The organism is Niveibacterium umoris (assembly GCF_014197015.1).
Lineage (GTDB): Bacteria > Pseudomonadota > Gammaproteobacteria > Burkholderiales > Rhodocyclaceae > Niveibacterium > Niveibacterium umoris.
On record NZ_JACIET010000001.1, the window covers coordinates 2,466,989 to 2,523,499 of the forward strand.

The window sequence follows — 56,511 nt, forward strand, 5'->3', positions numbered from 1 at the left end:
AGGTGCCGAACTCGCGCCAGGTCGACAGCGACAACAAGCGTTTGCGCCAGCTGCGCAGCGCGACCGGGATCACACGCCGCACACCGGGGTGCAGTCGCGCGAGCGGCGCGAACGGTGCCTCCACCACCCAGTCGACCGCAAGATCCGGCACGCGCGCGTGCAGATCGGTCACCGCCGGCAGGTACTGGATGACGTCGCCCATTGACGACGTCTTGACGATCAGGATTTCGCGCATGCCCGCGATTATTCAGGCACGCGGCGCCGGCGGCAAATCGCAAGCCACGGGGCGCCGCCTATAATGGCGCGCATGAGCGAACGCCAAGCCCTCTCGGCCGTCCTGATCACCCGCGATTGCGCGCCCACGCTGGGCGCAACACTCGCTTCGCTGGCCTTCTGCGACGAGATTGTCGTGGTCGATTCCGGCAGTTCCGACAACACCTGCGACCTCGCCCGGCGCGCTGGCGCAAGGGTGATCCATCAGGACTGGCTCGGCTTCGGGCCGCAGAAGCAGTTTGCGGTCGAACAGTCGAGCCACGACTGGGTGTTGTGCGTGGATGGCGACGAGATCATCACGCCCGCCCTGCAGCAGGAAATCACGCAGGAACTCGCCGCCCCCTCGCACCGCGCTTTCGAGTTCCCGCGCTGCAACCGCTTCCTTGGGCGCTACCTGCGCCACGGCGAGGGTTATCCGGATCTGTCGCTGCGCCTGTTCGACCGGCGCCATGCGCGCTGGTCCGACGACCAGGTGCATGAAAAGGTGATCACGTTGGGCGATGTCGGGCGGCTCAAGAACGACATGCTGCATCACTCGGAAGAGAGCCTTGAGTCTTACCTCGCCAAACAGAATCGCTACACCACGCTGGCGGCCGAGGCGCTGGTGACCGAAGGTTTCGAGCCGAGCGCCGCCAAGCTGTGGGTCAGCCCGATCTTCCGCTTTCTCAAGTTCTACATCGTTCGCCGCGGTTTTCTGGATGGCGGCGCCGGACTGGTGCACATCGGGATCGGGTGCTTCAACAGTTTCATCAAGTACGCCAAGGTGATCGAGATTCGCTCGACCGGGCGGGACTCGCGGCGCCCATGATGGCGAAAGGACATCCGCAATCATGAGGTTGGCCATCGGCGACCTGCAGGGTCAGATCGCACCGCTTGAGCGTCTGCTCGACGCCGCTGCCTTCGATGCGGCAAGCGACCAGTTGTGGCTGACCGGCGATCTGGTCAACCGCGGCCAGGACAACGCCGCGGTACTGCGCCGGGTGCGCGATTTGGGCGACAGTGCGGTCACCGTGCTGGGAAATCATGATTTCTATCTGCTCGCAGTCGCGAGCGGTGCCATGCGCCGCGGCGCCGATGACACGCTGGACGACATCCTCAATGCGCCCGACCGCGAAGCCCTGCTCGACTGGCTACGCTTCCGGCCCTTGATGCATGTTGCCGACGGATTCGCGATGGTGCACGCGGGCTTGCTGCCCGGATGGAGCATTTCACAGGCACGTCTGCTCGCCCACGAAGTGGAAGGCGCGCTGCAGGGGCCGCACTGGAAGATCTTTCTGCAGAACCTATGGGGCAGCCAGCCCTTGGCGTGGGACGAAAAGCTGGAAGGCTGGGATCGCCTGCGCGTGATCGTGAACGCCATGTGCCGCATGCGCATGTGCAGTATCGACGGCGAGATGGCGCTCAAGCACAAGGGGCCGATCGATGCGGCCCCGGCCGGTGTGCTGCCGTGGTTCGCCGTGCCAAAACGCCGCAGCAAGACGCACACCGTGGTCTGTGGCCACTGGTCGGCGCTGGGCTATTACGCCGACGACGGCATCCTGGCGCTCGACACCGGTTGCGTGTGGGGCGGCTGCCTTACCGGCGTGTGGCTCGAAAGCGGAGCACGTGTTGAAGTGAAGTGCGATCAGACCGCCGCGCCGTCCGGCTGGGACTAGCCGTCCAGATTCGCCCGGCACGCCCGCAGCGACGCGGTTGATGACAGCACGGCACGCAACGCCTGCGGTGCGAAGCACAAAACAAAAGGGCCCCGCGGGGCCCTTTTTGCTGCAACAACAACCGGCAGATTACTTGACGCGGTTCTTGTATTCGTCGGTACGGGTGTCGATTTCGATCTTGTCACCGATTTCAACGAAGGCCGGCACCGGCAGCTCGAAACCGGTCGAGATCTTGGCCGGCTTCATGACCTTGCCCGAGGTGTCGCCCTTGACGGCCGGCTCGGTGTAGATCACTTCACGTACCACGCTGTTCGGCAGTTCAACCGAGATCGCCTTGCCTTCGTAGAACACCACTTCCAGCGGCATGCCGTCGACCAGGTACTTGAGCGCTTCGGTCATGTTCTCGGCTTCGACTTCGTACTGGTTGTACTCGGCGTCCATGAACACATACATCGGGTCAGCGAAGTACGAGTAGGTCACTTCCTTGCGATCCAGCGTCACGACATCGAACTTGTCGTCAGCGCGGTACACGGTTTCCGAACCCGAGCCGGTCAGCAGGTTCTTGAATTTCATCTTCACGACGGACGCGTTGCGGCCGGACTTGCTGTATTCGGCTTTCTGGACGACGAGCGGCTCGGAGCCGACCATCACGACATTGCCGGCACGGAGTTCTTGGGCGGTTTTCATCGGGGCACCTGATATAACGGAAAAAGGCGCCAACCGGCGCCATCAACATGGATAACTTACTATTTTAACTTGGTTTTTGTGAACTGCGCCAGCACGCTGGCAAGATCAGGCGCGGCGGCCTGCTGCGCGCACCAGGCGTCTGCGTGCGCGTTCAAGCTCGGCAGCGCCGCCCCAAAATCTGCCCACGCCTGCGTCATGTCCGCCCCCGCATTCCAGGCGTGTTGGATCCGCCGCACCGCCGCCGCATCGGGCTGCGCCAGCCCTTCGACGTAGCGGTCGAGAAAGGCATCCAGCTTGACCAGGTGCGCCGCGTCATCCTGCGGGTAGATGTGCCAGATGAACGGCCGGCCGGCCCATTGGGCGCGCACGAACGAATCTTCGCCGCGCACGAAGTTCAGATCGCAGGACCACAGCAGGCGGTCATAAGCGGGCTGATCCACGAAGGCCAGCGGTGCGAGCGTCAGATTGCCGCGACGCACCGCCCCGCCGGTTTCGAGGGGCTGCCCGAGCCACTGCGCCACCGATTGCCAGATACGCCCTTCCGGCACACCGCACCAGACCGCGCGGCCGCCTTCCGCCCATGTCGCCAGCAAGGACGCAACGGCGGGGTTCTCGTAAGCGAACAGCGAGACGCGCAATGCCTCGGGCGCCGGCGCGTCGGTACCGAGCAACGCCCAGTTTTCCGCCTGCGCCGCCGCATCAGCGCGGAAGCGCTCGCGCGCCTCGATCAAGCCGGCTTCGCGCAGCAGTCCGCCGGTCTTAGCGGTGAACCCGGGGTAAAAGAAGAATTCGGTCAACGCCAAGCGCGGATGCGGAGACGGCAAAAGGTGGCAACCCTCAACCCAGTCCTCCGCAGACAGGTATTCGAGCGTAATCCACACCGGCGGGCGGGCACGGGCCGCCATTGCGGCCAGGTAGGCCTCAGGCAGCCGGCAAGTGAAGCCCGCGACGACCACATCGGCCAACGCTTCGGGGACCGAGCCAGGGCGCCAGTGGCATACGACAACCCCGGGCTGCGGCGTACCGCCATCGTCAGCGCACATGCCGAGCAAACGGCGGCAACTCGCCAGATCATCGACCCACAGCCGCACCTCGGCGCGATGCTCGCTGGCCAATTGCCGCGCCAGACGCCAGCAGACGCCGATGTCACCGTAGTTGTCGATGACCGTGCAGAAGATGTCCCAACGCCACTCAGTCATGGTGCGGATTGTCGCATCCGCGGCGCCGGCCCGCAGGAACGGGATCGACGCCGCGGATGACCGTGCTTCAAGCGTGGTTCGCCGCCACCGCCGGCGCCGTCCAGGGCTTGATGCCCCGCAGTCTGGCCATGCGGTAGACGTCGACCAGCACGCCGTGGCGCAGAGCAAAGCCGCGCGAGCAGCCCTCGGTATCAAAACCGTGGCGGCGGTACAGCGCAATTGCCGCCACGTTATCAACGAACACCTCGAGCTCGATCCGCGCGACGCCCAGCCAGTTGTCGCTCAGATCCATCGCCGCCGCCATCAACTGCTTGCCGACGCCGCGGCGCTGCCAGTCGTCGCGCACCGCAATGACCAGCCGCGCGCAGTGTGCACGGCGTGCCGGCGCCTGCGGCATGACGATCACGGCACCGACTGGTTCACCGTCGACGCAGCCGAGCAGCCAGTGATCGCCGCCGGGCTCCGCGAGCTGACGTCGGTAACGTTCGACGCCGTTGTAGGGGGTATTGAAGGTCCCTGCAGCCGCAGCCGGCGTCGTCATGATCGCGTGCACCGCACGCCAGTCCTCGGGCTCTGCCGCCCGGACCTGGATGACTTTCTCTTTTTTCATTTCATCACTCCTTGTTCGGACAACTCATAAATCGCTTCCGGCTCCACCCGGGTCGCCGGCATCCAGCGGGCGGCGCCCAACGCCAGCAGCGAACCGAGCACGGCGACGCCGAAAAGCGTGCCATGCAGACCCACCGCATCGCCCATGCGCCCCGCCACTGCCGAGCCAATCGGTGCGGCCGAGACGCTCAGAAAGCGCATGGTCGCCGTCATGCGGCCGAGCATCGCGTCGGGCGTGACCTGCTGGCGCAGGCTGATGTAGGTGATCGAATACATCGTTGCGCCAAAGTCGATCACCAGCATCGCCAGCCCGGCGCCGAGCGCGGTGAACAGCCAGCCCGGCTGCATCGCGGCATAGGCGCCATACCCCAGACCGCAGAGCAGATAGCCCAGGATCAGCGTTGGTCGTGCGCCGCGCGTGCGCTCAAGCCGATGCGCGCCTGCGGCGCCAAGCAGCGCGCCCAGCGCCCCGAGCGTGTTGATCAACGCCAGATCCTTCGCGCTCAGGTGCAGCTCGCGCGTCGCGAACAGCACGTACAGCGCACGAAAGCTGTCGAAGAGCATGATCCACACCGCCGCCGCAACGGCCAACGAGCGCAGCAGCGGGTTGCGCCACACCATGCGCAGGCCCTCCGCGACTTCCGGCCACATCGGGCGAGGCTCGGTCACCACCGGCGGGTCGTCACGCCGTATCGACAGCACCAGCACGCCCGAGAGCAGGAAGCCGCAAGCATCCAACGTGATCGCCAGCGGCGCGCCCACCGCATCCACCACGATCGCGGCCAATGCCGGGCCGACAATACCGGCGATCGAACCGGCGCCGGACAGCTTGCTGTTGGCTTCAACCAGGCGATCCCGCCCGACCAGCTGGGTAATGAACACCTGCATCGCGGTGCCACCGATCGCAAACGTGCAGCCAATGATGAAGCCCGCCACATACAGCACAGGCAACGACAACACGCCCAGCAAATAGGCCACCGGAACCAGCGCCAAGGCGGCCGCCCCGAGGAAATCGAACGTGGCCGACAAGCGCTTCTTGCGCGACCTATCGACCCACACCCCGGCCGGCAAGCTGAACAACGCAAACGGGAGCAACTCGCAGGCGGCGAGGATGCCCATCTGTGTCGCGCTGGCGTTGAGCAACTGCACTGCCGTCAGCGGCAATGCCATTTGTGAAACCGTGGCCCCGAGCGTCGCGAGCGTGCTGGCGAGAAACAGCCGCATGTAATCGCGATGCCGCCAGAGGCTGCCCTCGGGGGCGAGGGCGCGCATCCAGTACGCAAACATTCTTATTCTCCTGGCGACCGGATCACGGCACGCCGTCGAGATTCGCGCAACGCGGATAGCGTCACGCGCACATCACACAGTGCGGGAGGGAATTGAGACTTTTGGCCAGTGCCTGCTGTCGTTCCCGCCCACTTGGAGTGGCGGGAACGAAGCCCGCCGCTAGCTAGTCAGGGACAGATGGGTGCACGGTGCGTAGCCAATACCGGCCACGTTCACAGCACAACCCATAAAGCCGGATCGGAGGGCGAGCATGCGCACGCCGCCGGCGTTGGGGCCGGTTTTTTTGGCGATGTCGTTGAACTTGCGCATAGGTCGCTCCTTGGGGAACGGGATTGAACAAAAAGTGCTTTGCATTCTGTCGGTGACGATATGCATGCGTCAACCCGGCGTGTATCGGAGTGTTGCATTCCGCACGCAGGCCCTTACGCCACACATTTGTTGCGAATCGGCGCATCGCCCGCGCACCGGGGAGTCGAAGGCTAGAATGCTTGTTTGCTTTCGCAGCTGATCACGTCATGGATATCAAGAGCTACATGCAGACCGTGGGCCGCCAGGCTCGCAGCGCTTCGCGCGCAATGGCGGCGGCGTCCACCGCCGCGAAAAACGGCGCTCTGAACGAGATCGCACGCCTCATCCGCGACCGCGCTGAATCCCTGCTCGCCGCGAATGCACGCGACCTTGAACAGGCCCGTGCCGACGGCTTGGAGCCGGCCATGATCGACCGCCTGACGCTCACACCAAAAACCGTCGAATCGATGGCTACGGGCCTGGAGCAGATCGCCGCCCTGCCCGACCCGGTCGGCGAAATCACCGACATGAAACGCCGCCCGACCGGCATCCAGGTCGGCAAGATGCGCGTACCGCTGGGTGTCGTCGGCATCATTTACGAAGCACGCCCGAACGTGACCGCCGACGCTGCCGGCCTGTGCCTCAAAAGCGGCAATGCGGCAATCCTGCGCGGCGGCAAGGAAGCGCTGCATTGCAATCAAGCGATCGCGGCATGCGTGCGCGACGGCCTTGCCCATGCTGGCCTGCCGGAAAATGCGGTGCAAGTGATCGACACCACGGACAGAGCGGCGGTGGGCGAACTGATCACGATGCCGGAGTTTGTAGACGTCATCGTGCCGCGTGGCGGCAAAGGGTTGATCGAACGCATTTCGCGCGATGCGCGCGTGCCCGTGATCAAACACTTGGACGGCAATTGCCATGTCTACGTGGATACTGACGCCGACATGGACAAGGCGCTTCGGATCGCGGACAACGCGAAAACCCACCGCTACGGCACCTGCAACACCGCCGAGTCGTTACTGGTCGCGCAGTCTGTCGCGGCCGAGTTTCTGCCGCGCATTGGCCGCATTTACGCCGAGAAAGGCGTCGAGATGCGCTGCTGCCCGGAATCCCGTGCAATTTTGGAATCGGCAGGGCTATCCGGCATCAAGGACGCAACCGAAGAGGATTTCCGCACCGAATTCCTCGCGCCGATCATTGCGATCTGCACCGTGCCCGGTGTGGACGAAGCGATCACGCATATCAACGCCTACTCGTCCCAGCACACCGAGGCCATCGTCACCGAGAACTACACACGCGCCATGCGCTTCATTCGTGAGGTGGATTCGAGTTCGGTGATGATCAATGCGTCGACACGATTTGCGGATGGCTTTGAATACGGCCTCGGCGCGGAGATTGGCATTTCGACCGACAAGATCCACGCGCGCGGCCCGGTCGGGCTCGAAGGGCTCACAAGCCAGAAGTGGGTGGTATTCGGCAACGGCGAAGTGCGCAGCTGAAGCCGTGCCCGCGCGGGATGGCCTGAACGCTTCAAACCCTCCCGCGCGGAGGGTTTGTTTTTGGTACGCCATGCCGTACGCTTCGGTACGGCAAACATCGCCGGCCGGCTGCGGCCGCGTCATTAAATCAACAAGAGGAGACAACTTATGCTGAAGCGAATTCTGGCCACGCTGGCGCTTTCAATGGCCTTGGCCACACCGACACTGGCCGCCGTCGATGTTTCCGGCGTCAAATTCGAGGACAAGGTCAGCGCCAGCGGCACGGAACTGGTCCTGAACGGCGCCGGGCTGCGCAAGAAAGTCTTTTTCAAGGTCTACGCCATCGGGCTTTACCTGCCCGCCAAGGCGGACAACGCCAGCGCGGTTCTCGGCGCCAAGGGCGTCAAGCGCATCCATATCGTAACGCTGCGTGACCTTTCCGCCGAACAACTCTCCGAAGCGCTGGAAAAAGGCGTCGAAGACAACACCTCGGCCGCCGATATGGCCAAGATCAAGCCGCGCCTCGAAGAGTTTCGCGCCAACCTTCTCGCAATGGGCAAGGTGCCCGAGAAGAGCGACATCAAGATCGAGTGGACCGGCAGCGCCACACGCGTTCTGATGAATGATGCCGCCAAGGGCAAAGACATCCAGGGCGACGACTTCTACACCGCGCTGCTCCGGATCTGGTTTGGCGACAAACCGGTCCAGGCCGACCTCAAAGACGCATTGATCGGGAAGAAGTAAGTTCGCGATCTGGGTGTTTTTCACATTTATCTACCCAAGAATGCAGACATGCTGCTATATTCCGCGCAAATAACAGTTTCATCGCTCTTGGGGTAGAGAGCATAGGCCGGCGGTGCGCAAGCACCACCGGCTTTTTCTTGTGCCAAACGACGCGCGGCCGCACATTGCCCGAACCGCAACCCTCGATGGACGCCACCCGCTCTTTCGCTGCGATCCTGGAGATGCCGACCTGCAAGCTCGGTGTAGCGACATCCTGCGCGCGGATCTCCGGTCTCGTATTCCTGCCGCCCGACACCGCCCTGAGCGCCCCTGCGGATGCTGCCGCATCGCAGTTCAAGGCCGCATTCGACGCCTACCTTTCTTGCGACAGCGACCTCACCGGCATCGCGATCAGCATTGCAGGCACTGCATTCCAACAGCGAGTCTGGGCGGCCATATCGGCGATCCCGCGCGGACAAATCCGCCGCTATGGCGAACTCGCAACACAATTGAGCAGCGCAGCGCGTGCCGTCGGGCAGGCATGTGGCGCCAATCCCCTTCCGCTCATCATTCCATGTCATCGCGTGTTGGGACGAAATGGGATCGGCGGATTCGCCAATCATTCGGACGGCTGGCTGATCGAAACAAAACGCTGGCTGCTTTGGCGCGAAGGCGTTCTCGCGTGAGTAATCCATCGGAAGGTGCCGACGTCGAAATCGACGCATTCTGTGAAACGCTGTGGCTGCAAGACGGGCTCGCGCAAAACACGCTCAGCGCCTACAGAAGCGATTTGAAGGCATGCGCGAACTGGCTCGCGGCAAAAGGCCAGCAGCTCCCGGACGCCACGGGCGCGGACTTGCAAGCCTATTTCCAGAGCGTTGCAGCTAACATCAAGCCGTCAAGCCAGCGACGCATGCTTGCAACGCTGCGGCGGTTTTTCCGGCACCTGCTCGCGGAAGGCAGGATCCGGATTGACCCGACGCTCGACCTGGCTTCACCCGCAAAAGCACAGCGCATTCCCAAGACACTTTCGGAACGGCAAGTCGAAGACTTGCTCGGCGCGCCAGACATCGACACACCGCTCGGTCTGCGTGACCGCGCCATGCTCGAGACACTGTATGCCACCGGATTGCGCGTGTCCGAACTGGTGGCCATTCGAATGACGGAACTTGACTTGCGCGCCGGTCTGGTGCGCCTGTTCGGAAAGGGCTCGAAGGAGCGTATCGTGCCGGTGGGGGAAATTGCGCTGGAATGGATCCAGCGCTACACGCTCAATTCTCGCCCTGTGCTGCTTGGCGCTCGCACAGCGTCGGAATTGTTCGTCACGCAGCGCGCCGAGGCAATGACCCGCCAGCGTTTCTGGAACATCGTGAAACACCACGCCGTCACTGCGAGCATTGCGCAGGATCGCATTTCGCCGCATGTACTGCGCCACGCCTTTGCCACCCATCTGCTCAATCACGGGGCCGATTTACGCGTGGTTCAAATGCTGCTCGGCCACGCCGACATTTCGACCACTCAGGTCTATACACATGTGGCGAGAGAGCGCCTCAAGCGTCTGCATGCCGATCACCACCCCAGAGGCTGATGCCTTCCGCGTTTCGACGAAGGAAACGCAATCCAATTCCCCCAATTGAGATTGCTTTATCTGCGGAATTGCAGTATCAATTGCATATTCCGATCCGAAATCGGCCGGAGTATCAATAACGAAAAGCTCAGAGGGGAACAATGGAACTTACCAAGCAAAGCCTCACAGAACTCAAGAGACTGCTCAAGCGCGTCGAAGCCGAAATCGAGCGTCGCGCCAATAGTGCCAAGAAAGATGTGCTGAAGAAGGTCAATAAACTGGTCAGCGAAGCCGGACTTTCCCTGGGCGACCTGATCGGTGACGACAAGAAACCTGCCCGCAAGGCTGCAAAGCCGCGCACCGGGGCGGCCAAACCCGGCCGCAAGGCTGCGGTGCGCAAAACGGTCGGCACGCCGAAGTACCGCAATCCTGCCAACACTGCACAAACGTGGACCGGCCATGGGCGCAAGCCGGGCTGGGTTGCCGAATGGCTGGCAAGCGGCAAGGCGCTCGCCGAACTGGAAATTCGCTGAAACAGAAAACGGGCCCTCAAGGCCCGTTCAGCTTTTCAGTGCTGGAAATCCGGGCGCGGCGGCGCAGGCTCGTCGCGCCCGCGTTCGATGAAGACGCCCACCCTGCGTACGCCGCGCAGCACACCCATTTTCGCAATCGAAACCCGCACCCAGGGCGCAGCGAATTCCGAGAAGAGCATATCGACAATGAACTCGCCAAGCGTTTCGAGCAGATTGAAATGGCGATGCGCGAGCACCGCCCGGATTCGCTCGACCACTACGTCATAATTGATCGTATCGTTGATGTCGTCGTGCGCAGCCGCCGCGTCCGGCACGCCAAACGTCAGGTTGATCTCGAGCATCTGGGTGGCTCGCTTTTCGCGCTCGTAGATGCCCACAGACGCCTCGACCTGAAGCCCTTCGACAAAAATAAAGTCCATTCACGCTCCAACTTGCGAATCAGCCATTAATCGATGCAAACAGCCCTCGTCGCCCTCGTGGCCTACTTTCTCGGCTCCGTTCCGTTTGCCGTCCTTGTCAGCCGAGCCATGGGACTTGAAGACCCTCGCCAATACGGATCCGGCAACCCGGGCGCCACAAATGTCCTGCGCAGCGGAAACAAGAAAGCCGCAATCCTGACCCTTGTCGGGGACGCACTCAAAGGCGCCGTTGCGGTGATAGCAGCACGCATGCTTGCCGAAGCCTTCGGCTTGAGCGAGTTCGATGCGGCAGCCGCCGGCCTGTTTGCATTCCTTGGCCACGTATTCTCCGCTTTCTTGCGCTTTCAGGGCGGGAAAGGCGTCGCGACGGCAGCCGGGGTGCTCATGGCGATGAGCCCGGTAGTGGGCGGACTGACCTTGCTGTGCTGGCTGACCGTGGCGATTTCAACTCGATATTCGTCCGCCGCAGCACTCGCCGCAGCCCTCACCGCACCCGCACTGACGTATTGGCGAACCCCCGAACTGGCGTGGACTGTTTCTGTGGCCGCGATGTCGCTAATACTGATCTGGCGTCACAAGGAAAACATCTCGCGACTGATCACCGGGCAGGAAAGCCGCATTGGCAACAAGAAACGCTAGGCAATATCGGCCGGCGGCCGGAGTTCGTTGAGGGGCCATCTCGGGCGAACCGCAAATCGCCCCTCGCGACTTCCCTTTGCCCCCTGCTCGAATCTCAACGCGGCGGCAAGCGCAATCATCGCACCGTTGTCCGAACAGAATTCGAGCTCCGGATAGTGCACGCGGAATTTCCGCCGCGCAGCGCTTTCATTCAATCGCTGACGCAGCCGCCGATTGGCGCCGACACCACCCGCCACGACCAGTGTATTGACGCCTGCACTCTTCATCGCCGCGATGGATTTTGCGACCAGCACCTCGGTAACAGCCTCCTGAAACTCGGCAGCCAGGTCAGCACGGCGCTCCGCCTGCCATTCAGGAGCCCGAGTTGCCGTGAGTACCGCCGTCTTGAGACCGCTGAAACTGAAATTCAAATCGCCTGAATGCAACATCGGCCGCGGCAGCTTGAAACGCCCCGCCGTACCCTCTGCGGCCAGCGCCGCAAGCGCGGGTCCGCCCGGGTAATCAAGACCGAGCAGCTTTGCGGTTTTGTCGAAGGCTTCACCCGCTGCATCATCGACGGTTTCGCCAAGCAATTCGTAAGCGCCGACGCCGGTGACCCGCATCAGTTGGGTGTGCCCGCCTGAAACCAGCAGCGCGATGAACGGGAATCTAGGCGGGTCCCTGGACAACAACGGCGACAGCAGGTGTCCTTCAAGATGGTGGACGGGTAGCGCCGGGATTCCGAGACCAAACGCGAAAGCCTCTGCAAAAGCGGCGCCGACAAGCAGCGCGCCCGCCAGTCCTGGCCCGGCGGTGTAACCAACGCCATGCAGATCGGCCGCTTCGTGGCCGGATGCCGCGAGTGCCTCGCGCACCAGAGGCACGATTCGGCGCACATGATCGCGGGACGCAAGCTCAGGCACGACGCCACCGTACTCGGCGTGCAGTGCTATCTGGGAGTGAACGCGATGCGCCAGAAGGCCGCGCCCGGTGTCGTAGACGCCAACGCCGGTCTCATCGCACGAGGATTCGATGCCGAGTATCAACATGGGCCGCGAGTGTAGCGCGAAGGCCCAGGCGATGGCACTTGACAGTGGACTTGGAAATCCGGACGAGTTTGGTTAAACTAGCGAGCTTCGCTCAACGGGCGCGCTCGACCTTGCTTCGAACTCGCCCAGACTACTGATCAATTCGAGGTTTTGAGAATGCCGGGTATCCGCCTCAAGGAAAACGAACCGTTTGAAGTTGCGATCCGTCGCTTCAAGCGCACCATCGAGAAGGCCGGTGTCATCACCGAGCTGCGTTCGCGCGAGTTCTACGAAAAGCCGACCGCCGAGCGCAAGCGCAAGAAAGCTGCTGCAGTGAAGCGCCTGCACAAGCGCCTGCGCAGCCAGCAGCTGCCGCCGAAGCTGTACTAAGCCGAACCGGCTGGCAGCTACGCTGCCAATAGTCCGCACGAATTCGCGCAGCGGAACGCGCCTTCCAAGGTCGCGTTCCGCTGCGCTTTTGCGCCTTCAAGTCAGCCATGGAGTCCCGAATGCCGCTCAAGCTACAGATCAATGAGGACATGAAGAACGCAATGCGCGCGAAAGACGCCGCCCGCCTGGGTGCGTTGCGGCTTTTGCTCGCGGCGATCAAGCAAAAGGAAGTCGACGAGCGCGTCGAACTTGATGACGCTGCCGTGCTCGCTGTTGTGGAGAAGCAGATCAAGCAGCGGCGGGATTCAGTCACCCAGTACGAGGCCGCCAAACGTGAAGATCTCGCCTCGGCCGAGCGCTTCGAGATTGAAGTGCTCTCTGCGTACATGCCGGCCCAATTGTCCGAGTCCGAAATCGATGCCGAAATCGACACTGCCATTGCCGAGACGGGCGCCAGCGGCCCGGCCGGCATGGGCAAGCTGATGGGCACGCTGAAGAGCCGGCTTGCCGGACGTGCGGACATGACCATCGTATCGGCACGCGTCAAGGCCAAGCTTGCCGGCTGACCGTAGCGGGCGGCGGACGCCCGTGCGTCTCCTATACTGATGAAGGTCGGCGATTGGCGCCGACCCGCATCAGCAGAACAATGATCCCCCAGTCCTTCATCCAGGACCTGATAGCTCGCACTGACATCGTCGACCTGATCCAGCGTTACGTACCGCTGAAAAAGGCCGGCGCGAACTACGCTGCCTGCTGCCCGTTCCACAACGAGAAGTCGCCGAGCTTCACCGTCAGCCCGACAAAGCAGTTCTACCACTGCTTCGGCTGCGGCGCGCACGGCACCGCCATCGGCTTTCTGATGGAGTATTCCGGACTCGGCTTTGTCGATGCGGTCAAGGATCTGGCACAGCAACTCGGCCTTGAAGTGCCGGACGACGGCCCGGCCTTTTCCGGCGGGGAACGCGAACAACATCGCTCGCTGGTCGAGGTCATGTCGACCGCCGCACGTTTCTACCGGGAACAACTCAAGGCATCGCCGCGCGCGGTCGACTATCTGAAACGTCGCGGCCTCACCGGCGAAGTGGCGGCGAAGTTCGGGATTGGCTATGCACCGGACGGATGGCAGGCGCTCGACAAGGCCTTCCCGAAATATGACGAACCCGCACTGGCGGAAGCCGGCCTGGTGATCGACAACGAGGCCGGGCGGCGCTACGACCGCTTCCGCGACCGCATCATGTTTCCGATCCAGGATGCGCGTGGAAACGTCATTGCCTTTGGCGGACGGATTCTCGATGCGGGCGAGCCAAAGTATCTGAACTCACCGGAAACACCACTGTTCGAAAAAGGTCGCGAGCTTTACGGGCTGCCGCAGGCGCGGATCGGGATCCGCGAGACCGGAACGGTCATCGTCGTCGAAGGCTATATGGACGTCGTCGCGCTCGCGCAGTTCGGCGTCTGCAACGCAGTCGCCACACTGGGCACGGCGACCACGCCCACGCACATCCAGAAACTGCTGCGTCAGGCCGATCGACTCGTGTTCTGCTTCGACGGCGACAAGGCCGGACGCAAGGCCGCACGCCGCGGCCTCGAGGCGTCATTGCCGCACTTGGCGGATGACAAGGCGGTCAGCTTCCTGTTCCTGCCGCCCGAGCACGATCCGGATTCCTTCGTGCGCGCACACGGCGCCGATGCCTTCCAGTCAGCAGCCCGCGACGCCACTCCGCTCGGGCGCTTCCTGATCGACACCCTGGCCGAAGGCTGTGACCTGGCGACCGCCGAAGGTCGCGCCCACCTCGTCCATAACGCAAAGGAGTTCATCCCGAAGATCGGGGCGCCCATCCTGAAGATGCAGTTGGTGCGCGATCTCGCCCAATCCGCGCAACTCGGTCCGGACGAGACGGCAGCAGCCTTGGGGCTGGAGGTGCCACGCCCCCGCCAGGCGCGCTACGAGGGCAACACGGGCAACTATGGCAAGGGCGGGTTCGGCAAAAAAGCCCTTCCACCACCAGAACCCCGTGTCGGCGTCGTGCCGCTGGAGCGCCAGCTACTTCGGGTGCTGCTGGCGCAACCGCGCCTTGGCGACAAGGTGCCGCTCGCGCTGCTCGACCATCTGCCGGATTCGGATGAACGCGCCGCTGTAATGGCCATCATCGACGCCGGCGAGGACGGCACCCTTCTCGAAGCCCCCCTTGGCGCCTGGATCGAACACTTCCGCGACTCGACGCATGAAACCGCGGTAACGCGTGCGATGCAGTCGATCGAAGAGGGTTATGTCAATGAGAGCAGCCTTGAACACACGCTCCGCGATCTGCTCAACCGACTCGAGCTCCAGACCGTCGAACAAGAGCTGAAGTTGCTGCAGAACCAGATCGCTACCGGCCGCGCCAACGCTGACGCGGCCACACGCCTGGGTTCGCTTCTTGCGAAAAAACAGAAACTTAGGTCTGGTCAGCCGGCCTGAGATTACGCTATAATTATCGGTTTTCGCGACCTTTTCCCGAGGATTTCATGGCCGCCACGGATAAATCAAAAGACCCCCGCAAGGATACGTCCAAGCCAAAGTCAGCCAAGGCAAAAACCAAGGAGAAGGAACTCGCGCTGGCTCAGGCGGCGACACTCCAGCCCGCCGACGCCGAAGCCCGCCGCACTCGTCTGAAGTCGCTGATCGCGCTCGGCAAGGAGCGCGGCTACCTGACCTACGCGGAAATCAACGACCACCTGCCCGACGACATGGTGGACGCCGAGCAGATCGAATCGATCATCTCGACCTTCGGCGACATGGGCATCCAGGTCTACGACGAGGCCCCCGCCGCCGAAGAGCTGCTGATCTCGGACAACGTGCCGCAGGTCGTCGACGATGAAGCCGCACAGGAAGAAGCCGAGCAGGCTCTGTCCGCCGCCGATTCCGAATTCGGCCGCACGACCGACCCGGTTCGCATGTACATGCGCGAGATGGGCACGGTCGAGCTGCTCACCCGCGAAGGCGAAATCGAGATCGCCAAACGCATCGAAGACGGCCTCAAGCACATGGTGCTGGCCATCTCCGCCTGCCCGACCACCGTCGCAGACATCCTTGAAGTGGCAGACAAGGTCGCCAAGGACGAGATGCGCATCGACGAGCTCGTCGACGGCCTGATCGACCCCAATGCGCCGGAAGAAGTACCGGCCGAAGAGGTCGAAATCGACGAAGACGAAGAGGAAGACGCCGACGACGAAGACGGCGACGGGTCCGCCAAGATCAGCGCTTCGCTACTCCAGTTGAAGACCGACGCACTGCAACGCTTCGATGTGATTCGCGGCCTTTACGGCAAGATGATCGCGGCGCTGGGCAAGAAGGGTTCGGACGACAAGAACTACCTGAAAATCCACGGACAGATCAGCGCCGAGCTGATGAACATCCGCTTCACCGCCAAGTCGATCGAAAAGCTGTGCGACTCCGTGCGCCACATGGTCGAAAACGTCCGCAAGCACGAACGCAAGATCCTCGACCTGTGCGTCGAGCGCGCCGGCATGTCGCGTCAGCATTTCATCAAGGTCTTCCCGGGCAATGAAACGAACCGTGACTGGCTGAAGAGCGAGATCAGCAGCAATGCCAGTTACGCCGCCGCGCTGATGCGCATGCAGCCGGCGATCCTGGAAGAGCAGCAGAAGCTGATCGACCTGCAGGAACGCATCGGCATTCCGCTCAAGGAGCTCAAGGACATCAACAAGCAGATGTCCACCGGCGAAGCGAAGATGCGCCGCGCCAAGCGCGAGATGACCGAGGCCAACCTGCGCCTGGTGATCTCGATCGCGAAGAAGTACACCAACCGCGGCCTGCAGTTCCTCGACCTCATCCAGGAAGGCAACATCGGCCTGATGAAGGCGGTGGACAAGTTCGAATACCGCCGCGGCTACAAGTTCTCGACCTACGCGACCTGGTGGATCCGTCAGGCCATCACGCGTTCGATCGCCGACCAGGCGCGCACGATCCGCATCCCGGTCCACATGATCGAAACGATCAACAAGATGAACCGCATCTCGCGCCAGATCCTGCAGGAAACCGGCCTCGAGCCCGATCCGGCAACGCTGGCGGTGAAGATGGAGATGCCCGAGGACAAGATCCGCAAGATCATGAAGATCTCCAAGGAGCCCATCTCCATGGAGACGCCGATCGGCGACGACGACGACTCGCACCTCGGCGACTTCATCGAAGACACCGCCACCGTGGCACCGGCCGATGCGGCCGAGTACTCCGGCCTGCGCGACGCGACCAAGGAAGTGCTCGACAGCCTCACGCCGCGCGAAGCCAAGGTGCTGCGCATGCGTTTCGGTATCGAAATGAACACCGACCACACGCTGGAAGAAGTCGGCAAACAATTCGACGTCACCCGCGAGCGCATCCGCCAGATCGAAGCCAAGGCGTTGCGCAAGCTGCGCCACCCGTCGCGTTCGGACAAGCTGCGTAGCTTCCTCGACGGCGAAGGCTAAGCCTGTTTGATGCGAGCCGCCACGCGGCTCGCATGGGCCTCTAGCTCATGCCTGGTTAGAGCAGCGGACTCATAATCCGTTGGTGCCGAGTTCGACTCTCGGGGGGCCCACCAGACACAAAAGGGGCACGGTCTTGACCGTGCCCCTTTTTGTTTGAATGCTCGCTGACTTCAGGCTTTTGCTGCGCAGTAGTTGGCGATACGCACGAAATCGGCGAGCGATAGCGTTTCACCGCGTTTGCCCGGATCGACTCCAAGGGCGTCGAAGCCCCCATCGTCGAGGATGCCCTTCAAGGTATTGCGCAAGGTCTTGCGGCGCTGCCCGAATGCCGCCGTGACGACCTTGGCAAGCAGCGCGTCGTCATCGCAGTCCAGCTCGCCCGCTGCCTTCGGCACCAAACGTACGATGGCCGAAGTGACTTTGGGTGCCGGGTGGAAGGCGCCGGGCGGCACGTCGAACAGCTTCGCCATGTGGAAGCGGTACTGCAGCATCACGCCGAGCCGCCCGTAGGCCTCTTCGTCAGGGTCCGCAACCATACGATCCACAACCTCCCGCTGCAGCATGAAGGTCATTTCCTTCACCCCGGTTGCAAACTCGGCCAGATGGAACAGCAAGGGCGTTGAGATGTTGTAGGGCAGGTTACCCACCACCTTCAACTTCCCTTCCGAACCGGCCGCCAGCGCGCCAAAGTCAAACTTCAGCGCGTCGCCCTCGTGGATCGTGATCTGCTCGGGTGTGTAGGTTTCCTTGAGTCGCGCAATCAGGTCGCGGTCGATCTCCACCACATGCAGATGCCCTGCCGCGGCGATCAGCGGCGCCGTCAGCGCGCCCAGCCCGGGTCCGATCTCGACAATCGGCTCACCCGGTTTCACCGCGATCGCCGAGACGATCTTGCGGATGATGTTCTGGTCAACGAGAAAGTTCTGGCCGAAGCGCTTGCGCGCAAGGTGACCGTCGAGTGGCCGGATCATCGCTTGTCCCACGCAAGAAGCTTTTCGCGAATCCGTGGGATCGCCCCGAAACCGGCACGCTCGCCTTCCAGGATCGCTTCATGGCGCTGCTGGAAATTGCCCGCGGGCAAACCCTTGATGTTCGGGTTCACCACCACGTCGGCATCACGCAATTCGTAGTCCGCGATCTTGTTACCCATGATTGCAATGGTATCGAGCAGCACGTCGACACTGCCGCCGCCCTTCTTGCCGGAGGGGCGCTGCGAGATGTCGACGGCGATCACGATGTCGGCCCCCATGGTGCGGGCGGTGCGCGCCGGCACCGGGCTGACCAGCCCGCCATCCACGTATTCCCGACCGCGGATCACGACCGGCGAGAACACGCCGGGGACCGAAGCCGACGCGCGTACCGCCTGCCCCACGTTGCCGACCGAAAACGCCGTCGGTTCGCCGCTCTGCAGGTCGGTCGCCACCGCCGCGAAACGCCGCTTGAGTCCCTCGATCGGCTTGTTCGCGACCTGTTTGTTGATGAAGGCTTCCAGCGCCTCGCCCTTGAGCAAACCGCGGTCGAACAGTGCCCAGTCCTTGAACGAGCTCTCCTCGAGCTGGAAAGCCATCTTCTGTAGATCAAAGGCGCCGAAGCCCGCGGCGTAGAGCGCACCCACCACGCTGCCGGCGCTGGTGCCGACGACGATATCCGGCGAAATGCCGTTGGTTTCGAGCGCCTTGATCACGCCGATGTGCGCAAAGCCGCGCGCAGCCCCACCGCCCAGCGCCAAGCCGATCTTCGCCTTGGGTCGCGGGGTCGGCGCTGCCGGGACTTGCGCTTGCACCGGTTTCACGGGTTCCGGGTCGGGTTTCGGCTGGGTCGTCTGGCATGCGGCCAGAAAGAGGCTTGCACCCCCGACGACCAGGAATTCGCGACGCTTCATGCCCCCATCCTTCGCTGTGCCGCCACCATGTCGACCGCACACCCAATCGCGGCGTACAGGCTGCCCGGATCGGCGCGGCCGCTGCCGGCAAGGTCCAGCGCGGTGCCGTGGTCGACCGAGGTGCGGATGATCGGAAGGCCCAGCGTGATATTCACGCCACCGCCGAAACTTGCGTACTTCAACACCGGTAGCCCCTGGTCGTGATACATCGCCAGCACCGCGTCGCCGCGTTCAAGCTGGTGTGGCGTGAATAGTGTGTCGGCCGGCAGCGGCCCGATCAGCGCCATGCCCTCGGCGCGCAGCGCGTCGAGCACCGGGGTGATGACGTCGATCTCTTCACGCCCCATGTGGCCGGATTCACCGGCATGCGGATTGAGCCCCGCGACAAGGATGCGTGGCGCTGCCAACCCGAAGCGCGTGTGCAAATCGCAGTGCAGGATACGAATCGTCGTGGCGAGGGACTCCGCCGTCAGGGCCGTCGGCACATCCTTCAGCGCCAGATGCGTGGTCGCCAGCGCGACCCGCAGGCCGCCGCCTGCCAGCATCATCACCACCTGCGGTGTGCCGGTGCGCTCGGCGAGGTACTCGGTATGTCCGGTGAAGGGCACACCGGCGTCATTGATCACGCCCTTGTGCAAGGGCGCGGTGACGATGGCGTCGAAGCGCCCTTGCATACAACCGTCGATCGCTGAATCCAGGATTGCCAGCACATGCGTGGCGTTCGCCACATCCAGTTTGCCGGCTGTCGAGGCACGCGCAAGCGGCACATGCAGCACGTCGAGCACGCCCGATGCGCGCGGCGCACCGGGAACCCAGTCGCGGACGCCTATCGCATGGCCGCAGGCCTCGGCGCGCGCCAGAATCAGTTCACGGTCGCCAATCGCCACCGGATGCGCGGCCACGCTGTGGTGCGCCAGCGTCGCCACCAGTTCGGGGCCGACCCCTGCCGGCTCTCCGCAGGTGATCGCCAGCGTCGGTAGCGGCGTGCTCATCACAGCGGCGTGTTGTAGGGCGGCCGCAATTCAACGAATGCGCGATCGCGCAACTGCCGCACGAAATCATCGAAGGCCTCGTCGGACTTGCGTTCGCGCAGCGCGGCGCGCGCCTGGTTGCGACGACGTTCGCCCGATACATCTTCGGTCTTGCGCTCGGTTACCTGGATCAGGTGCCAGCCGAACGGCGATTGCACCGGTTGGCTGATCTCGTCGATCGGCAACGCGTTCATCGCGCGTTCGAACTCCGGCACGGTATCGCCGGGGTTGATCCAGCCCAGATCGCCGCCCTTCGGCGCACTGCCGTCATTGGAGTAACGCTTCGCCAGTTCGGCAAAGTTGCCCCCCTGAACGAGCCGATCCCGCAACTGTTCCAGGCGTTGGCGAGCCTCGGCATCGCTGACCTTGTCGGACGTCTTGATCAGGATGTGCCGCACATGGGTACGCTGCACCGTCGCGGTTTCGTTGTCGCTGCCGCCGCGGGAATCGATCAGCTTGACGATGTGCAGACCTGCCGGGCTGCGCAACACCTGCGTCAGCGCACCGGGCTTGAGCAGGCGGATCGCGTCGGCATACAGCGTCGGCAAGCGATCGATGCGACGCCAGCCCAGATTGCCGCCCGACAACGCATCCGGGGCATCGGAGTTGCCTGCCGCCAGTTTCGTGAAGTCCTCGCCCGCCTGCGCGCGCGCGAGCAGGCTTTCGGCGCGGGCCTGCAGCTTGCTCCACTGCTGCGGCGTGGCCGAGTCAGGCGCACGCAACAGAATGTGGGCCACCATCACTTCCTGCGACGAGGTCGCCGTTTGCGCGGCAAGGAAGGCGTCCACTTCGGCGTCGGTGACGATGACCCGCGTTTCGACCTCACGCTCGCGCAGGCGCCCGAGGGTCATTTCATTGCGGATGTCCTCGCGAAAGCCGGTCCACGACATCCCGTCCTTCTCGAGAGCAGCGCGGAACTGGGTGATGTTCATCTTGTTGTTTTCGGCGATCCGCTGCGTGGCGCGCTCCAGCGTCGCATCGTCCACGCGCACCGAGGTCTCGCGGGCAAATTGCAATTGCACCCGTTCATAGATCATCCGCTCCAGCATCTGGCGGGCGAACACATCGGCCGGCGGCAACTGCGTGCCCTGTTTCTGCAACTGCCGGGATGCCTGTTGCACCCGCGCCTCAAGCTCGCGCGCGGTAATCACCTCGTCGTTGACCACCGCCGCGATGCCGTCGATCTGCTGCGGCGCGGCGACGGCCCCGACGCAAAGCAGCAAGGCGAGCGAGCCAAACAAGGTACGGAACATACTTTTCATGCGTGCTTCCTCATGGCCGCCAATACGGCCGGATCAGATGTCATTGCGTGCCGAAGACCGGATCAGCCACTGGCTGGCTGATGCGCCCATAACCGACCACGTTGCTCTCTAGCAGTGAAACCGGACTGTTGCCGACGCTTACCACGCCACCGAACTCGAACTGGAGGTAGTAGGCATTCGTGTACTTGCCGGTGCTGTTCAACAAAGAATGCGCGGCAAGTCGCAACACCCAGCAGCCACCGTTGTATTCGACACCGGCAATCGCCTGCGTCAGGGTGTTGGTGCGCACGTCGCCACTGGCGCGGCCAACCACATAGAAGTTCCGCACGACCGGCCACTGGAGGGCCACGTCGACGTCGCCATACACATCACGCTGATAGCGGTAGGCCACCGAAGCCACTTTCGCGAAGCCGGGCTGGTAGCGCAGGCCGGCCGTCGCGCGTTCCATCCGCGTATCGCGCGGGTTGTACTGCGCGAACAGATCCAGCGTCGTGTTCGCCAGCACCTTACCGGAAAATGCGCCGAGCAGATCCGCCCACTGCGAAGTGCGACCGGTCTCGCCCGGCAAGGTCACGCGCTGATTCTCGAAATAGATGCGCGCACCGAAGGCCGTGCGCAGCAGTTCTTCGCCCGTCTCGGCGCTCAGCAGACGGGAGGTCACGCCGCCGGTGAGCTGGCTGGCGTTGGCAATGCGGTCCTGGCCCGAATAGACGTTCTCGGAATAGATCTGCGCGAAGCCGAAGTCAGCCGGTGCGGTATCAAAGACCGGCAACTGATCCTGATTCCGGTACGGCACGCGCAGGTAATACAGTCTCGGCTCGAGCGTCTGAACCATCGCGCGCTCGCCAAAACGGCTGTCGCGCTCGAAGAACAGACCGGCGTCGAGGCTGGCGATCGGGAGCACGCGCTGGGCGGACAGAGGGCCTGCACTCACCCGCTGATCGAGTTGATAAGTGGTGGCATGCAGACCGAGCTTTGGCGCGATGTAGCCCTGCGGACGCACGAAGTTGTAGGCCACTTGCGGGTAGGCATAGGCCCGCCAACCGGTATCCGAATCGGCGCGACTGAAGTCTGCCGCCTCGAGCGGCATCTTCAGCGAGAAACCCGAAAGCTCCGGCACATAGGCCTGAGCCATGAGCACCGGCAGGCGGTTGTACTGCGGTGAGCCTTTCAGGGTCTGAAAGCGCTGCGCGAGAACCGATGCGGTGAGCCAGGAACCAGCGTTGTAGCCGAGCGACGCTTCGCGCAGCAGAACGTCGGTCGAGGTTTGCGCCACGCGGGAGCTCAGATCAGCGAAGTAATCCTTGTCGCTGACCGCGTTGTAGTTGATCCGCCCCGCAAAGCCGTAGCCCAGGTTCTGCTCGTGCAGAAAGCCGATCGCGCTCCGGCTCTCGCCATACACCGCGTCGTTGGGCAGGTATTCGGTCTGCAGGCTGCCGTGGAATGAGGGATTGAGATAGCGGAATTCGTTGCTGACCTGAATGCCGCGACGCCCCAGGTAGCGCGGCACGATCGTGTCGTCGTAGTTGGGCGCGAGGTTCAGGTAATACGGCAGCGTGACATCGAGACCGGTGACGTTCGATGTACCGATCGTCGGCGCGAGCAGACCGGATCTCCGTTCGCCGTTGAGCGGAAACGGCGCCACCGGCGCATACATGATCGGCACACCACCGAAGTGAAAGGTACCGTTGTACGCGTCTCCCTGGTTGCGATCGAAATCCAGATCCAGTTCTTTCGCCTTGACGTACCACGCCGGATCGTTCGCCTCGCAGGTGGTGAATGTCGCGTTCTTCAGGTGGTAACGGTTCTCGCCTTCGAGTTCGATCGAATCCGCATGGCCACGGCCATGCACCGTCACATCGGCGGGCCGGGCGATGCCGGTGCTGGCCACCTGCGCACTGACGCGCGCAGCACGGTTGCGCTGGATCTCGTAGTCCGGCTTTTCGAACTCGCCCACCTGCTCTTCAACGCGATAACGCAGACGCGGTCCACGAATCGTGTCGGTGCCGCGCTTCAAGACCACGTTGCCGGTCGCGACGGCTTCGTCGCCAAGAATGTCGTAATCCACCCGGTCGGCGTCCAGCCGCGCGGTGTCGCGTTCGAGCACCACCCGCCCCGCGGCATCGACACGCACGTCCTGCTGACCTTCGATCCGGTCCGCCGTCACCGTGGTAACGCCGGGCGCGCTTGACACAGGCGCAGCAGCGGCGGCGACTTGCCCGAGTGCGGCCCGGAAAGCACCGATTGAAAACCCGGCCGCTTGCGCCCCATGGGCCGGCACAGCAACGAGGCTGCATGCCAGCAAGGGCAACGCGAGGCGCAAAGGGAAGCGGGTCGGTTTCGTCACGCGTTGGGGCCGGGCGCGAAGCCCGTTTGCTAAAATGCGCGATTTTACATCAAGCACTTGGCCGCGCCTTCGCCGGAGACGCGATCAGGTCTGGAGCACTGGCTTGGATCGACTCGAACTCCTTCGCGCCTGGGTAGCCGCACAGCACCCCGGTCGCACCTTCAACCTCAGCCCCGCTTCGGCCGACGCGAGTTTCCGCCGCTACTTCCGCGCGCGCTTCGATGACGAGACGACCCGCATCGTCATGGATGCGCCGCCATCGCACGAAGACTGCAAGCCCTTCGTCAAGGTCGCCCGCCTGTTCGGCGCGAGCGGCGCCCATGTGCCAGAGGTGCTGGCCGAGAACCATGAGGACGGTTTCCTGCTGCTGTCCGATCTGGGCAACACCACCTACCTGCAGGCCCTCACCGCCGACAACGCCGCACACCTCTACGCTGACGCACTCGGCGCGCTGGCGAGCATCCAGGCCGCCAGCCAGCCCGGCGTGCTGCCGGACTATTCGCGCGAGCTGCTGCTGCGAGAGCTCGAACTCTTCCCGGTCTGGTACGTCGCCCGGCACAAGGGCATCACGCTGGGCGATGCGGACACCGCCGACCTCTACGACGTGTTTGACCACATCCTCGACGTCAACCTCGCCGAGCCCAAGGTCTTCGTTCATCGCGACTTCCACTCGCGCAACCTGATGCACCTGCCGGCCGGCAACCCCGGCGTGCTCGACTTCCAGGACGCGGTCTACGGCCCGACCACCTACGATCTGGTCTCGCTGTTCAAGGACGCCTACATCGAGTGGGACGAAGAGCTCACGATCGACTGGCTGGTGCGCTACTGGCAGGTGGCGCGCAAGCTCGGCCTGCCGGTGCGCGAGGATTTCGCCGATTTCCACCGCGACTACGAATGGATGGGCGCGCAGCGTCACATCAAGGTGCTCGGCATCTTCGCGCGCCTCTACCACCGCGACGGCAAGGACGGCTACTTGCAGAACATGCCGCTGGTGATGCGCTACCTGCGCAAGACCGCCGAACGCTACCGCGAACTCAAACCGCTGGCGAAACTGCTCGACCGCATCGAACCGGTCGAAAAGGTCGAAGGGCTCACCTTCTGATGAAGGCGATGATCCTGGCCGCCGGCCGCGGTGAACGCATGCGCCCGCTCACCGACCACACGCCCAAACCCTTGCTGCCGGTCGGCGGCAAGCCGCTGATCGTGTGGCACATCGAAGCCCTCGCCCGCGCAGGCATTCGCGACATCGTCATCAACCACGCCTGGCTCGGCGAGGTGCTCGAAGCAGCGCTCGGCGACGGCGCGCGCTGGGGCGTTTCGATCGCTTGGTCGCGCGAGGGCGAGCCGCTCGAAACCGCAGGCGGTATTGCCACTGCCCTGCCCCTGCTGGGCAGCGAACCTTTTGTCGCAATCAACGGCGACATTCATGCGGACTTCCCGCTCGAACGCCTGATCGCCGCCGCAAAGGGGCTGGACGCCGATCGCCAGGCGCATCTGGTCCTGATTCCGTATCCGGGTCACAAGGCCGGCGCGGCCCTCGCTCTCGACGACGAGGCCAGGGTCAGGGTCGCGCTCGGTGCGCCCTACACGTTCTCCGGCCTCGCCGCGTACCATCCCGCGCTGTTCAAGGGCGTGCCGCCGCACCAGAAACATCCGCTGCTGCCGGTGTTCGCGTCGGCCGGTGCCGCCGGGCGCATTCGTGGCGAGGTGCATGCCGGCGCATGGACTGATGTCGGCACCCCGGAACGACTCGCCGAACTCGATCGTCAACTGGCAAGCACTGGCCAGACCTCGACCCAGCATTGATAGCAACAAGGACCCGGATGAGCTTCGACCCTAGCCCCTTCGCCGCACGCCGCCTGCGCCTGGCCGACCAGATGCGCGCCGCAGGCGGAGGCGTCGCCTACATCCCCACCGCGCGCGAGGCGCTGCGCAACGGCGACTCCGAATACGCCTACCGCTTCGGAAGCAACTTCTACTACCTCACCGGCTTTGTCGAACCGGAAGCGAGCCTGCTGGTGATCGCCGATGCCACACACACCCGCTGTGTGCTGTTCTGCCGCGAGAAGAACTTCGAACGCGAGATCTGGGACGGCTTCCGCTACGGGCCGGCCGCTGCCGCCGGGACCTTCGGCCTCGACGAAGCGTGGCCGATCACCGAGCTTGAAACCCGCCTGCCGGATTACCTCGCCGACCAGGCTGCGGTCTTCCACACGATCGGCGCCGACAATGCCGAGGACAGCCGCATCGTGCGTGCACTCGACGCGCTGCGCGCCCGCGCCCGCACAGGCGTCACGCCGCCCGCGAGCGTGCGCGACCTGCGCCTGCTGATCGACGAAATGCGCCTGCACAAGGACCCCGACGAACTGGCCGCGATGCGCCGCGCCGCTGCCATCAGCAGCGACGCCCATGCGCGCGCGATGCGCTTCGCCCGGCCCAGCCGTTTCGAATACCAGGTTGCGGCCGAACTGATGCACGAATTCCTCAGCCGGGGCGCGCAGGCACCGGCCTATACGCCTATCGTCGCCAGCGGCGCCAACGCCTGCGTGCTGCACTACGTCGGCAACCGCGCGCAACTCGCCGACGGCGACCTGCTGCTGATCGACGCCGGCTGCGAAGTCGATGGCTATGCTGCCGATATCACCCGCACTTTCCCTGTGAACGGCCGCTTTACTGGCCCGCAGCGCGACATCTACGAGCTGGTGCTGGCGGCTGAACTCGCCGCGATCGACAAGGTGCGTGCCGGCCAGCCGTACAACGCCTACCACGACGCCGCCGTCGCAGTGCTGACACAAGGCCTGCTCGATCTGGGCCTGCTCGCCGGCGACCGCGACGGTCTGATCGAAAGCAAGGCCTACAACCGCTTCTACATGCACAGCACCGGCCATTGGCTAGGGCTGGACGTCCACGACGCGGGCCGCTACAAGATTGACGGCGGATGGCGGCCGCTGGCCGAGAATCAGGTGCTGACCGTCGAGCCGGGCCTCTACATCCGCCCGGCCGACGATGTGCCCGCGCATTTCTGGAACATCGGCGTGCGGATCGAGGATGATGTGCGGATCACCGACGGCGCGCCGGAAGTACTCAGCGCGGGCGCACCGAAAACCGTCGCCGACATTGAAGCCCTGATGCGCGATCGCGCCTGAGTCACCCTGAACGCACCATGACGCCCCACGATCAGTCGAACACACGCAACACCGAGGTGCTGATCGTTGGCGCAGGCCCGGTCGGCCTTGCGCTGGCGCTCGCGCTGCACCGCCGGGGACGCAGCGTGCGGCTGGCCGACGCCCGCCCGGCTGGCGCCGGCGCACGCGACGCACGGGTTCTAGCGCTCTCGCACGGCACCCGGCAAACGCTTGAACGCCTGAACGCCTGGCCCGCGATCGGCCCGACGCCGATCGAGACGATCCATGTTTCGCAACGCGGCGCGCTGGGTCGCACCCGGATGCAGGCGAGCGAATACGGCGTGCCGGCGCTGGGCTACGTCACGCCCGCGTCGCTTTTGTACGCGCAACTCAAGGCGGCGGTAGACGCGCGCGGCATCGAGGTGCGGCACGACGCAAACGTCACCGCCCTTGAAGCCACCGGCGATTGCATCGAGGCGCAGCTCTCCGATGGCAGCAGCCTCGCCGCACAGTTGGTCGCCTGCTGCGAAGGCGTAATCCAGGGCAGCGCCGAAAGCGACATCCGCAGCCGCGACTATGGGCAGCACGCGATCATTCTGCGCGCTCGGCTGGCGGCGCCACATGGCGGTGTGGCCTACGAACGCTTCACGCCGGAGGGCCCGCTGGCCCTGCTGCCACTCGGTGAAGACTATTCGGTGGTGTGGACGATGCCCGCCGCGGCTGCCGACGCGCGGATGGATTTGCCGGAACCGGCATTTCGCGGCGCACTGCAGGCTGCCTTCGGCGACCGCGTACGCTTTGTCGAAACCCTGGAACGCGTCCGCTTTCCGCTCGGCCTGCGGGTCCGCAACAACCCGGTCGGGCCGCGCACGGTCTGGCTCGGCAATGCCGCCCAGACACTGCACCCGGTCGCCGGCCAAGGGTTCAACCTGGCGCTGCGCGATGTTTGGGCGCTCACCGAAACGCTCACCGACGTAGCCGATCCGGGCGACGGCGCGGCGCTGGCGCGCTACACGCGGGCCCGATTGCTCGACCGGCGCAGCACGATCGGCTTCACCGATTCATTGGTACGCCTCTTCTCGAACGACGACCCGCTGCTTTCTCACGCCCGCGGTGCCGGCCTGCTGGCGCTGGATCTGCTGCCGCCGTTGCGGCATTTCGTGGCGAAGCGGATGCTCTTCGGCGCCCGCGCCTGGCCCTGAACACGCCCAGATCGGCGTCATCCTGCCGCTGACACAAAAATTCGAAATTCACCACGCGACATTCCGTCGGAATATTCCTCTAGAATAATTTCGGGATTTGTTGATTTTTGGGGTGGACTTTCATGCGGATTCGTAATGTTGGCGCAACGCTCATGCTGTGCTTGCTGGTCGCCTGCGGTGGTGGTGGTGGTGGTGGCGGCGGGGGTGCCGGCGGGACCACCGGCGGCGGCGGGACCGGCAGCGGCGGTGGCGGCACAACGACACCGGCCGTCCCGCCAACGCCGCCCGAGGCGGCGCGTTTCCTCGAACAAGCCAGCTTCGGGCCGACCCAGGCGAGCATCGATGCGCTCGCAGCAAGCAACTATTCGGCCTGGCTCGACGCCCAGTTCGCGAAACCCCAGACCCTGCACCAGACCACCGTCGAGCAACTTCAGACGACGCTGGCGGCCGGAAAGTCCCTCGATCAGACGCATTTCTTCGAGAGCTTCTGGAAACAGGCGGTCACTGGTGACGATGAATTGCGCCAGCGGGTCGCCTTCGCGCTGTCGGAAATCTTTGTCGTTTCGTTCGACGGCAACCTGTCGCAGAACATCCGCGGCATGGCCTCGTACTACGACATGCTCGGCCGCGATGCCTTCGGCTCCTATCGCCAGTTGATCGAAGACGTGGCGATGCACCCGATGATGGGCATCTACCTGACCCATCTGCACAACCAGAAGGAAGATCAGAGCAAAGGGCGCTCCGCCGACGAGAACTTTGCACGGGAAGTGATGCAGCTGTTCTCGATCGGCCTGTACGAACTCAATGCCGACGGCACGCAGAAACTCGACGCCAACGGCAAGCCGATCGAGACCTACACCAATGACGACGTGACCGGGCTGGCCAAAGTCTTCACCGGCTGGAGCTGGGCCGGCGCCGATACCGGCGACGCCCGCTTCTGGGGCTACGGGGCGGACAAGGACCCGGATCGCGAAGTCAAGCCGATGCAGGGCTACACGCAGTTCCACTCGATCTCGGAAAAGAAGTTCCTCGGCGTGACCATCGCGCCGCAAACCAAGGCCGACCCGGCGGCCAGCCTGAAAGTCGCGCTCGACAAGCTCGCGAGCCATCCGAACGTGGGCCCCTTCATCGGCAAGCAGCTGATCCAGCGTCTGGTCACCAGCAACCCGAGCCCGGCTTACGTCTCACGGGTAGCAGCAGCCTTCGCCGACAATGGCAAAGGCGTACGCGGCGACATGAAGGCGGTGATCCGTGCCGTGCTGCTTGATACCGAAGCGCGAAGCGCAACGACGGCGGCCGCGAGCGACTCCGGCAAGCTGCGCGAGCCGATCGTCCGCTTTGCGCATCTGCTGCGCGCCACCAAGGCGACATCCGCCTCCGGTCGCTACCTCGTCGGCTACACCGATTCATCGAGCTTCGGCCTGAGCCAGAGCCCATTGCGCTCCCCCTCGGTCTTCAACTTCTTCCGCCCCGGCTACGTGCCGCCCGGCACCAGCCTGTCGGACGCCGGCAAGGCGGCGCCGGAGTTCCAGATCACCAACGAAACCTCGGTCGCCGGCTACCTCAACTTCCTGCAGAGCACGATCTCCGCCGGGGTTGGCACCAGCACCAACGGCATACGCGATGTTCAGCCCAGCTTCGCTGCCGAAGTCGCGTTGGCTGAAAAGCCGGATGATCTGATGGCACGTCTCGATCTGATCTACACCCACGGTGCGATGAGCGCGACGACCAAACAGACGATTCGCGACGCAGTCAATGCCATCGCAATTCCCGCCGATGCAGCCAAGGCGGACGCCGCGCGGCTCAACCGCGCAAAGCTGGCGGTTTTCCTGACCCTGGCGTCGAACGACTACCTCGTGCAGAAGTAAGGGAGACAAACATGAGCCACAACAACGCCTCCCGCCGCGACTTTCTCAAGCGTGCCGCTGCCCTCTCTGCCCTGGGTGGGGCTGCGCCTTTCGCACTGAACCTGGCGGGCGTCGGCGCCGCCGCGGCCGCCACCGACCCCGGCTACAAGGCGCTTGTCTGCCTGTTCTTCTTCGGCGGCAACGACCAGACGAATACGGTGATCCCTTACGACAGCGCGTCCTACAACGACTATTACACCGCGCGCGACACCATCGCCCGCCTGCAGACCGCCCTGCTGCCGCTGAATCCGCTGACCAGCCTTGGCGGCCGCCAACTGGCACTGCCGACGGAAATGAGTGCGCTCAAGGCGCTGTTCGACGGCGGCAAAGCTGCCATTCTCGCCAACGTCGGCCCGCTGGTCGCACCGATCAAGGACGCCACCGAATACAAGAGCGGCAAGGTGCCGGTGCCGGCCAAACTCTTTTCGCACAACGACCAGACCTCGACCTGGCAGGCCTTCACGCCGGAAGGTTCCAAGCTGGGCTGGGGCGGCCGCTTCGGCGACCTGCTCGGATCGATGAACACCAACTCGGTGTTCACAGCCATCTCGGCCGCCGGCAACACTGTCTTCCTGACTGGCCAGAACACTTTCCAGTACCAGATCAGTTCGGGCGGCGCGGTCGGCATCAACAACATCGCGGCAAGCAGCCTGTTCGGATCGACTGCGGGCGCGGCGGCACTCAAGGCGGTCACCACCGGCAATTCGGCTCAGTTGTTCGAGAAGGAGCACGGGCGCGTGGTGCAGCGTTCGATCGACGCCCAGGCGGCGGTATCGGCTGCGCTCACCACGCTGCCGACGACGGATACGCGTGTCGCCCTGCCCACCGCGCAAGCCAACAACAACCTCGCCAAACAGCTGCAGATCGTGGCGCGCCTCGCCGGCGTGTCGGCCGCGCTCGGCGTCAAGCGCCAGGTCTTCTTCGTCAGCATTGGCGGCTTCGACACGCACGACAATCAGCTCACGACGCAGCCGGGTCTGCATGCTTCGATTTCCGGCGCCGTCGATTACTTCTACAACGCCACCGTGCAGCTGGGCATCGCCAACAACGTAACGCTGTTCACCGCATCGGACTTCGGCCGCACGCTGACCAGCAACGGCGATGGCTCGGACCACGGCTGGGGCTCGCACCACTTCATCGTGGGCGGCGCGGTCAAGGGCAACGATATCTATGGCACCTTCCCGACCATCAAACTCGGCACGCCGGAAGACGTCGGTTCTGGCCGCCTGCTGCCGACGACCTCGGTCGACCAATACGCGGCGACCTTGGGGCGCTGGTTTGGCGTCTCTGACAGCGACCTGAGCACGATCCTGCCGAACATCGGGCGTTTCTCCACCCGCTACCTCAACTTCATCTGAGTCTCGCCCCGCAGACCCGCGCCAGCCGAGGGTCTGCGGCTTTCCCTTCGTGGACCTCGTCGACTCGGGTAGAATCACGCGCTTTTTCCGCGCTTTCAGACCCCCATTTCCTGAGCGATGCAGTTCGCCGGCTTCCAGCTTCGCAACAATCTGTTTGTCGCACCCATGGCCGGTGTGACCGACCGCCCTTTCCGCCAGCTTTGCAAACGGATGGGCGCGGGTCTGGCCGTCTCGGAAATGGTGACTTCGAATGCGCTGCTGTACGCCACGAACAAGACGCGCCGCCGCACCGACCACGCAGGCGAGGTCGAGCCGATCTCGGTGCAGATCGCCGGTGCCGATCCGGCGATGATGGCGCAAGCCGCCCGCTTCAATGCCGACAATGGCGCGCAGATCATCGACATCAACATGGGTTGCCCGGCAAAGAAGGTGTGCAACCTCGCCGCCGGCTCGGCCTTGATGCGCGACGAAGCGCTGGTGGGCCGCATCCTCGAAGCGGTGGTCAAGGCAGTCCCCGATGTCCCGGTAACGCTCAAATTCCGCACCGGCTGGGATCGCGCCAACCGTAACGCGCCGCGCATTGCGCAGATCGCCGAAGCGTCAGGCATTCGCGCGATCGCGATCCACGGCCGCACCCGCGCCGACCTGTACATGGGCGAAGCCGAATACGACACCATCGCAGCGGTCAAGCAGCAGGTCAGGATTCCGGTGATCGCGAACGGCGACATCGATTCGCCGCGAAAGGCGCGCCATGTGCTCGCCCACACCGGCGCCGACGGGTTGATGATCGGACGCGCCGCCCAGGGCCGCCCGTGGATCTTCCGCGAAATCGAACACTTCCTCGCGACCGGCAGCGAACTGCCCTCGCCCGAAGTCAGCGAAATCCACCGGGTGTGCCGCGCGCACCTCGCCGACCTGTACGACTTCTACGGCGAAGAGGCCGGCGTGCGCATCGCACGCAAGCACATCGGCTGGTACACCAAGGGCATCGCCGGTGCCCACGCATTCAGGCAGCTGATGAACCAGCAGCCGGACGTCGCGAGCCAGCTCGCGGTCGTCGACGCATTCTTCGGCAAGCTTGGCGAGCACGGCGACCGGCTGTGCGACGTTGAAGTTGCCGACCACGCAGATTCACAAACTTTGCAGGAGCTCGCGGCATGAGCCGCTCTGAAGACATCGCCGAATGCGTCCGCCGCGCGCTGGAACGCTACTTCAAGGACCTCGACGGCGAAATGCCGACCGGGGTGTACGACATGGTGTTGCGCAACGTCGAGCGTCCGATGCTCGAAATCGTGCTGAAACACGCGGGCGGTAACCAGACGGTGGCCGCCGAGATGCTGGGCATCAACCGCAACACTTTGCGACGCAAACTGACCGACCACGACCTTCTCTGAGTCCCATACCCGCCATGAACGTCACCCAAGCCCTTCTCAGCGTTTCCGACAAGCGCGGCATCGTCGAATTTGCCCGCGAACTTCACGCCCTCGGCGTGAGCCTGCTGTCCACCGGCGGCACCTCCAAGGCGCTGCGCGATGCAGGCCTGCCGGTCACCGACGTGGGTGACTACACCGGATTCCCGGAAATGCTCGACGGCCGCGTCAAGACGCTGCATCCGAAAGTGCATGGCGGCATCCTCGCGCGCCGCGATCTGCCCGAGCACCTCGATACGCTCGCCGCGCACCAGATCCCGCGCATCGACCTGGTGGTCGTGAACCTGTATCCGTTCCAGGCGACGGTGGCCAAGGAAGGCTGCACGCTGGAAGACGCGATCGAGAACATCGACATCGGTGGCCCGACCATGGTCCGCGCAGCGGCGAAGAACCACGGCACCGAAGCCGGCGGCGTCGGCATCGTGACCGACCCGGATGACTACGCCGCAATCGTCGCCGAGCTGAAATCCAACGCCGGCGCGCTGTCGTACAAGACCCGCTTCGAACTGGCCCGCAAGGCCTACACCCACACCGCCCGCTACGACAGCGCGATCGCCAACTGGCTGACCGCGGTCGATGCCGACAAGCTGGTGCCGGCCGAAGCCCCGGTACGCGCCGAATACCCGAGCCGCATCCAGTTCGCCTTCGACAAGGTGCAGGAGATGCGCTACGGCGAGAACCCGCACCAAAGCGCCGCCTTCTACCGCGACCCGAACGGCGCGGTGGGCGGCATCGCTGGTTACACCCAGCTGCAGGGCAAGGAACTCTCGTACAACAACATCGCCGACGCGGACGCTGCGTGGGAATGCGTGAAAGCGTTTGACGCTTCTGCCAACGTTGCTGCCTGCGTCATCATCAAGCACGCCAACCCGTGCGGCGTGGCGCTCGGCGTGAGCGCCGAAGAAGCCTACCGCAAGGCCTTCCAGACCGACCCGACCTCGGCCTTCGGCGGCATCATCGCCTTCAACGTTGAAGTGGATGAAGCCACCGCCAAGGCGGTCGCAGGGCAGTTCATGGAAGTGCTGATCGCGCCGTCCTACACCGCCGGCGCGCTGGCCGTGCTGGCCGCCAAGCAGAACGTGCGCGTGCTGACATGCGCGCTGGGCCCGGTCTCGCAACTCGACTTCAAGCGTGTCGGCGGCGGCCTGCTGGTGCAGACCTACGACGACGCACGCATCACCGCAGCCGATCTGAAGGTGGTGACCAAGCGTGCGCCGACCGACAAGGAGCTCGCCGACCTGCTGTTCGCCTGGCGTGTCGCGAAGTATGTGAAGTCCAACGCCATCGTCTACTGCCGCGACGGCATGACGGTCGGCGTCGGCGCGGGCCAGATGAGCCGCGTCGATTCGGCGCGTATCGCCAAGATCAAGGCTGAGAACGCGGGCCTCGCGATCCCGGGTTGCGCCGTGGCATCGGATGCCTTCTTCCCGTTCCGCGATGGCCTCGATGTGCTGGCGCAAGCCGGTGCGACGGCGGTGATCCAGCCGGGCGGCTCGGTGCGCGACGCGGAAGTGATCGCCGCCGCCGACGAACAGAACATCGCGATGGTGCTGACAGGCATCCGCCACTTCCGCCACTGATCGGGGGGGCCATGCTGCAGAAGATGAAGCAGGCCATCGGCGGCCTGCTGCTGGTCGCCGCTGCGCTGGCAGGTGCCCCGGCAGCCGCTGAGGGCGGCAGCGATGAAGCACCGTTCTACGAACGCTGGTGGCACACCGCGGTTGCCGAGACGACCGACATCACGAGGAACGGTGACTGGAACGTCTACCTGCCAGCCAAGATCTACCACTTGCCGATCGCCTACACGGCCGAACAGCGCGACCGCTACAACGAAACACCGATGCCGGGGTTCGGCATCGGGCGCGGCAAGTACATCGAAGATGGCAACTGGCACGGTCTCTACGCGATGGAGTTCCGCGACTCGAACGACAAGCCCTCGTGGCTGGCAGGTTATGCGCGCAGCTGGTTGTGGGACATGCCTCGCCTCAATGGCGGGTTCTACGGACTCGGCTTCACCGCCTTCATCATGGGGCGGCAGGACTACGGCAACTACGCGCCCTTTCCGGCGATTCTTCCGAGCTTCACCCTTGGCTTCAAACAGGTCGAACTCGAAGCCGTCTTCGTGCCGGGCGGCAAGGGCAACGGCAACGTCTTCTTCATCTGGTTCAAGCTGAACGAAAAGGAAAGGCCGCATTCATGAAAGTGCTCGTCATCGGATCCGGCGGTCGCGAGCATGCGCTCGCCTGGAAACTCGCGCAGTCCCCGCGCCTGCAGAAGGTCTTCGTTGCGCCCGGCAATGCCGGCACCGCACGCGAGCCCGGCCTGGAAAACGTCGCCATCACTGCGATCGACGAACTGATCGCCTTCGTGCGTGCCGAGCAGATCGGCCTCACCGTGGTCGGCCCCGAAGCGCCGCTCGCCGCCGGTGTCGTCGACGCCTTCCGTGCCGCCGGCCTGCCGATCTTCGGCCCGACCAAGGCCGCCGCGCAGCTCGAAGCCTCGAAGGATTTCGCCAAGCAATTCCTGGTCCGCCACAAGATCCCGACCGCGAAGTACCGCACCTTCTCCGACGCCACGCAGGCCCATGCCTACATCGACGCCGAAGGCGCCCCGATCGTGATCAAGGCCGACGGCCTCGCGGCCGGCAAGGGCGTCGTCGTCGCGATGAGCCTCGACGAGGCCCACGCCGCGATCGACATGATGCTGGTCGGCAACAAGATGGGCGACGCCGGTGCGCGCGTCGTAATCGAAGAATTCATGCAGGGCGAGGAAGCCAGCTTCATCGTCATGGCCGACGGCAAGCATGCGCTGGCACTCGCCACCTCGCAGGACCACAAGCGCCTGAAGGACGGCGACGAAGGCCCCAACACCGGTGGCATGGGCGCCTACTCGCCCGCCCCGGTCGTCACGCCCGAGGTGCATGCCCGCGTGATGCGCGAAGTCATCAACCCGACGCTGGCCGGCATGGCCACCGATGGCCTGCCCTACACGGGCTTCCTCTACGCCGGCCTGATGATCGACGGCGAGGGCAAGCCGCGCGTGGTCGAATTCAACTGCCGCATGGGCGACCCGGAGACCCAGCCGATCATGGCGCGCCTGAAAACCGACCTGGTCGATCTGGTGGAAGCGGCGCTCGAAGGCCGGCTGCACGAAGTCGAAACCGAGTGGGATCGCCGCGTCGCGCTGGGCGTCGTGCTCGCGGCCGGCGGCTACCCGGACGACCCGAAGAAGGGTGACGTCATCAACGGGCTGGACCACAAGAGCGACGACGTGCACGTCTTCCACGCTGGCACCACCGACAAGGACGGCCAGGTCGTCACCGCCGGAGGCCGCGTGCTGTGTGTCACCGCGCTCGGCGACTCGGTACGCGAAGCCCAGAACCGCGCCTACGAGGCCATCAACAAACTCCACTTCGACGGCATGCAGTACCGCCGCGACATCGGTCACCGCGCGATCGGCCGCAAGGGGTGATCGTCTCGCGATGATTCAAACCCCGCAGACAGCCCGGAGTCAGCAGCAATGGTTCTTCGGTTCGCACTAATTGCAGCCTACAGTGCCCTTGTGCTGTTATCGAATGCAGCATGGGCCGAGACTCGTACTCAGAAGTACGCGGTGATCTCTCTGGTAGGCGATGCGCTAACGCTGGTCACGCATCAACCGGTTACAGGATCGAGGATTGACCGCAATATCAAGCACGCCATGCCCGACCCTGAAAGAAGCATGGATCGATTTGTGCTCAGGGAAGTCAACCAGATCCTGACTGAATCGAATCGCGGCGTTGAAACGGTTCTGCTCACCATTCCGGGAGCCGACGCAATTGCGCTTGGGGAAAAGGTTTGCGAATTGCCTGCATTGCAGGATGCAATCCGTGCTGAGTCCGTCACAAAGATAGTGTTGGTTACCAAATTCCGGGGACTTGCCCGGATGCGCTTCGGAAACGGATCAGAAGGTGACGGGACCATCGAAGGCATCGGGTTCTACCTTGACAAAACCATGCCTACGCAAAACGAATCAGGCAAGGTCTCGAAAGGATTCTTGGCTCCCTTTGCTTACATCAAGCTCACGCTTCTCGACGGCAATACCTTCGCCGAACTCGCGTCAGCCGCGGTAACCGAGTCGTTATCGATTTCAACACCAGGTTCAGACGAACAGTCGCCATGGGAGGCACTGCAACCCGAAGAGAAAGTGGCGGCTCTGCAGCACGTGGTTCGAAAGAGCTTGCGTGGTGAAATGCCCAAGCTGACCGAGCTGCCATTGAACCTCAACGCTGCGACTACCCCCGGCAAGTAACGATGTCACCCAATCGACCTCGGACTGCGGAGAGCTTTGCGAAAGCCCGGATCGTAGAGACATACATCGCTGCTGAACGGCTCGCAGGGGCTGCGCATGGTTAGGGCCGCGCTAGGCTCTGACGCCGCGACGATCGCCGGTCTTTATCACCAACTCACAGGCAACCCGGATGTCTGTGTCAGCGCGACCCGCATCGCAGATGTAAACGCGAGGGGGGACACTCGACTGTTCGTCGTCGAGCAGGCGGGTCATATCTGTGGCACTTTGCTGGTCAGTCTGTGTCATGACGTAATGTTTGGCTCCCAACCTTTTGGCGTGGTGGAGAATGTGGTCATTGCTGCCCCGTATCAAGGGCAAGGCCTCGGTACACAGCTGATGGCGGCCGCAGAAGCCTTCTGTCATGCGGCTGACTGCTCGAAGTTGATGCTAATGAGTTCGGTTCGTCGCCCCGAAGCGCATGCGTTCTTCAAACGATGTGGATTCGCGGGTGACGCGAAACGCGCCTTCGTCAAATACCGCCCGCAGTTCCAAACCGCCTGAGCGCACCATCGGAGCCGCCGCCGCAATGCAAGCCGACCCAACCCTTACCAAAGCCTATTTCACCAAGCTCCAGACCGGCATCGTCGCGGCACTCGAAACGCTGGACGGTGCCGCTTTCCGCACCGACTCATGGGAACGCCCAGCCGGCGGTGGCGGGCTGACGCGGCTGGTCGAGGAAGGCAATCTCTTCGAACGCGGTGGCTGCAATTTCTCGCATGTGATGGGCGGAGGCATGCCTGCTTCGGCCACCGCGCATCGGCCGGAGCTCGCCGGCGCGCGTTTCGAGGCGATGGGCGTGTCCCTGGTGCTGCATCCACGTAATCCCTACGTACCGACGGTGCACATGAACGTGCGCTGCTTCATTGCCTTCCCGGAAGGGCGCGAGCCGATCTGGTGGTTCGGCGGCGGTATGGACCTGACGCCCTACTACGGCTTCGACGAAGACGCGGTGCATTTTCACCGTGCCTGCCACGACGCACTGGCGCCCTTCGGTGGCGACTTCCACCCGCGCTTCAAGGACTGGTGCGACCGCTACTTCTTCCTCAAGCACCGCAACGAGCCGCGCGGTGTCGGCGGCATCTTCTTCGACGACTTGGGTGCGAATGGCGAGATCGACTTCGACACCGCTTTCGCGCTGACCCGCTCGGTGGGCGACGCTTTCCTGGGTGCCTACACACCGATCGTCGAGCGCCGTCGGAATCTGCCTTTCGGCGAGCGCGAGCGCGACTTCCAGGCTTACCGCCGCGGCCGTTACGTCGAATTCAACCTGGTCTTCGACCGCGGCACCTTGTTCGGCCTGCAGTCGGGCGGCCGCACCGAATCGATCCTGATGTCGATGCCACCGATCGTGAAGTGGCGCTACGACTGGCATCCGGAAGCCGGCTCGCCGGAGGCGCGGCTCTACGATCACTTCCTGACCGGCCGCGACTGGCTCGCCGACGCTTGACACCGCCACGCGCTGCACCGCAACATCCGCCGACCATGCAGATGCCCTGCTCCATCCTCCGACGTCGCACCACCGCTCGTCGCGCCTCGCGCGATGTGCCCGCGTTCGCGCGCCGGAACGGAGCCCGCAGCTAGTCGCCACGACTCGCCACCCGAATTCCCCCCAAGGCCGCGGACAACCTCCGCGGCCTTTTTCATTGCCCTTACCAGGAGACGTCTCGATGAATGCACCCGCCCCTAGTCACGCCCTGATGAACATTGCCGCCCGCCCCGATGCCGTGATGGTGCGCGGCGAAGGTTCCTGGCTGGAAGATGCCGCGGGGCGACGTTATCTCGACTTCGTGCAAGGCTGGGCAGTCAATGGCCTCGGGCACGCCCATCCGGCGATCACCCGCGCGCTGGCCACGCAGGCCGCGACGCTGGTGAACCCCGGTCCGGCCTACTTCAATGCGCCGGCACTCGAGTTCGCCGCGCGCCTCGCGCAACTCTCCGGCCTCGACCGCGTGTTTCCCTGCAATACCGGCGCCGAAGCCAATGAAGGCGCGATCAAGCTGGCGCGCAAGTGGGGGCAGCTGCATCGAAAGGGGGCATTCGAAATCATCACCTTCCACGACGGGTTCCACGGCCGCACGCTGGCCACCATGTCAGCCTCGGGCAAGCCGGGCTGGGACACGCTCTTCGCGCCGCAAGTGGCAGGCTTTCCGAAAGCCACCCTGAACGACCTCGCATCGGTCGAGGCGTTGATCGGCCCGGACACCGTCGCGGTCATGCTCGAACCGATCCAGGGCGAGGCTGGCGTGCGGCCGGCGACGCTCGAATTCCTGCGCGCGCTGCGTGCGCTGTGCGACCGCGAAGGCCTGTTGCTGATCCTCGACGAAGTGCAGACCGGTATCGGCCGCACCGGCACATTGTTCCGCTACGAAGCAGCCGGCATCCGCCCGGACATCCTCACGCTCGCCAAAGGAATCGGAGGCGGCGTTCCCCTCGCCGCCTTGCTGGCGACCGAGGCAGCGAGCTGCTTTGTGCCCGGCGACCAGGGTGGTACTTACTGCGGCAATCCGTTGATGGCCGCGGTCGGCAATGCCGTGCTGGAAATCGTCGCACAGCCGGATTTTCTCGCGAGCGTGCGTCAGCGCGGCGCGAAGTTGGCGGAAGGGCTGCGCGCGCTCGCGGCGCGTCATCGGCTCGGGGAGGTGCGCGGCGCAGGTCTGCTGCTGGCGCTTGAGCTCGGTCCTGATCGCGATGCGCCGACCCTGGTGGCGTGCGCCCGCGAAGCCGGCCTGCTGCTCAATGCACCGCGGCCGCATTGCCTTCGTCTGATGCCGGCACTCACCGTCTGCGATGCGGAGATCGATCAGATGCTGACGATGCTCGACGCCCTGCTCGCAGATTGATCCGGGCAGCCCCCACGCGCGCAATGCGGCGCGTGAGGGGCTTGGGCGCAAGTGGCGCTTCAGCCTGCCGTCAGTTCCGCTGCGCTGCGGAAGTGCTTGAGGGCCGCTTCGTTGCGCCCGAGCTGTTCAGCCAGCCGCGCCAGTTCGAGATGTGCCGCACGCGTCTGGGCGATCGACAGCGAGGCCTCGAAGTAACTCTGCGCCTTACCCCACAGCTGTTGCTGCAGACACAGCCGGCCCAGGCTCAGCAACAGACGCTCGTCGCGCGGTTGTGTGCGCAGCCAGCGCTCGGCGTGGCCGATGCGTTCGATCAGCTCGCCACCCTCGATGCGACCGTAAAGCTCGGCCAGTGCCGAGTCCCATCCCGCATCGAGCGCCTCAGAAATCGCCTCCGCCGCGACAGCCCCCTGGCCCGAAGCGTTGAGCAACAAGGCCGCGTCCCGTACGAGACCGCGATCGCTGCGTTCGGGTCGGGGGATCTGGCGCCAGTAGCGCGCCAGCGCTTCCGGGTTGCCCTCGTATTCGCGCATCGATTCGAGATGGGCGCGGCGGATCAGCGGTGCTGCCTGCTCGGCGGTAAAGGCGCGATGGCTGGCCAGCTGCCGCGCCAGCCGCAGCACCTCGCCCCACATGCCGCGTGCCGCCGCGGTTTGCACCGACAGGCGCAACGCCGCGATGTGGCGATGGCCACCCTCGCGCAGCGCGTCCAAGCGCTCGGCGGCGGCATCGAAACGGCGATCGGCCACCGCAAACTCGGCCTCGGTCATCAAGCGTGCAACCCGCACTTCGCGATCGTGCTCGGCGGCGCGACGCAGCCACTCGTCGCAGCGCGCATGTTCGCGCATGGCATGGCTGGCCCGCGCCGCGATCAAGGCCGCGAGGCCCGGCGATTCATGCGCGCGGTAAGCGGCATCGGCCTGTGCGTGCGCGCGCCCATAGCGACCTTCGACGAGGAAGCGCTGGGCGTCCCGCAGCGCCTGGATCGCGTGGTTCTTGCGCTGCTGCGCGCGATACGCCGCGACCGCGCCGGGCAAAGCAAGGGCGCGAGCCACCAACCTTGTCGCGGCGTAGGCGAGCGAGAACGCCACCACGAACAGGATCGCCAGCAGGTTGAGCGAGATGTGCAGGCGCCAGGGCGGCCACACGAACAAGGCGTAGGCATCGTTGTAGCGCGCAACGATGGCCAGCCCGGCCGCCAGCGCGAACATCGCGATCAGCCACAACAAGGCACGCATCATGGCGATTGCCTCAGCGTGCGCCGGTCACGCGCGCAGTGCGCAGCGAACCGAGCGTTTCGTTCAGGTTGGGCAGTTCGACCGACAGCTTGGCGCCTTGTGCTTTGCGCAGTTCCGACAAGCGCATCGCGACATCACGGTCGTCGACGTCGAAATAGCGCTCCATCCATGCCACGGCCTGTTTGATGTCTTCGCGAAACACGCGCCCGTCACGCTGCAGCAGCGCGAGGCGTGCAGACAACAGACGAAGGCGCAGGTTCTCGCGCAGGAAGGTCGTCTGCGCCGGGGACAACAGCGCCGGGTCCGGGCGATCCAGGCGTTCGATGCGGATCAGGCCGCGCAGCTCAAGCCAGAAATCGTTCGCAAGCCGCGCGTACCAGCTTGGTTCATCCACCACGGGCGCGGACTGCTCGACCGGCTTGGCGCCTTTCACCGGCTTGCTCTTCGCCTTTTCGACCTGGGGCGGCGAATGTTCGAATGCCAGTGGCAGGGTGTCGATGCGATCGATGAGGTTTTCAAGTGACAAGCCCATCGCGGAAATGTCGGCCATCGGCAGCGCCTTGAGGCGTTCGATGTCGCGTGCAATCGATTTGCGCAGCGGCAGCAGCTGCGGACGCTCGAAACCGGCAAGGCGTGCCTCGGCGCTCTGCAGCGCGATCAGCGCGGCCTGCACATTGCCTGCAAGTTGAAGCTGCTGTTGCGCAATGTTCAGCGCCTGCTCCACTTCCGCCAGCACCCACTCGTCGCGTGAGCGTGAGAGGTCCTGATAGAGCGCCTCGAGCGCGGCCTGCTGGCCCTGCGATTCGGCCATGCGGGCTTCCTGCACCGCCAGCCGGTTGCCGAGTGCCTGCAAGGCATCCTGGATTTCCTTGGCACGCCCCTTCACTTCGCGCGTCGCCGCATCAGATTCGCCCAGGCGCTGCGCCACCTGCTGCTGCAGCAGATCGAGCCGGGTGCGGGTCTCGATCCATTGCCAGGCCAGAAGCGCCAGCACGACGGCACCGGCGATCACGAACGGGTGGCCCAGGCTGCGCCAGCGACGGCGCTGTGGCGCAGGCGGCGGGGCAAGGGGCGGGGTGGGGTTGTCGCGGGTCTCGTCCATGCGCGGATGATAACCGAGGCCTCGCTCAGGCGGCCCCTTCGAAGTAGGCACAGAGCCCTGCGACCAAGCCGGCATCCGCGGCCGGGGTCAGGGTCACCGCGCGGAATCCTTCGTCGCGCGCGCATTCGGCGACACGCGGGTGCGGTGCGAACACCGGAGTGTCGAACAGCGTGCCGCCGCCCTGCGCGCGCAGGCAGCCCGCGAGGTGACGAACCGCCTCGCTGCTGCTCAGGGTCAGTGCGTGCAGTCGCCCTGCACGCCGCGCGGCAAGCAACGCCGCGACGTCGACGGGGGGCAGCACACGGCGGTAGCAAGTAAAACAGAGGGGCCGTGCGCCGCGTGCGGCAAGCGCATCAGCGAGCAGTTCGCGGCCACCGTCACCACGCAGGATCAACACGCGCCGACCAGCAACCACGTCGGCGGCGAACGCCGGCAGCGCGAGCACCCCCTCGCTGTCATAGCGTTCCTGCGGCACGATCACCTGATCGAACCCTGCCGCGCGCAGCGCCGACGCGCTGCCCGGCCCGACCGTTGCGACCGGGGGTCCAGGTGGCCACGCACGATGACGCCGCAGGCCGGCGAGCCCGTGTTCAACGGCGTTGGCGCTGACAAAGAACACCAACGCAAAGTCATCCAGCTGCGCCGCAATCGCAGCGAATCCGGCCTCATCGCGGATCGGTTCGATGCCGATCAGCGGCAGGGCGAACGGCGTGCCGCCGGCCACGCGTATTGCTTCGTTCAGCGCCGCTGCCTGCGCCACCGGTCGCGTCACCGCGATCGTGCGACCCGCCAGTGCGCCCATCGCCGTGCTCAGTGGCTGAGCTGCGCGAGAATTTCTGCCGCGCCCTGCGCGCGCAGGGCCTCGGCCAGCTCAAGGCCGAGCGCTCTCGCATCGGACGGGGCGCCGTGCAACTCCGCGCGGGCGAAGCGGCTGCCGTCGGGCAGCGCGACGAAGCCACGCAGGAACAAGCCCGTCGCCTGCATCTGCGCAAAGACTCCGATCGGCACTTCACAACCGCCGCCGAGCGCGTGCGTCACCGTGCGTTCGGCCGTCACGCATGCTGTCGTTTCGGCATCGACCAGCGGCGCCAGCCAGTCGCGCACTTCGGTACGTGCGGCGATCGCCTCGATCGCCAGGGCCCCCTGCCCTGCAGCCGGAAGCGAAACTTCCGCCGGCAGGGTGGCGCGGATGCGCTCGCCGAGGCCCAGCCGCTTGAGCCCGGCAGCCGCCAGCACGATTGCGTCGTACTGCCCTTCATCGAGCTTGCGCAGGCGGGTGTCGAGGTTGCCTCGCAGCGGCGTTACGCCGAGGTAGGGATACTGGGCGTGGATCTGTGCCTCGCGTCGCAGGCTCGAAGTGCCGACCACCGCGCCCGGCGGCATTTCGTCGAGCGACGCGTATTTATTGGACACGAAGGCGTCGAGCGGCGTTTCGCGCTGCAGGATCGCGGCGATGCAGAACGGGTCGGTGAGTTCGGCCGGCACATCCTTCATCGAATGCACCGCAATGTCGGCACGCCCATCGAGCAGGGCAGTCTCGAGTTCCTTCACGAAGAGCCCCTTGCCGCCGACCTTCGACAGCGCGCGGTCGAGGATCTGGTCGCCGCGCGTAGTCATTCCGAGCAACTCGACACGGGTCTGCGGGTACAGCTTTTCCAGCAAGGCTTTCACGTGTTCGGCCTGCCACAAGGCTAGGCGGCTTTCGCGGGTGGCGATGACAATGCGTTCGGGTGCGGGATGGCTCACGACAGAAAGGCCCCAAGGCTGGTTTCGATAAGGATGGGGATGGTAACACTGCACAATTTTTGATCGGTCGCCGCGGCCAAAGGCCTGATAAACTTCAAAATATTGCAGCGCAATGTCGAAATTGCGACGTTTTTGCCAGTGACCGGCGTGATGCGAACCGCCCGGCACGGCGCTACCGATTCCCCCACCCCCAATCGACGACCGACCATGAGCGATCTGGCTAAGCAGGAAGCAGCAAAAGACCTCCCCCTCAAAGAAGACATCCGCCTTCTGGGTCGGATTCTCGGCGACACGGTGCGCGCACAGGAAGGCGAAGCGGTGTTCGATCTGATCGAACGCGTTCGCCAGACTTCGATCCGCTTCCGCCGCGACGACGACATTGCGGCACGGCGCGAACTAGAAGCGATGCTCGATTCGCTGTCACGTGACCAGACGATCCAGGTGGTGCGGGCGTTCAGCTATTTCTCGCACCTCTCCAACATTGCCGAAGACCAGCATCACATCCGCCGCTCGCGCGCGCATGCGATCGCTGGTTCGGCGCCGCGCGAAGGCACCATGGCGCGCGCCATCGAAGCCGCTTTCGAAGCCGGCGTCACTAACGAGCAGATTGTTGATTTCTTCAACGACGCCTTCGTCGGCCCGGTGCTGACCGCGCACCCGACCGAGGTCTCGCGCAAATCGATTCTGAACTGCCAGTTGAAGATCGCCCAGTTCCTGGATGCGCGCGACCGCATCCAGATGACGCCGGACGAGAGCGAAGAGAACGACGCGGCAATGCGACGCGCAGTGCTGACGATGTGGCAGACGCGCATGCTTCGCCCGACCAAGCTGTCGGTGCTGGACGAAGTCGACAACGGCCTTTCTTACTACAGCTACACCTTCCTGCGCGAGCTGCCGAAGCTTTATGTCGCGCTGGAAAACCTGCTCGCCAAGCACGGCGACACGTGGAAGACGATGGAGCTGCCCTCCTTCCTGCGCATGGGCAGCTGGATCGGCGGCGACCGCGACGGCAACCCGTTCGTGACCGCCGACGTGCTGCGCGAGGCGATGCGCATGCAAGCGACGGTGGCGCTCGAGTTCTACCTGCACGAACTGCACATCCTCGGCAGCGAGCTGTCACTGGCGCAGTTGCTGGTCAGCGCCTCGGACCAGCTGCTCGAACTCGCCGAGCGCTCGCCGGACAAGTCTCCGCATCGCGGTGACGAGCCCTACCGCCGCGCGGTGGCAGGCATTTACGCGCGCATGTATGCCACGGCGGAGCACCTGCTCGGCCATCGCGTCGGCCGCCCGCCTGTCGGTCGTGCCGAACCTTACGCCTATGCCGAGGCCTTGCACGACGACCTCGACATCGTGCATCGCTCGCTGCTCGCCAATGGCTCCGGCGCGCTCGCCATGGGCCGCCTGCGCCGCCTGCGTCACGCGGTGAAGGTCTTCGGCTTCCACCTCGCCGCGATCGACCTGCGTCAGAACTCCGACGTCCATGAACGCACCGTCGCCGAACTGCTTGCCGCCGTTCGCCCGGGCTTCGATTACCTCGCACTGGATGAAGAGGGGCGCATCGCGGCCCTGCTGGAAGAGCTGGCCACGCCGCGCCCGCTGGCCTCGCCCTTCGTGAACTATTCGGACGAGACGGTCGGCGAGCTGGAGATCTTCCGCGCGGCCGCCGAATCCCATCGCCTGTATGGCCGCGACTGCATCCACAACGTCATCATCTCGAAGACCGATGGCGTGTCGGACATGCTGGAACTGGCGCTGCTGCTCAAGGAAGTCGGCCTGCTGCGGCCGCACGAGCGCGCCATCGACGTGAACATCGTGCCGCTGTTCGAGACCATCGGCGACCTTCAGGCCGCCAGCGCGACGATGGATCGCCTGTTCTCGATCCCCGCCTACCGCGAGCTGCTCGCGACACGCGGCGAGATGCACGAGGTCATGCTCGGCTATTCGGACTCCAACAAGGACGGCGGCTTCATGACCTCCGGCTGGGAGCTCTACAAGGCCGAGATCCAGCTGATCGAGGTGTTCAAGCGCCACGGCGTGAAGATGCGCCTGTTCCACGGTCGCGGCGGCTCGGTCGGCCGTGGCGGCGGCCCCAGCTACCAGGCGATCCTCGCGCAGCCGGGCGGCGCAGTGCAGGGCAAGATCCGCCTGACCGAACAGGGCGAGGTGATCTCGTCGAAGTACGCAAACCCGGAAGTCGGCCAGCGCAACCTCGAAGTGCTCGCCGCTGCGACCTTCGAGGCCACCCTGCTGGCGCACCCGGAAGCGGCGCCGCGCCCTGAGTATCTCGAAGTGATGGATCGTCTCTCGGAGCACGCGTTCAAGGCCTACCGCGGACTGGTCTACGAAACGGAAGGTTTCGAGAAGTACTTCTGGGAGTCGACGGTGATCTCGGAGATCGCGAACCTGAACATCGGCTCGCGCCCGGCTTCACGCAAGAAGACCACCGCGATCGAAGACCTGCGCGCGATCCCCTGGGTGTTCTCTTGGGCCCAGTGCCGCCTGATGCTGCCGGGCTGGTTCGGTTTCGGTGCCGCGGTGCGGGCCTTCCTCGCCGAGCGCCCGGACGGCATGCAGATCCTGCAGTCGATGTGCAAGGAGTGGTCCTTCTTCGCGACGATGCTGTCGAACATGGACATGGTGCTGGCCAAGAGCGACATCGCAATCGCCTCGCGCTATGCCGCGCTGGTGCGCGATGAAGAGCTGCGCAACGCGATCTTCCCGCGCATCCGCGCCGAGCATCAGGCGACGATCGACGCGCTGCTCGCGATCACCGGCCAGCAGGAACTGCTGGACGGCAACCCGCTGCTCAAGCGCTCGATCCGCAATCGCTTCCCCTACCTCGACCCGCTCAACCATGTGCAGGTCGAACTGCTGCATCGCTATCGCGACGGCAACGCGGAAGAGCGCATCAAGCGCGGCATCCACCTGTCGATCAACGGCATCGCGGCAGGTCTGCGCAACTCCGGCTGAACCGCCGGGTTCGCATCAAACGGCGCCCTTGCGGCGCCGTTTTTCTTCGTACAGCACGGTGTCGGCACGCGCGAGCATTTCTTCGATCGAAATCGCATCGCCCGGCGGGGCGACGACGTAGCCAAGGCTGCCGGCGAGCGTGAATGGCAGATCCTGACTCGCACGCTCGAACAGGCGGTAGATGCGGTCGCGCATCGCGGCGAGGGCGTCCGGATCGGCGTTGGCGGTGAAGATCACGAACTCGTCGCCACCGATGCGGCCAATCAGGTCGGCGGCGCGGAAACCCCGGCGCAGCACGTCCGCCGCCTGGCGGATCGCGACGTCGCCGGCGGCGTGGCCGTGACGATCATTGATCTGCTTGAGGCCGTCGAGGTCAGCAAAAATCACCGCAGCGGCAAGGCCGTCCGCATGCAGCCGGTCGGCCCGCAAGCGCGCTTCGGCGAGGAAGCCGCGGCGATTCAGCAAGCCGGTCAGTTCATCGCGGTGCGCGATGTCCGCCAGTTCGCGCTGCCCTTCGCGCGCCTGCGCCAGGTCGCTGCGCAAGGCATCGCGCGCAGCCGCGAGCTCCGACACCAGCAACGATGCCTTGAGGGCCGACGACACCTCGTCGCGAATCGTCTCCCACGGGCCACCGACAACCGGATCAACGCTGAACACGATGAAACCAAAGTGTTCGGCGCCGTGGAAGACCGGATACACGATCAGCGCGCTGCTTTGCGCGGCCAGCTCCCACGCGCGTGCCGGCAGCACGTCATGGGTGCGGAAACGCTCGCCGTGGAGGTCCGGCTGTTCGCGACCACCGATGAAGGCGTACAGCATGCGCGCCTGTGTCGGCAGGTCGAAATCATCGAGGCTGTCGATGCGCGCCTCGCCGCTGTAAAGCGCAATGCAACAGGTGTCGAGCCGCAAATCGGCAAGTGCTTCCGAGAGATGCTCGAGCAGTTTGCGCAGATCGAAAGTCGCGATACGCGTCTTGAGCAATTCGCGAAACGCCATCGCCTGCTCGCTGTGCAGGCGGTGGCGCTCCTGCAGCGCGACATCCTGCAGACCGGCGAGCGCGATCTGTGCCTGCTGCAGCCAGCGCGCAGCGGCCGCCCAGGCTTCGGGCGTCAGTTGCCGCGGCTCGATCAGCCAGCGCTGTGCAGCCACCAGCAAGGCCTGCACACCGAACACATGCCCTTCGGCTGCGAGTGCATCGCGTGCCACCGCGTGCACCGCGGCGAGCAGGGGCTGGAAGTCCGCTTCGACCAATGCGCGTGACAAGCCCTGTTCGACCAGCTGTATGGCCTCGCGGTAGTGCGGTTCGCGCTCGGGCGCGACCGCCAGTTCCTCCAGCATGCCGGCCATGCGCTCGGGCAGCTTGGCCGCAAGCGCACCAGGCTGCGCGTAGAACCCGCCGCAACCGCAGGACTGCCGCCGCACCAACCGGGTCGGCACCCGCGTCAGCCCCGGTGCCGGCTCGCCGGCGATCGCCGCGAGCAGGTGCGACACGCCTACCGACCCGAGTTCGTAGTGCGACTGATTCACTGTCGTCAGGCCGACGCCAAGTCGACCGGCCGCGAGAATGTCGTCGAAGCCGCCAAAGCGCACTTCCTGCGGTACATGCAGGCCGCGTTCGACCGCGCAGGCCATCGCGCCCAACGCCATTTCGTCGTTCGCGGCGACCACTGCGTCGATCGCGATGCCGCGTTCGATCAGGCTCAGCATGGCGGCATGGCCACTGGCGCGGCTGAAGCTGCCCTGCAGCACCAACTCTGGCGCCGGCGGCAGGCCGGCGTCGGCACAGGCGTCGCGCCACCCGGCCAGGCGTTCATCGGCCTCGCCCTGGCCGGCGGGTCCGGCGATCATCGCGATGCGTTGGCAGCCGTGCTGCCGGATCAGGTGATCGACGACTTCGCGGAAGCCGCCGTAGTTGTCGTTGACGACGCTCGGCACGATCTTCGAGGCGAAGCCGACACACAAGGTCGGCACCTGCGGCAGGGTCGAGAGAAAGGCCTCGAGCGCCTTGGGCGGCAAGTGATACTGCAAGGTCGTGCCGATCACGATCAGCCCGTCGAATGCGGTGGCGTCAGGCAAACGGAATACGAGATTGAACTGGCGATCGAATTCCGACGCGCCGGAAGGGGGATGCCCCGGCAGGAAAACGGTGCGCGCCCCCAGCGCGCTTGCTCGATCGATAATGCCGGCGACCAGACGCAGCGCAAACGCCGTGTCGATATCGGCCGCGAGAATGCCGAGCGTCAGCGGGCGCTTCGGTGTGGCGCTCTCAACCTGTGTCACGGTGCTCAAGGTGCGTCGCTGCCAAGCAGGGCGGCACGCACGGTCGGCCACTGCCGACGGCTCACCGGCAATTTTTCTTCCAGCCCGTTGATCTTCACCAGCCAGTGTTCGGCGACCTCATCCCGTTCGAACCCCGCCACCGCGGCACGCGCGATGAGGCAATTGCGATGGATGCGCACGAAGCGTTCGGGGAATTCCTGTTCCAGTTGCACCAATGATTCATCCAGCAGGTATTCGCGCTCGACCGTTCGAGCGGTGACGTATTTGAGCTCGGCCTTGAGGAACAACACATCGGTCACCGGGATCAGTGCGATCCGTCCGCGTTCGCTGACCGAGAAATGCCGCCGCGGCTCGGCGATCCGGTCGAGTGCTTCGCGGCCCAGCGGAATGCTCGCGCGCACCTTGGCCAGTGCCGCCTCCAACCGTTGGGCGCGCACCGGCTTGAGCAGGTAGTCGATCGCGTTGAGATCGAACGCACTCACCGCATACTGGTCGTAGGCGGTGACGAAAACTACGCGCGGCGCGTTGTCGAGCTTGGCCAGATGCTGCGCCAGTTCAATGCCATCCATGCCAGGCATGCGGATGTCGACCAAGGCCAGATCGACCGGTTGCGCCTGCACCAGCCGCAGCGCCTCCAGTCCGTTGGCCGCCATGCCGACAATGGCGGTGGGTTGCGTGGCGGCGATATCCCCCAGGAGATCACGCAAACGCTCGCGCGCCGGTGCTTCGTCATCGACGATCACGACATTGAGCGGAAGGCTTGGCGTCGTCACAAGCCCCCCTGGCGACGCACGGGCATGCGGATGCGCACGACGTATTGCCCGTCTTGCGGCCCGCTCTCCATTTGCGCCTCGATATCGAAAAACAGCATCAGTCGCTCCCTGATGTTGGCCTGCGCCATGCGATTGCCCTGCTGGCTGCGCGCCTCGTTGCGCAGCGGGTTCGAGACTTCCAGATGCAACTCCCGCCCGCGCTGGGCGATGCGGATGTGGATCTCGCCCGGTTGCGACGAGGGCTCTATGCCGTGGTATACGGCATTTTCGATCAAAGGCTGCAGCATCAATGGCGGCACTCGCGCCGTCATCGGGCAGTGGCGGATATCCCACTCAACCTTGAGCCGGTCACCGAGACGTAGCCGCTCCAGATCCAGGTAGCGGTTGGCCAGTTCGATCTCGTCACCAATCGTGACAAGTTCGCGATTGTCCTTCATCAGATTGCGGAAGAGATCCGCCAGCGATTCGAGCGCATGCTCCGCGCGACGCGGGTCAGAGCGGATCACGCCGAGCACGCCATTGAGACTGTTGAAGAAGAAATGCGGGCGGATCCTTGCATTGAGCGCCAGTACGCGCGCCTCGGACAAGGCGGGCGTGGCCATCGCCGAGCGCCAGTGAAAATAGGCCATCAGCACCATGCAAGCGCCTGCGGCCCACAGGCACCAACGCATCGCGCTGGCGCGATCGGCCAGCGCCGACAGCAAGGGGAAGGTCAGCGCCACCGAAAGCACCCCCACCGCCATCACGATCACGGTGGCGCGGCGATAGGTCTGGCGTGCAATCTGCGGCGCCAGAAGATACGCAAGCAACAGCCCGAGCATCAGCGGCAGTTCAAGCACGCCCGCAACGGCCACCGCCTCGCGCGCGAAGGCCTCGCCCGGATCGACCCGCACCGCGACCGTCACCAAGGCCAACAGATTGATGCCCAGCAGGCTGCGCAACATCACCCCGAGGTTGCGGAAATCGGGCGGTGCAAGGGCATTGCCCTGTGCCGCGGGGCCGGGCTGAGGAGGCTTTTGCCGTATACTCGCCATGGTTTCCTGCGGCTCACGGCCGCATTTTTTCTCCGCTCGTGCCGCGCGACGAGCTTGTCGCGCGCGTTCCTGGATTTTCGCGATTATGACAGAGCAATCAAACGCCGAAAGCGGCGATGCCAAGGCCTGGTCGGGCCGCTTCAATGAACCCGTATCGGATCTGGTAAAGCGGTTCACGGCCTCGGTGTTCTTCGATTGCCGCATGGCCGAGCAGGACATCCGTGGGTCGCTCGCGCACGCAAAGATGCTCGCCAAGCAGAACATCATCGGCGCGCAGGATCTCGCCGACATCGAGCGCGGCATGGCGCAGATCCTCGAAGAGATCGCCGCCGGCAAGTTCGAATGGAGTCTCGACCTCGAAGACGTCCACCTGAATATCGAAAAGCGCCTCACCACGCTGGTGGGCGACGCCGGCAAGCGCCTGCACACCGGCCGCTCGCGCAACGATCAGGTCGCCACCGACATCCGCCTGTGGCTGCGTGACGCGGTCGACCAGGCGATCGAACTGCTCGGCAGCTTCCAGCGCGCGCTGTGCGATCTGGCCGAGCAGCACGCCGACACGCCGATGCCCGGCTTCACGCACCTGCAGGTCGCGCAGCCGGTGACCTTTGGCCACCACCTGATGGCCTACGTCGAGATGGCCCGGCGCGACGCCGAACGCCTGGTAGACGCCCGCCGCCGCATCAACCGTCTGCCGCTGGGCGCCTCGGCGCTGGCCGGCACCAGCTACCCGATCGACCGCGAATTTGTCGCGCAAGAACTCGGCTTCGAGGCCGTCTGCGAGAACTCGCTCGACGCCGTGTCCGACCGCGACTTCGCGATCGAATTCACCGCCGCGGCCGCACTGGTGATGACCCACCTGTCGCGCCTGTCGGAAGAATTGATCCTGTGGATGAGCCCGCGCGTCGGCTTCATCGATCTGGCCGACCGCTTCTGCACCGGCAGTTCGATCATGCCGCAGAAGAAGAACCCGGATGTGCCTGAGCTGGTGCGCGGCAAGACCGGCCGTGTGAATGGCCACCTCGTCGGCCTGCTGACCCTGATGAAAGGCCAGCCGCTGGCCTACAACAAGGACAACCAGGAAGACAAGGAGCCGTTGTTCGACACCGCCGACACGCTGATCGACAGCCTGCGCATCTTCACCGACATGGTCTCCGGCATCCGCGTGAAGGCCGACGCGATGCGCGACGCACTCAAGCAGGGCTTTGCCACCGCCACCGAGCTGGCCGACTACCTCGTCAAGCGCGGCCTGCCCTTCCGCGACGCGCACGAAGCCGTCGCTCGCGCCGTGCGCGAAGCCGAGACGCGCGGCTGCGACCTGCCAGACCTGCCCCTTGAAATGCTACGCAGCTTCTCGGAACTGGTCGCCGAGGACGTGTATCAGGTGCTGACCGTCGAGGGCGCGCTGGCCGGACGCAACCACATCGGCGGCACCGCGCCAGCCCAAGTCCGCGCCGCCATCGCTCGAGCACGGGCTCGGCTGGCCTAGCGGCGCGATGGAGCTGGCGCTTGCCGTCGCCATTGAAGCTGCGATCCGGGCCAGCACCGGATCGCGCTTCCGGATTTCGGCCCACCAGACAGTCTCCGGCGGGAGCGCGCACCAGCACTGGTCGCTGCGCGGAAGCGGCGCACAATACTTCGTCAAGACCGGACCGACGGCTAGCCACGCGGCCTTCGCGGCGGAAATCGACGGCCTGAATGCGCTCGCATCCAGCGGCGTGGTCAGAACACCCGCGGTCATCGCCGCTGGCGAAACGCCAGACGCCGCATTCCTGATCCTCGAACACCTGGACTTGCGCCCGATGCGTCGCGAAGACGGCGCACGTTGCGCCACGGCCCTTGCCGCACTGCATGCAATCCAGGGCACGCAATACGGTTGGCCGCGCGACAACTACATCGGCGCATCACCCCAGAGCAACACCCCACACGACGATTGGCCGACCTTCTTCGCTCAGCGTCGTCTCGCGCCACAACTCGCAGCCGCGGCCCGGCACGGGCATCGGGGCGAACTCCAGACGCACGGAGCGCGGGTAATCGAAAAGATCAGCGCCTTCTTCCTCGATCACCGGGCGCCGCCATCCTTGCTCCACGGAGACCTGTGGAGTGGCAACTTCGCGGTACTCGACAGCGGCGAGCCGGTGCTCTTCGATCCCGCAGTCCACTACGGCGACCGCGAAGCGGACTTCGCGATGTCCGAACTCTTTGGCGGACTGCCCGAGTCCTTCTACGCCGGCTATCGCGCAGCTGCGCCGTTGGCCGACGGCTACGCGCAGCGCCGCACGCTCTACAATTTCTACCATGTGCTCAATCACCTGAATCTATTCGGCCCAAGCTACTGGCGGCAGGCAGAACGCATGGCTCGGGATCTGTCCGAGTACCTGCGTCGATGAAGCCGAATCAAGTCGGCAGTTTTGACAGCCTTCAGCCGACCTCCGCACCCTGCCGCCCATCGGCGGTGCATCCCGCTGTTTTTACAGGGCTTTTTTTGCCAGCCATAGCAAGCACGTTTCTTGCATGTACGCTACTGAACGTTTGCAGTCCTCAGTCGCACCGTGACCGATTTGCATGAATCGGAAACAAGTGACTGACAGAATGCCAAAAGACCCTCAGGATCGAGACCATGTCGAATCAGGAAAACACTTCGCGCCCTGACACGCCCGATGCTTCTGCCGAGAACACCACACAAGGTGTATCGGAATCGCGTCGGCGTCTGCTTGTTCGTGGCGGCATGGCGGCCGGCCCGGTCATCCTGACCTTGACGAGCGGCCCGGTGCTGGGCGGGCTTAACCCCGGCGAGTGCATCTCGCCGTCTCAAACGCTGTCTGGTGCGCTGAGCCATCGCGGCACAAAGGTTGGCAAGTGCAACGGACGGTCGCCGGGCTACTGGAAGACGTGCTCAGCCAGCAACTGGCCGATTCCGCAAACCACCCCGTTTCACTCGATCTTTGCGGTTGGTACGCTCGAAGGGACCCGGTTTTTCAACGGCGACGGATCGATGATGACGATGATCCAAGTGTTGACCGTACTTGGATATGTCGACCCCTACCGCGTCGCTTTTCACTGCATCGGCGCCTACCTGAACATCCTCAAGGGCGGCATGATCGACCCGATAGCGCTCACGGCAGAGGCTCTGATCGCGATGTGGCGCGAATACGCACTGACCGGCAAGTACACGCCGTACGCCGGCGCCACCCCATGGGATGGACCACAGATCGTCAATTACCTGACAAGCAATTACATCGCACCGTAAACACGGCAGACGTGCCGTGACCGATGCGCGCTGGATCTGCCGCGAATGGCCGGATGGCTCGGTCTACTATGACCGCCTGACCGGCACCACCCACGGGCTGTCGGCGCTTGCCGCGGAAGTTCTCGCCTTGCCGCTTGGCTCGCGCTACGATCCGGACAGCGCGAGCGACGCGATTGCAGCCCGCCTTTCGCTTGCGCTGACGCCCGAGATTACCGCCGCGGTAGGTCAGGCGCTTGACCAACTCAAACGCATTGAACTGATTTGACACCCACTCTCCGCGTTGCCGATCTGAGCGAATCGGATCTGCATTCGCGCTTGTCGCGTGAAGGGCTCTGGCTTAAGAGCGGCCCCTTCTCTTTGCACATTCAAAGCCGCGAGCGTGCAGTCTCCCACGCGATTGCCTGCCTGTATCGCGACCACGCACTAAGTGCGTCGGATTTTGCGGATTTCCATGTTGAAATCGCGCGCGCCGCTGGCGTGCGGCGCTGGCTGAAACCACAGATCCAGTTTCACTTGGACGGACGCACACCCTTCAAGCCCCTGCCTCATGCGCAGAGCTTCGCGATGCTCGAATGGGGCCTGAACTGGTGTATCGCGACCTACTGTCAGCAATTTCTCGTCATCCATGCCGCAGTTGTAGAGCGCAACGGCATGGCGGCGATTCTTCCGGCTCCACCTGGGTCCGGAAAGAGCACGCTCACGGCCGCACTGATCCAGCGCGGCTGGAGGTTGTGTTCAGACGAACTGACCCTGATCGATCCGGGGACCGGTAAGGTTGTCGCTCTGGCGCGGCCGGTGAATCTCAAGAACGATTCGATCGACATCATTCGGGCGTTCGAACCGACTGCGGTCTTTGGGCCGGAATACCCGGACACCCACAAAGGCCGCGTCGCCCATTTGCGACCACCGCGCCAAAGTGTTGAACGCGCCAGCGAAGCTGCGAAACCTCGCTGGGTGGTCTTTCCGCAATGGGCTGCAGGTGAGCCTCTGAACCTGACTGCCTTGCAGCGATCTGCCGCCTTCATCCAACTCGCCGAGAATGCCTTCAACTACAACATGCTCGGTGAAACAGGCTTTCGCACCCTGGCGGACACGATCGACCGCTGCGACTGCCTGGCCCTGCGCTACAGCCGGCTGGACGATGCCATTCGCGCCTTTGACGGCCTTGCGGACGAGGCGATGGCATGATTCGAGACGCCGTCCTGCCACTGCTGCGTGACCCAACGCTTGCCGCATCCATGCGGCTGTCCGAGTGGGATGTGGTGATCCGACAGGCGCGCAACGCCAATCTCACTGCCCGCATCGCCGCTGACCTGGAGTTGCGCGGCATTCTCGATCGTGTGCCCCACGCCCCGCGGCAGCATCTGATTGCCGCACGTGCGGTGGGTGCGCGCCAGAAGATTGCGACGCTCGCCGAAATCGAGCGCGTGCGCCGGGCACTCAGCGAGTTCGGACTGCGACTCGTTTTGCTCAAGGGGGCCGCGTATGTCGCTGCCGGGCTGCCGGTGGCGCGCGGCCGGGTGTTTGGCGACATCGACCTGCTCGTCGACCGCAACCGACTGCCCGATGCCGAGTCTGCACTGATGATGCACGGCTGGATCAGTACGCACCTCGACGAGTACGACCAGCGCTATTACCGGCAGTGGATGCACGAACTGCCGCCGCTGCGGCACATGAATCGCGGCAGTGCGCTGGACGTTCACCACAACATCCTGCCGCTCACCGCGCGTCATCCGCCGGACGCGAAACTGCTGCTCGACGCAGCGATTCCTGCTGCGGAATCGCCGGGCACCTGGGTGCTGGCACCGCCCGACATGGTCTTGCACAGCGCCTGCCATCTGTTCCACGAAGGCGAACTCGACAATGGCCTGCGGGACCTCGTTGACCTCGATGGCCTGCTTCGCTACTTCGCGTCGCAAGAGGGTTTCTGGAGCACACTCGAAGCGCGCGCAGCAGCGCTGCATCTCGAACGGCCGATGCGCTACGCACTGCGCATGTGTTCGCTGATGCTGGAGACGCCAGTCCCCGCCTCGACGCTCGCATTCGGCGGCGGCTGGCCGGCAGACCTTCGCGAGCGCCTGCTGGAGCAGTTGTACTTGCGCGGCCTCAGGCCGAACGATCCCACCGCGGGTGACGCCTGGACACCACTCGCCCGCCACCTTCTGTACCTACGGGGCCACTGGC

54 protein-coding genes and 1 tRNA gene (2 of these 55 only partly in view) are annotated in these 56,511 nt (G+C 64.5%); 35 read left to right on the forward strand and 20 right to left on the reverse strand.

Features of this window, described 5'->3' with window-relative positions:
* Window positions 1-235 carry the start of a lipopolysaccharide heptosyltransferase I gene (gene waaC, locus GGR36_RS11055; RefSeq protein ID WP_183634645.1) on the reverse strand. It extends 725 nt beyond the left edge of the window, so only the first 235 of its 960 coding nucleotides appear in the window; it begins with the start codon at window positions 233-235; the stop codon falls past the left edge of the window.
* 72 nt (window positions 236-307) lie between these two features.
* On the opposite strand from waaC, the gene GGR36_RS11060 reads away from it, so the two are divergent.
* Together GGR36_RS11060 and GGR36_RS11065 are read left to right on the forward strand one after the other, a co-directional pair.
* Complete coding sequence (locus GGR36_RS11060) at window positions 308-1,081, forward strand: glycosyltransferase family 2 protein (RefSeq protein ID WP_183634646.1); 774 nt, start codon at window positions 308-310, stop codon at window positions 1,079-1,081.
* Window positions 1,082-1,103: 22 nt separating this feature from the next.
* Window positions 1,104-1,928, forward strand: a complete 825-nt coding sequence (locus GGR36_RS11065; RefSeq protein WP_221229524.1) for a symmetrical bis(5'-nucleosyl)-tetraphosphatase — start codon at window positions 1,104-1,106, stop codon at window positions 1,926-1,928.
* Between the two features lie 129 nt (window positions 1,929-2,057).
* On the opposite strand, the gene efp is transcribed toward GGR36_RS11065, so the two are convergent.
* The 5 genes from efp to GGR36_RS11090 form a co-directional block, all read right to left on the reverse strand.
* Window positions 2,058-2,615 (reverse strand): elongation factor P, encoded by a 558-nt coding sequence (gene efp / locus GGR36_RS11070; protein ID WP_183634647.1) that lies wholly within the window; start codon window positions 2,613-2,615, stop codon window positions 2,058-2,060.
* 59 nt (window positions 2,616-2,674) lie between these two features.
* Entirely contained in the window at window positions 2,675-3,814 is a 1,140-nt protein-coding gene (earP, locus tag GGR36_RS11075; RefSeq protein WP_183634648.1) for an elongation factor P maturation arginine rhamnosyltransferase EarP, read from the reverse strand.
* Between the two features lie 67 nt (window positions 3,815-3,881).
* Entirely contained in the window at window positions 3,882-4,424 is a 543-nt protein-coding gene (locus GGR36_RS11080; protein ID WP_183634649.1) for a GNAT family N-acetyltransferase, read from the reverse strand.
* A complete protein-coding gene (locus GGR36_RS11085) occupies window positions 4,421-5,710 on the reverse strand; it encodes an MFS transporter (RefSeq protein ID WP_183634650.1) in 1,290 nt (429 codons plus the stop codon). Before GGR36_RS11085 ends, GGR36_RS11080 begins: the two co-directional genes overlap by 4 nt.
* Window positions 5,711-5,869: 159 nt before the next feature.
* A complete protein-coding gene (locus GGR36_RS11090) occupies window positions 5,870-6,019 on the reverse strand; it encodes a hypothetical protein (protein ID WP_183634651.1) in 150 nt (49 codons plus the stop codon).
* Window positions 6,020-6,225: 206 nt separating this feature from the next.
* On the opposite strand from GGR36_RS11090, the gene GGR36_RS11095 reads away from it, so the two are divergent.
* The 5 genes from GGR36_RS11095 to GGR36_RS11115 all read left to right on the forward strand — a co-directional run bounded on the left by GGR36_RS11095 (window position 6,226) and on the right by GGR36_RS11115 (window position 10,299).
* Entirely contained in the window at window positions 6,226-7,497 is a 1,272-nt protein-coding gene (locus GGR36_RS11095) for a glutamate-5-semialdehyde dehydrogenase (protein WP_183634985.1), read from the forward strand.
* Between the two features lie 147 nt (window positions 7,498-7,644).
* Complete coding sequence (locus tag GGR36_RS11100) at window positions 7,645-8,220, forward strand: chalcone isomerase family protein (RefSeq protein WP_207064240.1); 576 nt, start codon at window positions 7,645-7,647, stop codon at window positions 8,218-8,220.
* Between the two features lie 221 nt (window positions 8,221-8,441).
* Window positions 8,442-8,885 (forward strand): methylated-DNA--[protein]-cysteine S-methyltransferase, encoded by a 444-nt coding sequence (locus GGR36_RS11105; protein WP_244971061.1) that lies wholly within the window; start codon window positions 8,442-8,444, stop codon window positions 8,883-8,885.
* Window positions 8,852-9,787 carry a site-specific tyrosine recombinase XerD gene (gene xerD / locus GGR36_RS11110; RefSeq protein ID WP_420847492.1) on the forward strand — a complete coding sequence of 312 codons (936 nt, stop codon included), beginning with the start codon at window positions 8,852-8,854 and terminating at the stop codon, window positions 9,785-9,787. The genes GGR36_RS11105 and xerD overlap by 34 nt, the downstream gene beginning before the upstream one ends.
* 140 nt (window positions 9,788-9,927) lie before the next feature.
* Entirely contained in the window at window positions 9,928-10,299 is a 372-nt protein-coding gene (locus GGR36_RS11115) for an H-NS histone family protein (RefSeq protein ID WP_183634654.1), read from the forward strand.
* Between the two features lie 35 nt (window positions 10,300-10,334).
* Here the strand turns inward: GGR36_RS11115 and GGR36_RS11120 are convergent, their stop codons facing one another.
* Window positions 10,335-10,718: a dihydroneopterin aldolase gene (locus tag GGR36_RS11120; RefSeq protein WP_183634655.1), complete on the reverse strand. Its 384-nt coding sequence runs from the start codon at window positions 10,716-10,718 to the stop codon at window positions 10,335-10,337.
* A 33-nt stretch (window positions 10,719-10,751) separates the two neighbouring features.
* Between GGR36_RS11120 and plsY the strand changes: the two genes are divergently transcribed.
* Complete coding sequence (gene plsY / locus GGR36_RS11125; protein ID WP_183634656.1) at window positions 10,752-11,357, forward strand: glycerol-3-phosphate 1-O-acyltransferase PlsY; 606 nt, start codon at window positions 10,752-10,754, stop codon at window positions 11,355-11,357.
* Here the strand turns inward: plsY and tsaD are convergent.
* Window positions 11,354-12,385, reverse strand: a complete 1,032-nt coding sequence (gene tsaD / locus GGR36_RS11130) for a tRNA (adenosine(37)-N6)-threonylcarbamoyltransferase complex transferase subunit TsaD (RefSeq protein ID WP_183634657.1) — start codon at window positions 12,383-12,385, stop codon at window positions 11,354-11,356. The genes plsY and tsaD overlap by 4 nt on opposite strands.
* 156 nt (window positions 12,386-12,541) lie before the next feature.
* Here tsaD and rpsU point away from each other — a divergent pair, with 156 nt between their 5' ends.
* The 5 genes from rpsU to GGR36_RS11155 all read left to right on the forward strand — a co-directional run bounded on the left by rpsU (window position 12,542) and on the right by GGR36_RS11155 (window position 17,337).
* Entirely contained in the window at window positions 12,542-12,754 is a 213-nt protein-coding gene (rpsU, locus tag GGR36_RS11135) for a 30S ribosomal protein S21 (protein ID WP_172204808.1), read from the forward strand.
* 119 nt (window positions 12,755-12,873) lie between these two features.
* Window positions 12,874-13,320 (forward strand): GatB/YqeY domain-containing protein, encoded by a 447-nt coding sequence (locus tag GGR36_RS11140; RefSeq protein WP_183634658.1) that lies wholly within the window; start codon window positions 12,874-12,876, stop codon window positions 13,318-13,320.
* An 80-nt stretch (window positions 13,321-13,400) separates the two neighbouring features.
* Window positions 13,401-15,215, forward strand: coding sequence for a DNA primase (dnaG, locus tag GGR36_RS11145; RefSeq protein ID WP_183634659.1), 1,815 nt, complete (start codon window positions 13,401-13,403; stop codon window positions 15,213-15,215).
* Window positions 15,216-15,262: 47 nt separating this feature from the next.
* Entirely contained in the window at window positions 15,263-17,224 is a 1,962-nt protein-coding gene (gene rpoD, locus GGR36_RS11150; protein ID WP_183634660.1) for an RNA polymerase sigma factor RpoD, read from the forward strand.
* 34 nt (window positions 17,225-17,258) lie between these two features.
* A tRNA-Ile gene (locus GGR36_RS11155) sits at window positions 17,259-17,337 on the forward strand.
* A 57-nt stretch (window positions 17,338-17,394) separates the two neighbouring features.
* Here GGR36_RS11155 and rsmA read toward each other — a convergent pair.
* Genes rsmA through GGR36_RS11180 form a run of 5 tightly spaced genes read right to left on the reverse strand, consistent with a single transcriptional unit; the run spans window position 17,395 to window position 23,746 of the window.
* Window positions 17,395-18,195, reverse strand: coding sequence for a 16S rRNA (adenine(1518)-N(6)/adenine(1519)-N(6))-dimethyltransferase RsmA (gene rsmA, locus GGR36_RS11160; RefSeq protein ID WP_183634661.1), 801 nt, complete (start codon window positions 18,193-18,195; stop codon window positions 17,395-17,397).
* Window positions 18,192-19,106, reverse strand: a complete 915-nt coding sequence (locus GGR36_RS11165) for a patatin-like phospholipase family protein (RefSeq protein ID WP_183634662.1) — start codon at window positions 19,104-19,106, stop codon at window positions 18,192-18,194. The genes rsmA and GGR36_RS11165 overlap by 4 nt, the downstream gene beginning before the upstream one ends.
* Window positions 19,103-20,098 (reverse strand): 4-hydroxythreonine-4-phosphate dehydrogenase PdxA, encoded by a 996-nt coding sequence (gene pdxA, locus GGR36_RS11170; protein ID WP_183634663.1) that lies wholly within the window; start codon window positions 20,096-20,098, stop codon window positions 19,103-19,105. The genes GGR36_RS11165 and pdxA overlap by 4 nt, the downstream gene beginning before the upstream one ends.
* Window positions 20,098-21,399 (reverse strand): peptidylprolyl isomerase, encoded by a 1,302-nt coding sequence (locus GGR36_RS11175; RefSeq protein WP_183634664.1) that lies wholly within the window; start codon window positions 21,397-21,399, stop codon window positions 20,098-20,100. The genes pdxA and GGR36_RS11175 overlap by 1 nt, the downstream gene beginning before the upstream one ends.
* Before the next feature lie 40 nt (window positions 21,400-21,439).
* Window positions 21,440-23,746 carry an LPS assembly protein LptD gene (locus GGR36_RS11180; RefSeq protein WP_207064239.1) on the reverse strand — a complete coding sequence of 769 codons (2,307 nt, stop codon included), beginning with the start codon at window positions 23,744-23,746 and terminating at the stop codon, window positions 21,440-21,442.
* Window positions 23,747-23,849: 103 nt separating this feature from the next.
* On the opposite strand from GGR36_RS11180, the gene GGR36_RS11185 reads away from it, so the two are divergent.
* From GGR36_RS11185 to GGR36_RS11255, 15 genes are all read left to right on the forward strand, one after another.
* Window positions 23,850-24,848: an aminoglycoside phosphotransferase family protein gene (locus GGR36_RS11185; RefSeq protein ID WP_183634666.1), complete on the forward strand. Its 999-nt coding sequence runs from the start codon at window positions 23,850-23,852 to the stop codon at window positions 24,846-24,848.
* Window positions 24,849-24,856: 8 nt separating this feature from the next.
* Entirely contained in the window at window positions 24,857-25,552 is a 696-nt protein-coding gene (murU, locus tag GGR36_RS11190; RefSeq protein ID WP_207064362.1) for an N-acetylmuramate alpha-1-phosphate uridylyltransferase MurU, read from the forward strand.
* Between the two features lie 17 nt (window positions 25,553-25,569).
* Entirely contained in the window at window positions 25,570-26,892 is a 1,323-nt protein-coding gene (locus tag GGR36_RS11195; protein WP_183634668.1) for an aminopeptidase P N-terminal domain-containing protein, read from the forward strand.
* A gap of 17 nt (window positions 26,893-26,909) precedes the next feature.
* Entirely contained in the window at window positions 26,910-28,073 is a 1,164-nt protein-coding gene (locus GGR36_RS11200) for an FAD-dependent monooxygenase (protein WP_183634669.1), read from the forward strand.
* A gap of 122 nt (window positions 28,074-28,195) precedes the next feature.
* On the forward strand, window positions 28,196-29,941 hold the full coding sequence (locus GGR36_RS11205; RefSeq protein WP_207064238.1) for a DUF1800 domain-containing protein: 1,746 nt from the start codon (window positions 28,196-28,198) through the stop codon (window positions 29,939-29,941).
* A gap of 11 nt (window positions 29,942-29,952) precedes the next feature.
* Window positions 29,953-31,338: a DUF1501 domain-containing protein gene (locus GGR36_RS11210; protein WP_183634670.1), complete on the forward strand. Its 1,386-nt coding sequence runs from the start codon at window positions 29,953-29,955 to the stop codon at window positions 31,336-31,338.
* A gap of 117 nt (window positions 31,339-31,455) precedes the next feature.
* The gene (gene dusB / locus GGR36_RS11215; protein WP_183634671.1) at window positions 31,456-32,499 is read left to right on the forward strand and encodes a tRNA dihydrouridine synthase DusB; all 1,044 of its coding nucleotides are present in this window, start codon (window positions 31,456-31,458) and stop codon (window positions 32,497-32,499) included.
* Complete coding sequence (locus GGR36_RS11220; RefSeq protein WP_183634672.1) at window positions 32,496-32,732, forward strand: Fis family transcriptional regulator; 237 nt, start codon at window positions 32,496-32,498, stop codon at window positions 32,730-32,732. Before dusB ends, GGR36_RS11220 begins: the two co-directional genes overlap by 4 nt.
* 14 nt (window positions 32,733-32,746) lie before the next feature.
* The gene (purH, locus tag GGR36_RS11225; RefSeq protein ID WP_183634673.1) at window positions 32,747-34,348 is read left to right on the forward strand and encodes a bifunctional phosphoribosylaminoimidazolecarboxamide formyltransferase/IMP cyclohydrolase; all 1,602 of its coding nucleotides are present in this window, start codon (window positions 32,747-32,749) and stop codon (window positions 34,346-34,348) included.
* Between the two features lie 11 nt (window positions 34,349-34,359).
* Entirely contained in the window at window positions 34,360-34,968 is a 609-nt protein-coding gene (locus GGR36_RS11230; RefSeq protein ID WP_183634674.1) for a phospholipid:lipid A palmitoyltransferase, read from the forward strand.
* The gene (gene purD, locus GGR36_RS11235) at window positions 34,965-36,239 is read left to right on the forward strand and encodes a phosphoribosylamine--glycine ligase (RefSeq protein WP_183634675.1); all 1,275 of its coding nucleotides are present in this window, start codon (window positions 34,965-34,967) and stop codon (window positions 36,237-36,239) included. Before GGR36_RS11230 ends, purD begins: the two co-directional genes overlap by 4 nt.
* A gap of 48 nt (window positions 36,240-36,287) precedes the next feature.
* A complete protein-coding gene (locus GGR36_RS11240; protein WP_183634676.1) occupies window positions 36,288-37,058 on the forward strand; it encodes a hypothetical protein in 771 nt (256 codons plus the stop codon).
* Between the two features lie 96 nt (window positions 37,059-37,154).
* Window positions 37,155-37,598: a GNAT family N-acetyltransferase gene (locus GGR36_RS11245; protein WP_242533054.1), complete on the forward strand. Its 444-nt coding sequence runs from the start codon at window positions 37,155-37,157 to the stop codon at window positions 37,596-37,598.
* 25 nt (window positions 37,599-37,623) lie between these two features.
* On the forward strand, window positions 37,624-38,544 hold the full coding sequence (gene hemF, locus GGR36_RS11250) for an oxygen-dependent coproporphyrinogen oxidase (protein ID WP_183634677.1): 921 nt from the start codon (window positions 37,624-37,626) through the stop codon (window positions 38,542-38,544).
* A gap of 220 nt (window positions 38,545-38,764) precedes the next feature.
* Window positions 38,765-39,937 carry an acetylornithine transaminase gene (locus tag GGR36_RS11255; RefSeq protein ID WP_183634678.1) on the forward strand — a complete coding sequence of 391 codons (1,173 nt, stop codon included), beginning with the start codon at window positions 38,765-38,767 and terminating at the stop codon, window positions 39,935-39,937.
* Window positions 39,938-39,996: 59 nt separating this feature from the next.
* On the opposite strand, the gene GGR36_RS11260 is transcribed toward GGR36_RS11255, so the two are convergent.
* The 4 genes from GGR36_RS11260 to hemC are packed head-to-tail and all read right to left on the reverse strand — an operon-like array spanning window position 39,997 to window position 44,020.
* Window positions 39,997-41,175, reverse strand: coding sequence for a heme biosynthesis HemY N-terminal domain-containing protein (locus tag GGR36_RS11260; RefSeq protein WP_242533053.1), 1,179 nt, complete (start codon window positions 41,173-41,175; stop codon window positions 39,997-39,999).
* A 10-nt stretch (window positions 41,176-41,185) separates the two neighbouring features.
* A complete protein-coding gene (locus GGR36_RS11265; RefSeq protein WP_183634679.1) occupies window positions 41,186-42,274 on the reverse strand; it encodes a uroporphyrinogen-III C-methyltransferase in 1,089 nt (362 codons plus the stop codon).
* A gap of 25 nt (window positions 42,275-42,299) precedes the next feature.
* Window positions 42,300-43,076, reverse strand: a complete 777-nt coding sequence (locus GGR36_RS11270) for a uroporphyrinogen-III synthase (protein WP_183634680.1) — start codon at window positions 43,074-43,076, stop codon at window positions 42,300-42,302.
* 8 nt (window positions 43,077-43,084) lie between these two features.
* Window positions 43,085-44,020 carry a hydroxymethylbilane synthase gene (gene hemC, locus GGR36_RS11275; protein ID WP_183634681.1) on the reverse strand — a complete coding sequence of 312 codons (936 nt, stop codon included), beginning with the start codon at window positions 44,018-44,020 and terminating at the stop codon, window positions 43,085-43,087.
* 207 nt (window positions 44,021-44,227) lie between these two features.
* Between hemC and ppc the strand changes: the two genes are divergently transcribed.
* Complete coding sequence (gene ppc / locus GGR36_RS11280) at window positions 44,228-46,990, forward strand: phosphoenolpyruvate carboxylase (RefSeq protein ID WP_183634682.1); 2,763 nt, start codon at window positions 44,228-44,230, stop codon at window positions 46,988-46,990.
* A gap of 15 nt (window positions 46,991-47,005) precedes the next feature.
* Here the strand turns inward: ppc and GGR36_RS11285 are convergent, their stop codons facing one another.
* Genes GGR36_RS11285 through GGR36_RS11295 form a run of 3 tightly spaced genes read right to left on the reverse strand, consistent with a single transcriptional unit; the run spans window position 47,006 to window position 51,077 of the window.
* Window positions 47,006-49,270, reverse strand: coding sequence for a diguanylate cyclase (locus GGR36_RS11285; protein ID WP_183634683.1), 2,265 nt, complete (start codon window positions 49,268-49,270; stop codon window positions 47,006-47,008).
* Between the two features lie 5 nt (window positions 49,271-49,275).
* Window positions 49,276-50,043, reverse strand: a complete 768-nt coding sequence (locus tag GGR36_RS11290; protein ID WP_183634684.1) for a response regulator — start codon at window positions 50,041-50,043, stop codon at window positions 49,276-49,278.
* Window positions 50,040-51,077: a sensor histidine kinase gene (locus GGR36_RS11295; RefSeq protein WP_183634685.1), complete on the reverse strand. Its 1,038-nt coding sequence runs from the start codon at window positions 51,075-51,077 to the stop codon at window positions 50,040-50,042. The genes GGR36_RS11290 and GGR36_RS11295 overlap by 4 nt, the downstream gene beginning before the upstream one ends.
* Before the next feature lie 85 nt (window positions 51,078-51,162).
* Here GGR36_RS11295 and argH point away from each other — a divergent pair, with 85 nt between their 5' ends.
* The 6 genes from argH to GGR36_RS11325 all read left to right on the forward strand — a co-directional run.
* Window positions 51,163-52,566, forward strand: coding sequence for an argininosuccinate lyase (argH, locus tag GGR36_RS11300; protein WP_183634686.1), 1,404 nt, complete (start codon window positions 51,163-51,165; stop codon window positions 52,564-52,566).
* A 7-nt stretch (window positions 52,567-52,573) separates the two neighbouring features.
* Entirely contained in the window at window positions 52,574-53,467 is an 894-nt protein-coding gene (locus GGR36_RS11305) for a fructosamine kinase family protein (RefSeq protein WP_183634687.1), read from the forward strand.
* 230 nt (window positions 53,468-53,697) lie between these two features.
* On the forward strand, window positions 53,698-54,327 hold the full coding sequence (locus GGR36_RS11310) for a hypothetical protein (protein ID WP_183634688.1): 630 nt from the start codon (window positions 53,698-53,700) through the stop codon (window positions 54,325-54,327).
* 16 nt (window positions 54,328-54,343) lie between these two features.
* The gene (locus GGR36_RS11315; RefSeq protein WP_183634689.1) at window positions 54,344-54,592 is read left to right on the forward strand and encodes an HPr-rel-A system PqqD family peptide chaperone; all 249 of its coding nucleotides are present in this window, start codon (window positions 54,344-54,346) and stop codon (window positions 54,590-54,592) included.
* A 50-nt stretch (window positions 54,593-54,642) separates the two neighbouring features.
* Window positions 54,643-55,515, forward strand: coding sequence for an HprK-related kinase A (locus GGR36_RS11320; protein ID WP_276510004.1), 873 nt, complete (start codon window positions 54,643-54,645; stop codon window positions 55,513-55,515).
* On the forward strand, window positions 55,512-56,511 hold the 5' portion of the coding sequence (locus GGR36_RS11325; RefSeq protein ID WP_183634691.1) for a nucleotidyltransferase domain-containing protein. It continues 125 nt past the right edge of the window; 1,000 of the gene's 1,125 nt are visible here — the first part of the coding sequence; its start codon is at window positions 55,512-55,514; the stop codon falls past the right edge of the window. The genes GGR36_RS11320 and GGR36_RS11325 overlap by 4 nt, the downstream gene beginning before the upstream one ends.

Coding starts and splice junctions, on each gene's coding strand:
- GGR36_RS11060 (WP_183634646.1), top strand. CDS start 308: ATGAGCGAACGCCAAGCCCTCTCGGCCGTCCTGATCACCCGCGATTGC.
- GGR36_RS11065 (WP_221229524.1), top strand. CDS start 1,104: ATGAGGTTGGCCATCGGCGACCTGCAGGGTCAGATCGCACCGCTTGAG.
- efp (WP_183634647.1), bottom strand. CDS start 2,615: ATGAAAACCGCCCAAGAACTCCGTGCCGGCAATGTCGTGATGGTCGGC.
- earP (WP_183634648.1), bottom strand. CDS start 3,814: ATGACTGAGTGGCGTTGGGACATCTTCTGCACGGTCATCGACAACTAC.
- GGR36_RS11080 (WP_183634649.1), bottom strand. CDS start 4,424: ATGAAAAAAGAGAAAGTCATCCAGGTCCGGGCGGCAGAGCCCGAGGAC.
- GGR36_RS11085 (WP_183634650.1), bottom strand. CDS start 5,710: ATGTTTGCGTACTGGATGCGCGCCCTCGCCCCCGAGGGCAGCCTCTGG.
- GGR36_RS11090 (WP_183634651.1), bottom strand. CDS start 6,019: ATGCGCAAGTTCAACGACATCGCCAAAAAAACCGGCCCCAACGCCGGC.
- GGR36_RS11095 (WP_183634985.1), top strand. CDS start 6,226: ATGGATATCAAGAGCTACATGCAGACCGTGGGCCGCCAGGCTCGCAGC.
- GGR36_RS11100 (WP_207064240.1), top strand. CDS start 7,645: ATGCTGAAGCGAATTCTGGCCACGCTGGCGCTTTCAATGGCCTTGGCC.
- GGR36_RS11105 (WP_244971061.1), top strand. CDS start 8,442: ATGCCGACCTGCAAGCTCGGTGTAGCGACATCCTGCGCGCGGATCTCC.
- GGR36_RS11115 (WP_183634654.1), top strand. CDS start 9,928: ATGGAACTTACCAAGCAAAGCCTCACAGAACTCAAGAGACTGCTCAAG.
- GGR36_RS11120 (WP_183634655.1), bottom strand. CDS start 10,718: ATGGACTTTATTTTTGTCGAAGGGCTTCAGGTCGAGGCGTCTGTGGGC.
- plsY (WP_183634656.1), top strand. CDS start 10,752: ATGCAAACAGCCCTCGTCGCCCTCGTGGCCTACTTTCTCGGCTCCGTT.
- tsaD (WP_183634657.1), bottom strand. CDS start 12,385: ATGTTGATACTCGGCATCGAATCCTCGTGCGATGAGACCGGCGTTGGC.
- rpsU (WP_172204808.1), top strand. CDS start 12,542: ATGCCGGGTATCCGCCTCAAGGAAAACGAACCGTTTGAAGTTGCGATC.
- GGR36_RS11140 (WP_183634658.1), top strand. CDS start 12,874: ATGCCGCTCAAGCTACAGATCAATGAGGACATGAAGAACGCAATGCGC.
- dnaG (WP_183634659.1), top strand. CDS start 13,401: ATGATCCCCCAGTCCTTCATCCAGGACCTGATAGCTCGCACTGACATC.
- rpoD (WP_183634660.1), top strand. CDS start 15,263: ATGGCCGCCACGGATAAATCAAAAGACCCCCGCAAGGATACGTCCAAG.
- rsmA (WP_183634661.1), bottom strand. CDS start 18,195: ATGATCCGGCCACTCGACGGTCACCTTGCGCGCAAGCGCTTCGGCCAG.
- GGR36_RS11165 (WP_183634662.1), bottom strand. CDS start 19,106: ATGAAGCGTCGCGAATTCCTGGTCGTCGGGGGTGCAAGCCTCTTTCTG.
- pdxA (WP_183634663.1), bottom strand. CDS start 20,098: ATGAGCACGCCGCTACCGACGCTGGCGATCACCTGCGGAGAGCCGGCA.
- GGR36_RS11175 (WP_183634664.1), bottom strand. CDS start 21,399: ATGAAAAGTATGTTCCGTACCTTGTTTGGCTCGCTCGCCTTGCTGCTT.
- murU (WP_207064362.1), top strand. CDS start 24,857: ATGATCCTGGCCGCCGGCCGCGGTGAACGCATGCGCCCGCTCACCGAC.
- GGR36_RS11195 (WP_183634668.1), top strand. CDS start 25,570: ATGAGCTTCGACCCTAGCCCCTTCGCCGCACGCCGCCTGCGCCTGGCC.
- GGR36_RS11200 (WP_183634669.1), top strand. CDS start 26,910: ATGACGCCCCACGATCAGTCGAACACACGCAACACCGAGGTGCTGATC.
- GGR36_RS11205 (WP_207064238.1), top strand. CDS start 28,196: ATGCGGATTCGTAATGTTGGCGCAACGCTCATGCTGTGCTTGCTGGTC.
- GGR36_RS11210 (WP_183634670.1), top strand. CDS start 29,953: ATGAGCCACAACAACGCCTCCCGCCGCGACTTTCTCAAGCGTGCCGCT.
- dusB (WP_183634671.1), top strand. CDS start 31,456: ATGCAGTTCGCCGGCTTCCAGCTTCGCAACAATCTGTTTGTCGCACCC.
- GGR36_RS11220 (WP_183634672.1), top strand. CDS start 32,496: ATGAGCCGCTCTGAAGACATCGCCGAATGCGTCCGCCGCGCGCTGGAA.
- purH (WP_183634673.1), top strand. CDS start 32,747: ATGAACGTCACCCAAGCCCTTCTCAGCGTTTCCGACAAGCGCGGCATC.
- GGR36_RS11230 (WP_183634674.1), top strand. CDS start 34,360: ATGCTGCAGAAGATGAAGCAGGCCATCGGCGGCCTGCTGCTGGTCGCC.
- purD (WP_183634675.1), top strand. CDS start 34,965: ATGAAAGTGCTCGTCATCGGATCCGGCGGTCGCGAGCATGCGCTCGCC.
- GGR36_RS11240 (WP_183634676.1), top strand. CDS start 36,288: ATGGTTCTTCGGTTCGCACTAATTGCAGCCTACAGTGCCCTTGTGCTG.
- GGR36_RS11245 (WP_242533054.1), top strand. CDS start 37,155: ATGGTTAGGGCCGCGCTAGGCTCTGACGCCGCGACGATCGCCGGTCTT.
- hemF (WP_183634677.1), top strand. CDS start 37,624: ATGCAAGCCGACCCAACCCTTACCAAAGCCTATTTCACCAAGCTCCAG.
- GGR36_RS11255 (WP_183634678.1), top strand. CDS start 38,765: ATGAATGCACCCGCCCCTAGTCACGCCCTGATGAACATTGCCGCCCGC.
- GGR36_RS11260 (WP_242533053.1), bottom strand. CDS start 41,175: ATGATGCGTGCCTTGTTGTGGCTGATCGCGATGTTCGCGCTGGCGGCC.
- GGR36_RS11265 (WP_183634679.1), bottom strand. CDS start 42,274: ATGGACGAGACCCGCGACAACCCCACCCCGCCCCTTGCCCCGCCGCCT.
- GGR36_RS11270 (WP_183634680.1), bottom strand. CDS start 43,076: ATGGGCGCACTGGCGGGTCGCACGATCGCGGTGACGCGACCGGTGGCG.
- ppc (WP_183634682.1), top strand. CDS start 44,228: ATGAGCGATCTGGCTAAGCAGGAAGCAGCAAAAGACCTCCCCCTCAAA.
- GGR36_RS11295 (WP_183634685.1), bottom strand. CDS start 51,077: ATGGCGAGTATACGGCAAAAGCCTCCTCAGCCCGGCCCCGCGGCACAG.
- argH (WP_183634686.1), top strand. CDS start 51,163: ATGACAGAGCAATCAAACGCCGAAAGCGGCGATGCCAAGGCCTGGTCG.
- GGR36_RS11305 (WP_183634687.1), top strand. CDS start 52,574: ATGGAGCTGGCGCTTGCCGTCGCCATTGAAGCTGCGATCCGGGCCAGC.
- GGR36_RS11310 (WP_183634688.1), top strand. CDS start 53,698: ATGTCGAATCAGGAAAACACTTCGCGCCCTGACACGCCCGATGCTTCT.